This is a genomic window from Pseudomonas sp. LB3P14 (assembly GCF_054898045.1).
Genome location: NZ_CM142714.1, coordinates 4,742,041 through 4,799,711, shown reverse-complemented (window position 1 = coordinate 4,799,711; position 57,671 = coordinate 4,742,041). Strand labels below are relative to the sequence as shown.

The following is a 57,671-nucleotide window of genomic DNA, read 5'->3' as shown; positions in this document are numbered from 1 at the left end:
GTCGACGGCAGCGAAGTGCTGGCCAGTCAGGAAGTGCACAACATCGCCGTGGCCATCGGTGTCGATCCAGGATCGGCGGACATCGCCCAGCTGCGTTACGGCAAGATCTGCATCCTCGCCGACGCCGACTCCGACGGTCTGCACATCGCCACCTTGCTGTGCGCGTTGTTCGTCCAGCATTTCCGCCCGTTGGTGGATGCCGGTCACGTCTACGTCGCCATGCCGCCGCTGTACCGTATCGACTTGGGCAAAGAGATTTACTACGCCCTGGACGAAGCCGAACGCGATGGCATCCTCGATCGTCTGGTGGCCGAGAAAAAACGTGGCAAGCCGCAGGTCACACGATTCAAAGGTCTGGGTGAAATGAACCCGCCGCAGCTGCGCGAAACCACCATGGACCCGAACACTCGGCGTCTGGTGCAGCTGACGCTGGATGATTTCGAAGCGACCTCGGAAATGATGGACATGCTGCTGGCGAAGAAACGCGCGGGTGATCGCAAATCCTGGCTGGAATCCAAAGGCAACCTGGCCGAGGTTCTTGGCTGATGCAGGTTGGCTTTGCCCTGGCGTGTGCGTTACTTCTGACCTCGGTGACGGCGTTTGCCGAACCGGTGCCGGAACTGCGCTTGTTGTCCGAGCATCCCGTTGACGGTATGCGCGGCGGCAACTTGTCGGGGCTGGCCCAGTGTGGCAAGGATTTGTGGACGGTGTCCGATCGAGACGATGATCAGATTTACCGCCTCGATACCCGCGACACGGTCTGGCAGGCTGAGACCGTGGGCATCGGCGTACCACCGGTGCCTGACAGCGGTTTGCCCTGGGGGCTGCGTTCTCGGACCTGGGTGGCGTCGTTTTTCCGGGGCGGGGACCTGGATTTTGAAGGCATCACCTGCGACAGCGCCGGTAATCGCTACATCGTCAGCGAATCCCATGCGGCGATTCTGCAAGTGCCGCCGGTTGGGCCGACGTCCTGGCTGAAGATCTCGCCGATGCTGGTCCGCGAAGCACGGGCCAGTGGCATGCTGTTGCACTTCAATGCGCTGTTCGAGGGCCTGGCGATCAATCCGGCGGGTGATCAGTTATGGCTCGCCGCCGAGCGTCAAAGTCGTGGTTTGCTGCTGATCAAGCGCAAACAGACGGTCTGGGATTGCGATGGCGCTTGCGTGTTGGTGAGCGAAGCGGGGAAAGAAATGCAGCCGGCGCAGTTTCCCCGAGCCAAAGCGGTATCTCGGGACTTTGCCGATCTATCGCTGTTCGACGGCAAGCTGTTCACCCTTGAACGCAACGCCTTCCAGATCTGCCGCCGTGATTCGGTGACGGCCAAGGTCGAGCGCTGCTGGTCGTTTGCCGATGAAGCCTTGCAGGCACATCGCCGTTATTCAGATCCCTACGGCCTGACCGAAGCGCTGGTTATCGACGCAGAGGGCGCGTGGATTGGCACCGACAACAATAACGATGCCCGCGCCGATGGCGAGAAACGCCCGATCGTCTGGCGTTTTGCCGCACCTGACGGTGGCTGGAGTGCCAAGCCATGAGCCAGCAAGCGCCAGGCAAGCGCGCCGGTCGGGTGTTTATGGTGCTGGCCTGGTGCGCGGCATTATTTCTGGCCACACGGTTTTTCGGCCAGTGGGAAACGCGTCAGCAGAACCCTAATGCCGTGGTCAGCACGGAGCAGGGTGAAGGTTTTATCGAAGTGAAACTGGCGAGTAACAATCAGGGGCACTTCGTCGCCAGCGGCCAGATCAACGGCCAGCCGGTGGATTTCATGCTCGATACCGGGGCGACCGACGTGTCGATCCCGGCGGAAATGGCCGAATGGCTGAAGCTGGAAAAAGGCTTCGGGGTGACCCTGAGCACGGCCAATGGTCGCACCGAGGGTTATCGAACCCGCATCGACCGGCTGCAACTGGGCGACATTGTGCTGCGTGATGTGCGCGCCCTCGTCGTGCCAGGCCTGGATGGCAAACAAGTGTTGCTCGGTATGAGCGCGCTGAACAAACTTGAATTTACCCAGCGCGGTGGCACCATGCTGCTGCGCCAGACAACGAACCGATGAGGCCCGCATGAGCGACTCCCTTGATCTCAGCCTGGACGGTGTAGAACGCCGGTCACTGGCTGACTTCACCGAAAATGCCTACCTCAACTACTCCATGTACGTGATCATGGACCGTGCCTTGCCGCATATCGGCGACGGCCTGAAACCGGTACAGCGGCGCATTATCTATGCGATGAGCGAGTTGGGGCTGGACGCCGATTCCAAGCACAAGAAGTCGGCGCGTACCGTCGGTGACGTGCTCGGTAAGTTCCACCCGCACGGCGACTCGGCCTGCTACGAAGCCATGGTCCTGATGGCCCAGCCGTTCAGTTACCGCTACACGCTGGTCGACGGCCAGGGTAACTGGGGTGCGCCGGATGATCCCAAGTCCTTCGCCGCCATGCGTTACACCGAGGCGCGGCTGTCGCGTTATTCCGAAGTGCTGCTCAGCGAGCTGGGCCAGGGCACTGCGGACTGGGGCCCGAACTTCGACGGTACACTCGACGAGCCGCTGGTGTTGCCGGCGCGTTTGCCGAACATCCTGCTCAACGGCACCACCGGCATCGCCGTGGGCATGGCCACCGACGTACCGCCGCACAACCTGCGCGAAGTCGCGACAGCGTGCGTGCGTTTGCTCGATGAGCCCAAAGCCACGGTCGAACAGCTCTGCGAACACATCCAGGGCCCGGATTACCCGACCGAAGCAGAAATCATCACGCCGCGCGCCGACCTGCTGAAAATCTACGAAACCGGTCGCGGTTCGGTGCGCATGCGCGCCGTGTACCACATTGAAGACGGCGACATCATCGTCACCGCGCTGCCGCATCAGGTCTCGGGCGCCAAGGTGCTGGAACAGATCGCGGCCATGATGCAGGCCAAGCCGTCCAAGGCCCCACAGATCGCTGACCTGCGAGACGAGTCCGACCACGAAAACCCGTGCCGGATCGTGATTATTCCGGGGGCGCGCAAAAACTTTGACCACGATGCGCTGATGCAACACCTGTTCGCCAGCACCGAGCTGGAGTCGAGCTACCGGGTCAACATCAACATCATCGGTCTGGACGGCAAGCCGCAGCTGAAAAACCTGCGTGCGTTGCTGGTGGAATGGCTGGAGTTCCGCGTCAACACCGTGCGTCGACGCCTGCAATTCCGCCTGGACAAGGTCGAGCGTCGCCTGCACCTGTTGGACGGTTTGTTGATCGCTTACCTCAACCTGGATGAAGTGATTCACATCATCCGCACCGAGGAGCACCCAAAAGCCGCGTTGATCGCGCGTTTCGCTCTGAGCGAAATCCAGGCCGACTACATCCTCGACACCCGTTTGCGTCAGTTGGCGCGACTGGAAGAAATGAAGCTGCGTGCCGAGCAGGATGAACTACTCAAGGAACAGGCCAAGCTGCAAGCCCTGCTGGGTAGCGAAGCCAAGCTGAAAAAACTGGTACGCACCGAACTGATCAAGGACGCCGAAACCTACGGCGACGACCGTCGCTCGCCAATCGTCGAGCGCACCGAAGCCAAGGCCCTGACCGAGCATGATTTGCTGCCGAACGAGAAAGTAACCGTCGTCCTGTCGGAAAAAGGCTGGGTTCGCTCTGCCAAAGGGCACGAAATCGACGCCACCGGGCTTTCCTACAAGGCCGGGGATGGTTTCAAGGCCTTGGCGCCCGGTCGCTCCAACCAGTTCGCCGTGTTTATCGACTCCACTGGTCGCAGCTATTCGGTGGCCGCACACACGCTGCCATCGGCCCGTGGCCAGGGCGAACCACTGACCGGTCGTCTGACGCCGCCACCAGGGGCGAGCTTCGAATGCGTGCTGATGCCGGAAGACGACTCGCTGTACGTGATCGCCTCCGACGCCGGTTACGGTTTCGTGGTCAAGGGTGAAGACCTGCAGGCCAAGAACAAGGCGGGCAAGGCGCTGTTGAGCCTGCCGAACAACGCCAAGGTGATTCTGCCGCGTCCGGTGGCCGATCGTGAGCAGAACTGGCTGGCCTCGGTGACCACCGAAGGTCGCCTGCTGATCTTTAAGATCAGCGATCTGCCACAATTAGGTAAGGGCAAAGGCAACAAGATCATCGGGATCTCCGGTGAGCGTGTAGCCAGTCGCGAAGAATATGTCACGGACATCGCGGTACTGCCGGATGGCGCCACGTTGGTGCTACAGGCCGGAAAACGTACCTTGTCACTGAAAGCGGACGACCTCGAACACTACAAAGGTGAGCGTGGGCGTCGTGGTAACAAGCTGCCACGTGGCTTTCAGAGGGTAGATGCGCTGCTCGTCGAAAACCTCAATTAAGCGTCCTAGAGCGCTCGATCTACGATTTAACGCGTAGATCGACACTTTGGCGCTGGAGTCGGAACGCATATTCACGGATGATATGGCCTTTCAAGCGCCGGCGTGGCCGAGCGTTCTTCATATTTATTGAGTATTTTCACTGTGGTTAGCCTTGTGGCAACCACCTGGACGGGACGATGACTGCTCTGCGCCTTCCTTTTATTTTGATGCTCGCTGGCGTTCTTGGCCTGGCGGGTTGCAGTGTTCACCAACCGGTGTCGCTGTACCAACTGGACAGTGGAAGTCCTGCTCAGCCTGCGCAAAGCGCGGGCATGGCTGTACTGCTGGGTCCGGTAACGGTAGCTGATTACCTGCAACGCGAAACGTTGTTGCAGCGACAGCCGGATGGCAGCCTGCAAGCTTCGGTTGATGGTCGTTGGGCGGGTAGCCTGTCGTCCGATATCGATCAGCTGTTGCTGCGTCAGGTAGCGGGTCACCTGGACAGTCAGCGCGTGGTGCTGGCGCCTGCGACAGTGGGCTTCACGCCGGATGTTCAGGTTCTTCTGACGATTACTCGTCTGGACTCGGGTGAGGCGCAACCGGCGATCCTTGATGCGCAATGGCGTCTGATCGACCGTCGGGGCCAGGTTCGCGATAACCGCATCATTCATCTGCAGGAACAGCATGCCGGTGGCACGGCGGCTCAGGTTCAGGCTCAGGGTGTATTGCTGCAGCGTCTGGCCGAGCAACTGTCGACGGCGCTCAAGCCACTGGCCAATCAGCCACCGATCGCCGACGCGCCAAAAAAGCCGGCTGCCAAGCCTGTGGCACCAGCGGCGGAAGCGGAAAAGCAGCCGAAGATCCCAATGGCATCGCCGATCCGGACCGATATGGAAGTGTTCAGGTTCTGAGGCTGGATTGATCCAAGACAAAGCCCGCCTAGTGCGGGCTTTGTTGTTTCTGCAGTTCGGTGATGATCGTTCCCACGCTCTGCGTGGGAATGCAGCCCGTGACGCTCCGCGTCACATCGGTGCCAGGCTTTGGGTTGAGGTGAGGCTGGAACGCAGAGCGTCCCTGGAGGCATTCCCACGCAGAGCGTGGGAACGATCAGTCCGCAGACGATCACTCGTGTGCGGGCTTCGTTGTTACGGGGCTAAGATCTACGCCCGGCGCTCATGCATCCGCGCCAATTGCCGTTCCAGCATCGACGGATAAGGCTCCATCAGCCGCTCCACGCAGCAAGCGCCTTCCGGGCTTGCGATCGGGCGGATCCGTGCGCGCTGGCGGATCAGCGCGTCGTCACCGATCTTGCGCTCCACCAGCAGCAGGTTGCGGCTGTGTTGCGACAGGGCCAGCGCATCCTGAGCGGCTTCGGTCAGCAGCAGATCAATCTGGCTCAGGCCGAACAGCTCGTCACCCAGGGTCAGGCCCAGCTGCAATTGCAGGGTGATGCCGCTGTCGGCGACTTCGATCTGCAACTGATGGCCCAGAGCTCGCAACAACTCACCGCAGCAGATGGCGTTGGTCAGGTAGTCGTCGCCGCTGTCTTCGGTGTGGAACAGCATCAGCGTGCTGCCATCGTTCAGGGTGTGCAGTTCGCTCTGGTAGAGCGAGGCGGCCTGATCGAGGCAGTCGCGATAGCGTTTGAGCAATTCTTCCAGACGTGTGCGGGGCAGGCGACGCAGCTGATCCTGAGCGCCCAGTTGCACGGCCAGCACCGCGCTGTGCTGCGGAACGTTCGAGACCTGGGGTTTCGCTGCCGGCTTCGGCGTGCTGTTTGCCGAGTCATCGCGCAGGTCGGCAAACGGATCTTCGTCGTCCTCATCGTCTTCGACAGTGCTGACAACTTGCCGGGGAGCGGGCTTGAGGCCTGCCACCGGTCGGGTTTCGTCAAAGCTTGGATCGCGCAGGTTACGCACTTCGAAGGCCGGATCGGCATCGTCGCTGTCGTAATCGCTGTCGTCGAACTCGGGTTCAGGCTCCGGTTCCGGCTCGGCCGGCTCAGGTGCGAAGTTGGCGTGCAGCTGGCGAGCCAGGTCACCGATCTCATCCTGACGCTCGGTGGCCGGGGTGTATTCGTCGATATTGCGCAGCCACACCCGCAATTGCAGCAGCGGTGTGGAGATGTGCCGACCCAGGCGCAGGCTCAGCGCCAGGGACAGCGCCAGCAGTATCGCGCTCAAAATGCCCATGCTTTGCAGGCTGATGGTCATCGGCTGCTGGAATTGATCCATGTCCAGGCTGATGCGCAGTTGCCCGGCGGTCACGTCCTGGAACGTGATCTTGCTCTGGTACATGCCTTCGGCTTCGCCCAGCAGGCTGTGCTTGGGGCGCTGACCGGCTTCGGCGAGGATGCGATTATCCACGCTGTAGATGGCGGCGTGGGCCACCAGCTTGTTTTTGGTCAGGTTGTTGAGCAGCACGTTGAGGCTGAGGATGTCGTTGGACACCAACAGCTCCGTGGCGGACGTGGCAGTCTGGGTGGTCAGGCTTTCGCCCAGGGCATCCGCCTGCTCGTGCATGGCCTGCTTGAACTGCAAACCCATCACACAGGCATAGATCACCAGGGCCAGAGCGACCAGGATCACGTTATGGCTGGCGATGCGCAATGCAATCGGTACACGGCGGTGGCGCAGTGCACGGAAGATCAGCAGAAAGAAGTTATCGGTTTTTACTGGCGTGGGCCGGTTCACTTGAGCTCGGCTCTTTTGTCCGTGAAGTTGACGCGCAGTATAGCGACAGGCCCTAGACCGGCAAAGCGCTCACGGTGCCCGATGGTCACTGAAAGTGGGTAGAATGCGGTTTTTTTCCACCTGCGGGGGTGCGCCTTGCGCGAAATCGTCCTGATAAACATCACGGGAGTCGACCGTCCGGGTCTGACTGCGGCCATTACCGGCGTTCTGGCCCAGGGTGGTGTGAACATTCTCGACATTGGTCAGGCGGTGATCCACGACACCTTGTCGTTCGGCATCCTGGTTGAAATTCCTGACACCGAGCAAGGCAAGTCGGTGCTCAAGGACATCCTGTTCACGGCTTACAAGCTCGATCAGCAGGTACGTTTCACGCCGGTGTCCGAAGAGGATTACCAGCAGTGGGTCGGCAATCAGGGCAAAAAGCGCCACATCGTGACGCTATTGACCCGCAAAGTGACCGCCGGGCAATTGCAGGCCGTGAGTTCGATCACCGCCAAATATGGCCTGAACATCGACCACATCGATCGTCTGTCCGGGCGCATGCCGCTGGACACCCCGGCCGATCAGGGCAAGGGCTGCATCGAGTTTTCCGTTCGTGGCGAAGCGGCTGATCCGCAAGCGCTGCGGGCCGAATTCCTCAGTGTTGCGCAGGAACTGAACGTCGACATCGCCTTCCAGGAAGATTCGCTGTTCCGCCGCAACCGTCGTCTGGCGGTGTTCGACATGGACTCGACACTGATCGAAGCCGAAGTCATCGACGAACTGGCCAAGGCTGCCGGTGTGGGCGATCAGGTTTCTGCGATCACCGAACGGGCGATGGCCGGCGAATTGGACTTCCGCGCCAGCTTCAAGGAGCGCCTGGCCTTGTTGAAAGGGCTGGACGTCAGCGTGCTGGATTCGATCGGCGCCTCCCTGCGCCTGACCGAAGGTGCCGAAACCTTGTTCGCCGAACTCAAACGCCTGGGCTACAAGACGGCGATTCTGTCGGGCGGCTTCACCTACTTCGCCAAGCAATTGCAGGCCAAGTTGGGCATCGACTATGTGTTCGCCAACGAACTGGAAGTGGTCGACGGCAAGGTCACCGGCGTGGCAGTCGAGCCGATTGTTGATGCGCAGCGCAAGGCCGATCTGCTGAAGGAATTGGCGCACAAGGAAGGTTTGCGTCTGGAGCAGACCATCGCCGTTGGCGACGGCGCCAACGATTTGCCGATGCTGGCGATTGCCGGATTGGGCGTGGCGTTCCGTGCCAAACCGCTGGTGAAGCAGTCGGCGAAACAGGCGATTTCCACCCTTGGGCTGGATGGCGTGCTGTATCTGCTGGGCTTCCGGGATCGCGACGGGCAACTTTAAGAAAGATCAAAAGATCGCAGCCTGCGGCAACTCCTACAGGGAAACGCATATTCCCGTGTAGGAGCTGCCGCAGGCTGCGATTTTTTGCTTTTGGGGTTAAAGCGATTTCCACAACGAATCAAAATTCTCCTCAGCGCCGCTCACCGCGGCGTTGTCGTTTTTGCCTGTCTCCAGTGGACGGTAGGCGAACTGATTGAAACTGTTGGTACTCGCCACCCGCCGATCCAGCCCGACCCGGCGTTCCTCGCCGTTGGTATTGATCATGATCTTGTGGCCCTCCTGAAAGGGCAGGCGCGGCGCGAGCAAAGTGGCCGGCAGATCGATGGCGCTGATTTCCGGCAGCAACAGGCCGCGAAGGTATTGGCTGTGGTCATCACGGGTGCGCACCAGTTGCAGGCCGCAAGGCTCGGCGCCGGGCGCAACCTGCTCGATGCCCATCTGCATGCCACCGCCACGCACCTGGCGGATCCAGCGCACCACCGCGATGCTCCAGCCCTGACCCGCAGAGTCCTCGATGCCGACCATCTCACCCGCTTGTAACTCGGCAGGCACCGCGCCGCGCCAGCTCAGGCAGTAACCGCCGGGGCTGTGATTGATCACGGGCAGGACATGGGTCGGGAAGTGTTGATTGCGGTCGGATGCCTCGTGGTTGTCGTCGTTCTGAAGCTGCGGGTATTCGATCTCTTCGTAGGGCAACAGAGCGTCCGAATTGCCATGGGGGGCGGCGTCGAAGGCCTGGTGCCATTGGTCCTTTTCCCGACCTGCCACAGACGTCGTCGAAAATTGTGCAGGCCGGGCACCAGGGTTTTTCAGGATGTCGCTGAATGAGCGTTGCCCACCCAGATAAAAATGCAGTGCGCTCATGCCCACGCACAAGGTCAACGTGCCATGGCCGACGGTACGCTGGAAGCTGCGCTCGGCAGTCTGGCCCCAGGCGGCATGAAGATGTTGCAACGTATCCAGGCTTAACCCTGTCGGCACGGGCAGTGGCGATAAGCTGTCGGTTTTTTGCAAGTGCCCTTCGATTGCCGCAACCAGAGGCTGTGGATCGATCCCCAGCAGGCTCTCCTGCTGCTCGGCCCGGAACTTGGCGAGGTAACGCGGCCCGGTGTCGAGGTCTGGCACGACGGCAAACAGCCCGGTGGCCGGTTTGCCGGGTTGCAGCTTGATCCATTGGCTCCAGGGCTCCAGCACCTCGGCCACCCGGGCAATCTGGTGCTGCCGCAGTTGGTTGCAGCGTGAGGCGCCCAGCAGCAAGGCGACCACGTAAGTCTGTTCGATGCTCAGGGTTTGCGTCTGGCTGGCCAGTTCGTCGCGCAGGCTGAAGTGCTGGAGACGGTGGGCGCAGGCGATCCGGTATAGCTGATGCAGCTCCAGCCACAGGCCTTCCGGCACTGGGCAATAGAGTTTGGTAGCGCGAATCAGCGGCCCGTTCAGGCAATGGATCGCCCGTTGCAGCGCCTGGGTCAGCAGTGGCGCACGGTCCTTGCTGAACTTCGGTGTGATGCGCACGACGATCTGTTTATAACCAATGGCCAAATGACTTTGCAGCGCCTGGCAAAGGTTGGCGATCTTGCGCGAACGCTCGTCGAGGACAATCGACTGATGCAGGAAATGCTGCTCAAGGTGTTTGCAGACGTAATACACCTCGGGGCGCAACAGTTCGAGCAATTGCAGGCGATTGTCGCTGGGCGTGAGCAGTTGGTTGAGTTCGCTCAAGCCTTGATACAGCTGGCGAGCGGTTTCGCCGATATTGGCTTTGGGTAGATTGGCGATCCAGCGCTTGAGGTCGCGCGGGGTGGCTTCACAGATCGACAGGCGCGCCTGCATCGGGATGGGCGCGCGTAGCAGCAGGTGGGGACTGGTCTCATTCATGCCGTGGAAAAACTCCAACCGGGAAATGGGCAGTGAATGGCTTGACTGTAGCAGCTATGGATTTTACCGTTTGTCTGTCAGTCGAGTGCTATCCGGGTGTACTACTAATCTGACAGTCGTGCGACTGGATACGCACAGTCGTACGGCCTGCTGCCTACGCAGGGCAGGTCTCTTTGTAACTTCAAGGAGATGAAGTTTATGTCTAGATATGTAGTAGCAAATCAATGGGGTGGTAGTTCGGCACCCTGGCATCCGGGCGGAGACTGGACGTTAGGCGCACGAGACAACCAGAACGCTGTCGCGATCGAGATAAAATCGGGCGATGGCGGGAAGAGTTTCACCGGCACCATGACGTATGCGGGTGAAGGTCCCATTGGCTTCAAGGCTCAGCGCACGGGCCAGAACCAGTACAACGTTGAGAATCAGTGGGGCGGCAACGATGCCCCCTGGCAGCCGGGTGGCAAATGGGTCATCGGAGGCCGGGATAATCAGAACGTTGTGGCGTTGAGCGTGACCTCCAGTGATGGAGGGAAAAACCTCAGTGGCACCAATACCTACGCCAACGAAGGGCCGATAGGCTTCCGTGGACAGATAGAGTAACGGCACCACCGAAATGTCCGACCCCGCGAAGACGTTCGCGGGGTTCGGATCAGGGATCAGGCGTTTGGCAGGCCCATGCCCTGGCCCATCTGCACCGGCGAACCGGCTGCCAGTTCTTCAGCCCACTTCACTTGATCAGGCCCAAACAGCACGACAGCGGTCGAACCCAGTTTGAACCGACCCAGTTCTGCACCTTTCTCCAAATGGATCGGCGCACGGGCAGCTTCGTCGTAGCGGAAGGTTTTCAGCTCGCGTTTTGGCGGCGTGACCAGCCCGGCCCAAACGGTTTCGATCGACGCCACGATCATTGCGCCCACCAGCACCACGGCCATTGGCCCGCGTTCGGTGTCGAAAATGCACGCCACACGCTCGTTGCGGGCGAACAGTTCCGGAACGTTTTCGGCGGTGGTCTGGTTGACCGAGAAGATCCGGCCTGGGATGTAGACCATCTCGCGCAGGGTGCCGGCCAGCGGCATGTGCACGCGGTGGTAGTCCTTCGGCGACAGGTAAATGGTGGCGAAATCGCCGCCCATGAACGGCGCTGCGTTGGCAGCGTCGCCGCCCAGCAATTCCAGCACGCTGAAGCTGTGGCCCTTGGCCTGGAACACGCGACCGTGTTCGATCGGGCCGAGTTGGCTGACCGCGCCGTCGGCCGGGCTGAGGATCGCGCCTGGCGTCTCGTCCAGCGGGCGAGCACCGTCTTTCAAGGCGCGAGTGAAGAACGCATTGAAGTGCTCGTAGGCGGTCAGGTCTTCGACCAGCGCCAGCGACATGTCCACCTGATAACGCTTGGCGAACCAGGCGGTGAAGGCATTCTTGAACCAGCGCACGCGGCATTCGGCAATGCACCCGGCCAGTCGCGACAGCAGGTGATGGGGCAGCAGGTATTGGCTGAGGATAAACAAACGCTTATTCATTAACTGTCCTTAAAAACCTTAAATCTCTACGGGCGTATCGGGATGGTTGCCCCATTCGCCCCAGGAACCGGCGTAGCCTTTGACCCGCGGATAACCGAGGGACTTGGCCACCAGATAGGTGAAGCCAGAACGATGGTGAGTCTGGCAGTGGGTAATCACTTCTTTGTCTTTGCTGATCCCGAGTTTTTCCAGGATCTGCGGCATGTCGGTGCGGATACGCAGGTGGCGCGACGGGTCCATGCCCGCGGTCCATTCGAAATTGACCGCGCCGGGAATGTGCCCGGCCTTGGCCGCCAGGACTTTCTCGCCGGAGTACTCCAGCGGCCCGCGTGCGTCCCAGATCGCCAGGTCGGCGGCACCGAGACGGCTTTGCAGGTACTCGCGGGTGGCAGTGGGCTCGTCGTGCAGGGTCAACGCAACCGGGCCGCCGACCGCTGCCGGAATTTGGATCGACATTGGCGAACCTTCTGCCAGCCAGGCATGCAGGCCTCCATCGACATAGTGGTAGTGGCTGTGGCCGATGACATCCAGTAGCCAGATAAAGCGACCGGCCCAACCGCCGCCTTCGTCGTCATAGACCACGTAGACCGCGTCCTTGTTATGGCCCAGTTCGCCGAACAACGCTTCGAGTGCCGCTTGCGGCGGCATCAGTCCCGGCGCAGGCGCCTGACCGAGTTGCGTGCGTTTCGGATCGACAAAACGCGCACCGGGGATATGCCCTGCGGCATAGCGGGCGCTGCTGGTCAGGTCCACCAGAATCAGTTCGCGGGCGTCGAGACGGGCGAGCAAGTCGCTCGGCTCGATGACCAGCGGCAAGCCAGAGAAGTCAGACATGTGAGGTCTCCAGAGCACAAAGGGGAGGATTGTAGCGGGTCATTGGCCGCGGTGGCTAAAGCTATGCAGGGCTTTCTCAATACATTGCGCGGTTTTGCCGAAGGCTTGCACGGTGATTTCCGAGAACGGCCCACCGCCCTGGTCCGCCACCACAATCATGATGACCCGACCATTATTGACCAGTGAGCGCAGCAGCAGGTGTTCGCCACCGAACTGTGAGCGCAGGCCGGCCGGCAACAGCGCCGAAAATTGCGCATTGTTGTCCGGTGTCAGTCGCACCTGGGCCTGTTGCGAGAGCAGGCGTTGCAGCACGGTACTCTGGCTCACCACGAAATTCAGGCCCGCCGCTTCTTTTAGCAGTCCGGCCGTCTGGTGCACTCGCAGATTGGCGTGAGTACGGTCGGCCATCAGGATCATCACCCGACGCATGCCGCACGCGACCAAAGCGTCCCGGGCGGAGGTGGTCAAGTGCATGGCATTGGTGAAGCGACTCGGCTCCACCAGCAACTCGGCGCACTGACTGCGCCACTTCGCCAGGTCTTCGGCGGTCGGCGCCGGGGCCGGCAGCAAACCGGCGTGAATGCGGTTTACGCCCCATGGCCAGATCAGCGACACGGCCGGGTGCCAAAGGTCTGGCATAGCGTGATGGCGGGCGCTGTTGGCGGCCTGTTGGTGCAACTGCTGCTGCACTTCGTCCATCGGCATTTGCAGGTAAAGGCTGGTCAGGTACTGCCAGCGTTCACTGTGCGGACTGTCCCAGGCCTGTTGTGTCGACAGCGCCAGACCGTTGGCCAGCAGCACCGTATTGGCCGGTTGATTGAGCCAGCGGCGCAACGTCGGATCGTCGTCGAGGCGGTTTTGCTGGCGCAATGGATGATCGCTGTCGCGCGCAATGCGCAGCACTTTCACCAGCTCACGCTGCTCGTCGAGCAAGAGCCGATAACCCTGCTGCACCCAGATCGGCAGGCGCCAGATGTCCACGAGTGCCAGACAGATTTCCAGCAGGCGTGCGCCGAACAATTGCTTCTCGACGTTGCCCGCCGATTCACCTTTATGGATGACCCGCAGCTCCCACTCTTCGAGCAGCTGCGAATGGGTCAACGCCATGGGCCACAGCGGCGAGAGAAACAGCAGGCTGCCCCAGTGGATGTCCTGCCACAGCCGGGCCAGGCGATGGGCGAAAAAACCGTTGGCCTGTTGCGTCGCGTGTTGGCTGATCAGCTGCAACTGACGCAGGGCGACGGGGATCTGCGATTGAGGCTCGGCGGGCAGGCGGGCGAGCAGTTCTTCGGTGCGCTTCAAACCGAGGCGATTGATCGCCACCTCAAGGTTTTCCGCAGGTTCCGTCATGGTGCCATGGGTGTGGCGGTTGGCTTCGCGAATCACGCTCAAGGCCAGTGCGGGGCTGTCCTGTATCAGTTCGGCGATATCACGCAGGGAGCTGCGACTGTTGGCGATGGCCTTGCAGACATGGTCATGACTGGCTTGCGGAACCGGCAGGCGCACGCCATCGAGAAGCTTGACCCAGCCTTCAAGAGTGGTCGGTTTTGGAATTGGAACGTTCGTTTCGTTAGCCATGGTTGGACGCGATCATCGTCTGCATTACCTATGCCCGGAGCGGGCCAAATTGGCTTTTCGCCTGAACTGGCTATAGTCTGGCGCAGTTTTGCCGATAAGTAGAAGAAGAGATTTTTTAACTTCCGAATATGACCTTGAACCCGACTCAGTAAGTGCTCTCCTACCTATGGCTAAATTAATCGGCATCATCGTCGTATTCGCGAGCGTGCTCGGCGGATACGTGCTTTCCCATGGCAAAATTGCCGCCCTGATTCAGCCCTTCGAGGTGATGATTATTGGTGGTGCGGCCCTCGGTGCATTCCTGCAGGCCAACCCCGGTCATATGACGATGAAAGTTCTCAAGAAGTCCTTGGGAATGTTCAGTTCTCGTTTCAACCATACCTTCTACCTCGAAGTACTGGGCCTGATATACGAGATCCTCAACAAGAGTCGCCGCGAAGGCATGATGGCCATCGAAGGCGACATCGAAGATGCCGCCGCGAGCCCGATCTTCGCCAAGTACCCGGCCGTGCTCAAAGACGAACGCATGACCGCGTTCATCTGCGATTACCTGCGCATTATGTCCTCCGGCAACATGGCTCCCCATGAGCTTGAAGGCTTGTTCGACATGGAACTTTACAGCCTCAAGGAAGACCTCGAGCATCCGTCCCACGCAGTGAACGGCATTGCCGACGCCATGCCTGGTTTCGGTATCGTCGCGGCGGTACTCGGTATCGTGGTGACCATGGCCTCCCTGGGCGAAGGCGACCAGAAATCCATCGGTCTGCACGTGGGTGCGGCACTCGTCGGTACATTCTTCGGTATTCTCGCGGCGTACGGTTTCTTCGGTCCGCTGGCCCATTCCCTGGCCCACGATGCCAAGGAAGAACTGAACATCTACGAAGCCATCAAGGCCTCGCTGGTCGCGTCCGCTTCCGGCATGCCGCCGTCGCTGGCGGTAGAGTTCGGCCGCAAGGTTCTGTACCCGGCGCACCGTCCTAGCTTTGCTGAGCTGGAACAAGCGGTTCGCGGTCGTTAAGCCATGGAAAATAACCAGCCGATCATCATCAAGCGCGTCAAGCGTTACCCCGGCGGGCATCACGGCGGCGCCTGGAAAATCGCCTTCGCGGACTTCGCAACGGCGATGATGGCGTTCTTCCTGGTGCTGTGGCTGCTGTCCACCGCAACTCCCGAACAGAAGATCGCCATCGCCGGTTACTTCAAGGACCCGGTCGGCTTTTCCGAAAGCGGCACGCCGTACATCATCGACCTGGGCGGCACGCCGACCCTGGCGCCGGAGAACACCCTCAACCCCGAGGTGAAATCTCAGCCGCAGCCAGACAAGGTGACCATCGACACCGAGCAGGTTGAAGGGATGGCCGAGCAGGTCGAGAAGGAACGTCTCGAGCTGTTGCTGCAAGAACTGCAGAACAAGGTCGAAGAGAACCCTCAACTCAAGAAATTCAAAGACCAGATCCTGTTCGAGATCACGCCGGACGGTTTGCGCATCCAGATCGTGGACGCCGAAAACCGGCCGATGTTCGACTCTGGCAGTGCTCGTCTGAAACCGTACTTCGAAGACATCCTGCTGGCCATGGCCGACACCATCAAAGCGGTGCCGAACAAGATCAGCATCAGCGGCCACACCGATGCCAAGCCGTACACGGGCACGGGTGATTTCGGTAACTGGGAGCTCTCGGCCAACCGTGCCAACGCTGCACGTCGTGCGCTGGTCGCTGGCAGCTATCCGGATGCGCAGGTGGCGCGCGTCGTCGGTTATGCCTCGTCGGCGTTGTTCGATCGCGAGCACCCGTTCAATCCGGTCAATCGCCGTATCGACATTATTGTGCTGACCAAGAAAGCCCAGCGTGCCATCGAAGGTTCGCAAGGCGCGGAACCGGCTCCAGAGCCGACGCAAGGGCAGGGTGGCCCGGGCGAAGTGCCCGTCACGCCAGCCGACCCGAACGCGTTGCCGGCGGATAAAGAACCGTTGCCGGCGCATGAGCTTCGTGAGCGATTGAATCTGTTCGACAACCCGGCACCGAAACCGGGCGAGCCGCCGAAGCAGTGACCCATGGAAAAGCCGGCAGCGATGTCGGCTTTTTTGTTCCTGTAAGAATGAATTTAGATCCGCCTGATTGCGGTAAAAATCAATGTATGAGGCATGTCCGAGAAAGGTGTAGGACGGCTCCGAGACGCATAAACCGGGTTTTACTTCGCTTGAGGCTCGCCTATAGTTTGCCCGTCGCCGACGAATCGGTGATCGACTTTAGCCGGTCGTAACAGATGATGCACAAGCGCCCGTATAATCGCGGCGCCTTTTGCTGCTTGGCATCTACATGTCTATGGTGGCTGTGCGTGGGACACCTCCGGGTGTGCCGGGTTCATCTGTCCGGTCGGCTAACCCGCGTACAGCTACCACCCCAATTCGTTTAGCCGCGTAAGGGTGGGAGTTTCGCCTATCAGATGAGATTCAAACCATGTCCAAATACCACCCGCTCCAAGGCAACTTCAGCGTCGGCCCCACGCTGTACATTGACACCGAAGCCCGCACTTCCGATCTTCTTGAAACTGCCGTCCATCGAATAAAAGCCGCGCGCAATCTGCTCAACAGCGTCACCTGCCTGTGCGTCAAAGAAGCCGAGGGACACGACCTGGAGCATTTCGCCAACGCTGCACACATGTTGATCCAGGACGGCTGTGACGCTTTGGATGCGCTGGGCTGGAAGCTGGAAAAAGCAGTACGCTGAGAATTGGAAAGCCGCGATATTCGCGGCTTTTTTGTCACAAATTTTGGGCTATACGGTCGGGAATCTGCCCTTCACTATCAGTCAGATATTTATTGTTGCAAGGCTTCGAGATCGACACCCTCTGACTGACCCGGAATTCGCTATGGACAATCAATCGCTGCTACAACTGCAACAGCGTTTCGACATGCTGGTACATCGGGTGCCTGATGAAGGCATCGAATTCTGGTTTGCTCGTGAGTTGCAAGAACCCTTGGGGTACGCGCGCTGGGACAATTTTTTAACCGCCATCAGACGTGCCATTGCTTCATGTAGAGCCACTGGAGTAGAGCCTTCCGATCATTTTCGTGACGTCACGAAAATGATCGAGGTCGGCAAAGGTGGTCAGCGCCCTGTCGAAGACTTCATGCTCACTCGTTATGCCTGCTACTTGATTGCCCAGAATGGTGACCCGCGTAAACAACCGATCGCTTTTGCTCAGAGCTACTTCGCGCTGCAAACGCGCAAGCAGGAGTTGATCGAGGACCGGATGCGCTTGCAAGCCCGTTTCGATGCCCGAGATCGTTTGCGTGAGTCGGAGAAAGAGCTATCGCAGAACATCTACGAGCGTGGTGTGGATGATGAAGGATTTGCCCGTATTCGCTCTCGAGGTGATGCAGCTCTGTTCGGCGGCAAGACCACTCAGGCGATGAAGGACAGGTATGGCATCGTTAAGAGCCGTCCTCTGGCTGATTTTTTACCGACGCTGACTATTGCTGCCAAAAATTTGGCTAATGAGATAACTAATCACAACGTGTTACAGGTGGATTTGCAAGGCGAACCAGCCATTGCCAAGGAGCATGTCCAGAATAACTTGAGCGTCCGAGATATGTTGGAACAGCGCGGCATCAAGCCCGAGGAGCTTCCCGCTGAAGAGGACATACGGAAACTTGAACGTCGCGTGAAATCTGAAGAGAAGAATATTGCCAAACAGGCGACCAAGCTGCCTGCTGATGATTCAGCTGATGTTTGAACTTAAATCTCACCAGGCTAACTGAGTTGGCAGTCGTGAATCGATTCCCTCGGCGTCCATTGATTGGTCAGCATTGAAATACAAAAAAAACCGCGATCATCGCGGCTTTTTTGCGCCGGTCAGAAACCGCGTCGGATGCGGTTCTTGAGCTGGTCGTGGAACAGCTCGGCATTGCGTCTGTAGGTGCCGTAAAGGGATTCGTTGATTGAATCAAGCGTCATTGAACGCTTGGTCGCCACTTCTTCTCGGTAGGCATCAATGAAAAACTCCAGATCCTTGTCGGTGCTGAGCTTTGGCCATTTATCGAGGTAGAGCGGCAGTTCCGCCGGTTCTGTCTTGAATGAGCATATCCGTCGGTTACTGATGGTCGCTTCACCGATTTCGAACGGCACCCACCACGACAGCGCGGTCTTGTCCGAGACTACCGCTATCAGATGCGTGCACGCCGTGATGTTGCGGGTGATGACCCCGGTGATGTCGTCAGTGGTCTGTGATTCCGGGTCCAGCACGTCGAAGTAGGTCTTGATGTTGGCCTGAATCAGACGGGTGTTGATGGCGATGGCGTGGGGCCGATCGCTATGGCGGTAGCTGATGAATACGGGCATCAGAAATGTCCTTTGAGGGCGAGTTCGCGGTAATAGGCGCCGAGCGCTGTGAGGCGGCAACCGGTGGAGTTGATGGCTGCGTAGTACATGTGTTCGGCGTCCACCGGTTCGATCAGGCTGTGGCGGTTGCACTTTTGCAGTTGGGAGAAGACTTCGCCGTGCTCTGGGTCGAACGTGGCTTCGGTAGGTTCGTAGCTGGGGTCGAGCGCGAACATTGATTCGGCTTCGGCGAACCAGTCGGGCAGTTTGCGCAGAATCTCTTTGGGGATCAGCGGCGAGACTTCTCGCAATGAAATGAACTGCGACACATTGGTTTTGAACACCGGGCGCTGTTCCCACGCGTCGAGAGCGTTGTCGACAAATGAATAGAGGCTGCCGGGGGTAATCTTTCCCAATATGTTCGCGGCGCCGCCGTGCAATGCTTGCAGCAACAGCCCAGTGAAGACGCCGTGGTTGGCGCCTTCCATCGCCGGCTCTTCCTTTTTGCACGCGGTGAGGATGGTCATGCCCTCGCACACCATGCTGCTTTCGCTGCGTAGCGCCCGCACTTCGCCCGCCGAGCCTGCGTTGCAGCAGTCGAGAATAATCACCTTGTTTTTGATCTTCACGGCTTTGGTCGCCCAATTCAGGATGTCGCTGATGCGAATTCCATCCTTGGCGGATTTGTAGTCCTGAGGGATCAGCATGCCTTCGTCCGTATCGACGTCGAAGTTGCCGTGACCAGCGAAGTACAGCAGAGCAACGCTGCAATCGCCTGAAAACAAATCCTGGATATGCCCTTCGAGCTTTTCACGGCTCAGATAATCTTCGGCGGAGGTCAGGACCAGGTTCTTGAAATTCGGATCGCCATTGGCGTCGGTTTTCAGCACCGAAGCCATGGCCATCGCGTCGTTGTTGCAACCACTCAATTGCGAAACATGGCTGTAGTTATTAATGCCGATGAACAGTCCCTTGCGCATGGTTCAACCCGCCGCGTGAGTGCGAATGGCACTGATGATGCTGTTGGTGTTCCACGCACACTCCGCGTGCGCCGCCCGGCGTACCACCGTGGAAATCCGCTCCGCACCAAACGGCTTGACCGCAATAATCACCTTGTTCATGCGCTTGGCGATCTCGATTTCCTTGTTGATCCACTTGCTGTAGGTCGAATACATCCCCGCCATGATCAGCACTGCCGAGCAGAGCCGAATCTTGTTTTCGATGGCTTCTTCAAGTTGTTTGTCCGTTTTCGCGCCGATGATCGGGTTGTCCGGTGGCACCGAAAAATTCTTGAACGTGAAGTCGGGCTTCGCGTTGAGCAGGCGGACCAGATTGTCGTGGGCGTCTGAGTAGTTCCACGAGTGACTGATGAACAAATGATAGGTTTGCATGGATGTCCCTCGGTATCGCCAATGTGCGAAGAGGGCTTGAATGTATGCAGTTGAAGGGCTGAAACAAGGGCTTCACGGTTAAAGAGAAATGCCCTTCAAACAGGCGTGCGGGTGCCTTACAGAAATGTCTGACGTTTAAACTGGTGGGTTGTTTTGTAGGTTGTTACAAGCGGCCAGCCGTCCCATCAATGTCGGAGCGGCTGGCACGTCTGTTTAATAGCTGGTTTCCGGCAAACTGGCGATGATCGAGCGATAGCTGTTCATCCGTTGCTGCTGCACGCGACCCTCTTCCAGGGCCTTGAGCAGGGCGCAACCCGGCTCGCGGTCGTGCTTGCAGTCGCGGAAGCGGCAGGTGCCGATCAGGTCGTTGAACTCGATGAAGCCGGCTTCGACGTCGGCACGGCTGACGTGGCCCAGACCAAACTCGCGAATACCTGGGGAGTCGATCAACTCACCGCCACCGGGGAAGTGGAACAACCGCGCGGTGGTGGTGGTGTGAGTACCCTGGCCGGACAACTCGGACAGCGGGCCGACACGGGCTTCGACTTCCGGCAACAGGCTGTTGACCAGCGAAGACTTGCCGACGCCGGACTGGCCGACGAACACGCTGATGCGCCCGTCCAGCTGTTCTTGCAGTTGCTCCATGCCGTTGCCGTGGTGCGCCGAGACTTCCAGCACCGGGTAACCCAGCGTGCGGTAAACCGCCAGCAAGGCATTCAACGCCGGGGCGTTCTGCTCGTCGATCAGGTCGAACTTGTTGAGCAACAGCAGTGGCCGGATGCCGGCGTGCTCTGCCGCAACCAGATAACGGTCGATCAGGTTGGCATGGGGCTCGGGCAGTGGCGCGAAGACAATCACGATCATGTCGACGTTGGCGGCTACAGGCTTGAGCTGGCCACGGCTGTCGGGGCGGCAGAGTTCGGTTTTACGCGGCAGTTGCGCCACGATCACGCCGATGCCCTGGTTGCCGGCACGCCAGACCACCTGATCGCCGGTCACCAGCGCAGGCAGGTTGGCGCGCAAGTGACAGCGGAACACCTGGCCGGCCAATTCGCCATCGAGCGCTTCGACTTCGACCTGCACACCGAAGTGCGCGATCACCAGGCCGGTCTGTTCCGGACCCAGATCGCCACCCTCAAGTGCCTCGACAGCCGAGGACTCGCGTTTGGCGGCGCGGGCAGCGCGCTCGCCCTGAATCTTTTCGATGCGCCAGTTTTGACGACGATTGAGTTGGCGTTTGGCCATGGGTGTTCCGTATCAAGAATGCAGCGATTAGGTAAAACGGCCGCGAGTTTAGCACGCCCGGCCACCGCCCTAGGCTAAACTGCGCAGCATTGCCTAGGAGCCGACACATGCAAAACTCGCAGAATCTGATCTGGATCGACCTGGAAATGACCGGTCTGAACCCTGATACCGACGTCATCATCGAGATGGCCACCATCGTCACCGACAGTGACCTGAACACCTTGGCCGAAGGTCCGGTGATCGCTATCCATCACAGCGACGAGATCCTCGCCGGCATGGACGAGTGGAACACCCGTCAACACGGCGGCTCCGGGCTGACCCAACGGGTGCGCGACAGCCGTATCAGCATGGCTGAAGCCGAATCCGAAACCATCGCCTTCCTGGAAAAATGGGTGCCGAAGGGCAAGTCGCCGATTTGTGGCAACAGCATCTGCCAGGACCGTCGCTTCCTTTATACCCACATGAAATCCCTGGAAAGCTTCTTCCACTATCGCAACCTCGACGTCTCGACCCTGAAAGAGTTGGCCGCACGCTGGGCGCCGGACGTGCGCGACAGCTTCAAAAAGGGCAGCACGCACCTGGCCCTGGACGACATCCGCGAATCGATCGCCGAGCTGCAGCATTACCGCAAGCATTTCATCAAGTTCTGATTCGGGTGTCTGCTCCGGCCCATCGCGAGCAGGCTCGCTCCCACAATGGACCTGTGTTTACAGGACAAGTGTGGGAGCGAGCCTGCTCGCGAAGGCGTCCGCACAGTCACCTTCGATGGTTGACTCTGACGCCCTCTTTTGGTGCCGCCCCTAAATGGCTAGACTGCGCGCCTTCCTGCAAGGACCGCCACCATGTTGCTGATGCTTTACCTGATCGCCATTACCGCCGAAGCCATGACCGGCGCCTTGTCTGCCGGACGTCGCGGGATGGATTGGTTTGGCGTGGTGCTGATCGCGTGCATCACAGCGTTGGGTGGCGGATCGGTGCGTGACGTGTTGCTCGGTCACTACCCGCTGACGTGGGTCAAGCACCCGGAATACCTGGTGCTGACCTCGGTGGCCGCGATGTTCACGGTTTTCGCTGCGCGCTGGATGCGCCATCTGCGCTCGTTGTTTTTGGTGCTCGACGCCGTGGGTCTGGTGGCATTCACCCTGATCGGCTGCATGACCGCCCTCGAAATGGGCCACGGCATGCTGGTGGCGTCGGTCAGCGGCGTAATCACCGGGGTTTTCGGCGGCATCCTGCGTGACATCTTCTGCAACGACATCCCGCTGATCTTCCGTCGTGAGCTCTATGCCAGCGTTTCGTTCGCCGCAGCGTGGTGTTACATGCTGTGCCTTTATCTGAAGGTGCCGGGCGAACAGGCGATATTGATAACGCTATTCGGCGGTTTCCTGCTACGGCTTTTGGCGATCCGCTTTCACTGGGAAATGCCGAAGTTCGTTTACAACGACGAACATTGAGCCCTGGCTTACACGCCACGAACAGCGCCGAGCCTACCCGGAGCAAATTTGCACTACAGCGATGCCCTGCTTTGCGTTGCCGGATTTGTCCGGTTTTCTTTTATGGTTTAGTAATAAACTCAGCTTCTCTCGCCTGTGGTCTGATCGTTATTTAAATACTGGTTACATATGATTTTATAGCGTGCTTGCGGTTGCATGTTATTTGTATCGCGTGGCATTCGTAACAGTGCGGATGCAAGGGAATGATATAAATCAAAAGGAATGAATATATGAGTGGTTTCATGGAGTCCGCGACAGTCAGTCAAAACAATGTGGGTGCTCTCGACAGTATTGCGGATCTGAACGTTAAGTTCGACGCGGGTGCATCCATTCGAAACAAGGTTCTGTACGGTAATGGCCGGATGCAAGTGAGGGTTCAAGTGCTGATTTCCGGTTGCGATGAGGATGGCAACTTTGTACCGATCCCGGCTGACGTTCTGGATACGGTCGAGCTCATTCATTACAGCACTGGCAAGACATTGCGAAACGGCTGGGGTGCCAGTATCGAGCAAGGTCGGTTTACCCTTGAAGCGCCCACCTCCACGGTGACAGCGGAAACCTCTGAAGAGGAGGCAGAGCTTGCCGCCCATCCCCATGTGCGCACCTTCTGGGTGTCTTCATCGGGTGTTGGCACGACCCAGATCGCTGCACGTATTTCATTGAACGGCACGGTCATCCGGAGCAATGGCACCACCGCGTCCAGTCACCACGACAGCAGCATCACACTGGATGCGCAGCTTCCGATCACCTACTCGATCGAGCAATTTCGCTGGACCTCTGTGCAGCGTGGCAATGAGGAACCGGGTAACCGGATCTGGAACTACTACCTCGGACTTCATCATCAGGGACATCAAATGAAACTGGTGGACTGGAGTTCGTCGCGAAGCACAGATGACGTCGAGTTTGCTCGTGGCAATAAGTTATATGCGTGGCGGACCAACCATCTTAGGGGCTTTCTGGTGCGTCCCGGTAAAAGTGAAATATCTCTAAGTCTGCCTTTCGATGGAAACAGTATTGCCTATACGTTTTTCCCTGATGCAATTACGACAAAGAGAAAGCATTACGTGGTGAGGGTCAATGACCGTGACGGTGAACTGACCGTTGTGCAGGCATTGTCCGAGTACTCGGACTTGTCTAACAAGGACAGTGCTGATGGAAAGTTTCACTTTTCCGTGTTTGATCAGTATGGAACGGAACACAAACTGGCCATTCGCACTGATTCTGCAGAACGTGCTTTTTATCTGGAGCAGGGATGATTCATACAACCTGTTGGATGCTTGACAGTGAATACCCGAACTTCAGGTTTGCAGCAAGTAGTAGGCCAGGCACCAAGATAACTGCAATAGATATATATGCTTTTGTCGTAAGGGCAAATCAGTAAGCTGCGATGTCTGGATCCCTCTGGCTGTACCGAGGCATGAACTCGGTTGGAGGGATTTCCCGACAATCACACACTACCTCAAGGATGAGAATTCATGATTGGCAAACCGCCAAAAGGCCAGACTCCAGCCACCCCTTCGAAGAAGCCTGTTCCCGATGTGCCTGGAGATGAACATGTTGTGCCGCCACGGTCCGATATCGACCTGCCTGACATGGCGCACCCGCGAAACCCTGTGACGTCCGTGAGCCCAGCGCGGGGAAGTACGCGTTTGGATTCTGATGCCCCGACACCCCTTATCAGAATCAGCATGATGCCTTCCGATGCGGTATCCGTGGACGCAGCAGCAACGCTTGCGTCCCGTCCGTTGAGCGATTTCTGGATTTCCGTTGCGGCAACGCTGCCGGACGCCGACGCTCAAGGTTTCAGGGTTTACAAGCGACGCCAGTATGTCGCCCTGGCCGACGGCCATTTCGTGCAGGTCGCCGAGGATCCCGGCACCGGCCAGCTACGGGCATGTCTGGCGAGCGAACGCGTCCCTTCGGGACCGATCATGGTGCCCGATCCAGACGGCAATCACTGGTACCCGCACTTGAACCCGGCCGATGCCGGAGTCTCTGCCCTGATGTCGCCTTCAGCTGTCGAGCGGCGGGTGCGGGCGCTCTATCCCGAGCTGCCGGATGATGAAGTGGCGCTATTTATCGATGAGCGCTTGCAGGTTGATCCGCTGGGCGTATTGATACGGCTCGAAAGGGAATCTCTGGCGCTGCGCGATGATCTTGAAATCTGGAGTGGGAACATACCCCCGCATCGGTCGGGTTCGACTGTCCAATGGAGCGCCGAGGCCCTTGCCCGTCAACGGCAGAACCGTGAGAAATTCAGTCAGGATCTGCAAGCCATCTGGCAACGAAAGTCAGAATCGGCGGGTAGATTCAGTGAAGAGCATTTTTCGTCATTCCTCGAGTTTGACGGCGAATTGCCTGAGTTATCCGCCAGGTTCGAGTACGTGACAGAACTGGGGCTTGACGCACGGAATCCTGGCCTGAGGATAGGGAAATTCCTCAAGAGCTTTCCGAATGTACGCTACCTGGCACTGGAAAATGTTCGGCTCGGAGAGTTTCCTCCGGACATTTTTCAAATGCGCGAACTGCGGCATTTGACATTGGATAATTGTTCGCTTCAGCTTTCGGAGGCCACCGCCGAAGGGCTGTCCAGAATAGAAACACTGACATTGTTAAGATTGAACGATAACCCACTGGTAGTCGCTCCGTATGTTGGTTTTATGCAGCAATTGCAAGAACTGTATCTACGAAACTCTGGTTTGGCCATTGTTCCTGCCGGGGTTGCCGAATTGCGGGAGTTGAGAATTGTTGATTTACGTGGCAATGATATTGTCGAAGTCGATGGCGATCTGTTTGATATCCCGGATACACAGAACCTGTTTGTAAATTTGAGCGACAATCCGCTCGGTGAAAATTCACGGCAGCGTATTGTTGATTATCTGGAAAATGCCAGCCTTGATCGGCAAGTCCTGATCCGTACGGACGACACAGACGTAGAGGAAGTTCAGTTTGTAACTGATTCTTCTGACAGTGGAGTGGATTCGCAGAGTGAATAAAGCCATCTGATTATTACTGAGTAAATACTTTGGGCTGCCCGCCTCCTGCTTCGTTGCCACGCGAGTGCAGGAACAGTGGGCTTTTTTTGTTATGAAATTTTTTTGTTAAATAAAGTTTGATTGCGGTTTGGTGAGTTGTTTTATTTTGTTGTACTTACATGTTGTTTGATGTCTGTCCTGTTTTTTTATCCTGAACTCGTGCTTCTATATTGGCCTGGTCTGTTTTACAAAGAATAGACGATCAGCCATATTCATATAGCAGGAGTTGAAATGTTAGAAGATTACGTAAGTGTTCAACGGTTTGAAGTGAAGTTTGACGCCGCTAAAACCATTCGACATAAAACACTCTATGCCAACGGGCGGATGCAAGTTCGAGTATTGGTATTGATTTCCGGAGGAGATGCTGAGGCTAATGAAGTGTCCTTGTATGGGCATTCGGCCTTGCAGACGCTTCGCTTGATTTCCTATAACGGCGCACGGCCTCTGGAAGGCGACTGGAGCGTCAGCACGCGTGAGAATCGATACGCACACGATATGTCCGGTGGTTTGGCGCGAGTCACCGATTTGGTGCCTGCCACGGATAACCGGATTTCCGATCCCGCTGACAGTGTGCAGGTTTTTGAATTCTGGGTTTCCAGTTCCAGGCCCGGGTCTTTGCAGATTGCCGCTGAAATAACGTTCGGCTCAACAGTGGTTCGAAGTAATGGCGTAGGAGAGTACGACAGTAGCATTACCTTGGAATCGGTTTCGCCCAGACAATATCCGCTTAATCATTTTAAGCTGGGCAAGTACAGAGACGTCGATCTAAATGTTCGCTACGACTCCCTTGAACAATACACCCTCGGGCTGAGTGCGGAAGGCCGGTTGATTCATCTCCTTGACTGGTTCGGTGATGAGGTGGCTGCAGATGCAGATGACGCCGTTCTGTTCTTTTCGTCGGGCAATGTTGTCAATACGACGGATGGCCGAAGAACGTATTACGGTTATATAGCGCCGGTTTATGGCACGAGAGCGACCCTTCGTGGGCCGAAGGGATACATGTCTGCTCCCGTTAATCAGGAGCGCGGAAAGTTATCGATATTGAAATATCAGTCGGCCGACTATCAGAGCCAGCCTGAACGCAACAAGGTATTCGCGCTGACGGTACTGGATGAGTATGGCACCGAGCATAGGCTGCTTATCAAACCTGACATCGATAATCGCTCGTTCACGCTGGGATGACAAACGGGATGAGCATAACTTTTTATGGATGCTTTTCATGCCGTCGGGGTTTTCTCGGAGGTTCAGTTTTCATTATGTTTTTACCCGCAGCAGGAAGTTGTTTATGAAGGATAATTCACCGGGTTCAGTTCATTCGAATGCATTTAATTTTGGCGAGTTTGTTGCCGGGGGCGTTGACCCTCGTACGGGCTTGTATACCTGTTCCTTATCCTTGGGGACTGTCCGCTCCGCAGGCCTTAACGGTCCCTTATTCGGCCTGACCTTGAGTTTCAATCCGCTGAATCATGTGGATGCCGGCTACGGGGTGGGGTGGTCGCTGGCCACGACCCACTATGACTTGCAAAGTAAGACGATGACGTTATCCGGCGGGGAGCGTTACAAGGCTTTGGAGACGGTCACCGGCCTTGAATTCAAGGAAATGAAGCTGGAGAGCGTCAAAGTCTTGAAAGCCGGCACTGGGCGTTATGACGTTCGTTACAAAGATGGCCGGCAAGAAGAACTTGAAGTTTTTGGTGCCAGCCGCATAGCGGTCCCGACCAGGATAGTGTCGGCCAATGGCGTGAGCATCGCGTTGAAATACACGCTCTTCAATCAGTACCCGATGCTGACCGAAGTCAGGGATTGCGAAAGGTGTTTGCTGAAAACAAACCGCACTGCCGGTCGCGTGACCTTGAGCCAGAACCCTGGAACTTTATCCGAGGCTCAATTCACGTTATCCCTTAGAAATGCCCGGGTGATGGCTATCGGGCTTCCCGAAGGAGGGAATTGGAATCTGGAGTACGAGGACATTGATGGGGTTGGTTATCTAAAGCGTATCGTTACTCCACTGGGCGCTGTGGAGACCATCCGATACAAGAAAGAAGGCCATCTGGTTGCCACTGGCGATTCGGTTCAGGCACTGCCGCATGTCATTGCTCACGACATTTATCCCCGTCACGGGCAATCCAAAGTGAGCAAGACTTATAAATTTTCGGATCGAAATTTCCTTGGACATGGTCTGGAGGCGACTCCGCCCGATGATGGCGATCCTCTCTACCGGGCCCCCGCGAACTACCAGTACTTTTCTGTCGAAAACCTGCTGGTGGATCATAAGGTGCACACCCATACCAAGCGCACTTACAACAAGTTTCACTTGCTGGTCGCTCAAGTGACGACATGTGGCGAGGCGGTAACCTCGATAACCACTGACTATCATTGTTCAACAGACAAGTCTTTCCGAGAGCAGCCGCCTCAATTCCGCATGCCGAAAATGCAAACGGTGTGCTATGAGAATCGGAAGACCAAAAAAACGCGCAAAGAGATTACGGTCACCGAGTTCGACGGCGCGGGCAATTTGCTCAAGCAAGTCGGATCCGATGGCGTGACAACGTTGTCCGAATTTTATCCTGCGACCGAATCACCGGGCTGCCCGGCCGATCCACTCGGTTTCGTCAGGTTCGTGAAGCAGAGGACTGTCACTGCGGCATCCGGCGACGCTGCGTCCACCATTACACGCTATCGTTATGCCCTGCAGCCCGCTTTGCAAAACTCGGAACCGCCCGGCGTCGTACCTGTTGAAGAAAGTTTTTTTGAGGTGACGGCGAAGGGCGAAGTTCTGCGATCGAAAACCGAGCGGACTTATCTGGATACGCCAGGGGATCCGTTCAAGCACGGTGCGCTGCAAGAGCAAAGCATTACCCAGAACGGTAAAAGGACCCGCTCGGCATTTTCATATGAGCTTGATGGCACCACGCTTCGATTGAAAAACACCGTCCACGGATTTGATGGCACCCTTCGGACAACCGAGCAAGCGCTCTCGACACTGACCGGTTTGAAAGTAGCTGAAACCAATACGGGCGGCGGCTCTGTCGAATACGAATACGACAAGATTGGACGGCGCCTGCGCGAAACGCTTTCACCAGGCAAGACTTGCGCTGTCTCGACTCAATGGGCTTATCAAGTCGCAAGCGCCAGTGAGCCGGCGACAATGGTTCTCACTGATCCGTCGGGAAGTATGCAAAAAACCACCTACGACGGGTTGGGCCGCGTGATCGGCATCCAGGCGCTGGACTGTGACCATCCGGATGAGTTGGGCCGCAGTCAGATGCGCACGCTCTATGCCGCACTTCATGATAAGGCCGCACAGCAGGTGGAGCAGACGCACACCGACTGGTGGGACGGGGTGGCCCGGCCAATGAAAACTGTCTGGGTATACGACGCCTGGGGACAGATCAAACAGACACTGCATGCCGACGGGCGAATAGAGCACAGTGAGTTCGACCCGGTGGCTCGACAAGGAGCGAGCTGGCAGGAAGGCATGGGTAAAACCATGACCGTTCTCAATGACTTCGGCAAGCCGGAAAGCGTCGAGGTCTTTAGCCTGAAAGGCCAGAGCCTTGGCAGGACCCGTTATGAATATGACGGTTTGGGTCGGACAATCAGTCAGACCGATCCGGCAGGCAACACCACCCGATATCACTACGACGTATTCGACCGGATGGTTCGAAGTGTCCTGCCGGACGGGAGTGCAGTCGAAACTGAGTATGCAATCCATAGTGCCGAAGCGTTGCCAGTCGAAGTAAAAGTGGCCGGCCAGCGCCTGGGTCACCAGACGTTCGATGGATTGAGTCGTCTGATTGAAAGTTCAGTAGGGGGACGCACGTCCGAAACCGGCTATGAGGCAGGTCTCAGTCAGCCGAAATGGCACAGGACCGCGGGTGGCGAGAAAACCGAATTTGTTTATTCGCAGGAGCTGGGCGGCAGACTGGCGGAACGTAAAGCCAATGGATTGCTTGCCCGCTTCACCTATGAAGCGGTGAATGGAAAGTTGAAAACCTGCATCGAGCAGGGGCGCGAGGCTTGCCTCGATTACTACCCTTCCGGCCGGCTGAAGTCCGAAACCACCCACTACGGCGGGCACCGCCAGACAACCTCGTATACCTACTCACTCAGTGGCCGACCGCTGACGTTCGTCGATGGGCTCGGTGTCGAGCATAAGACCGAGTACGACGAATGGGGGCGCAAGATTTCGTTCAAACAAGGGCCGTTGAAGGCTGAGTTCTTTTACAACGAGTCAAGTTCGCTGGAGCGGATAGAGACTCGGGATACGACGACCAGGCGCCTCATGATTACGCGCCTTGCCTATGACGATATCGGTCGGGAAATTACCCGAAGTTTCGAAGTCGAGGGTTTGGCCACCCAGATGCTGACCTCCAGTTACACCCTGTCCGGTAAGTTGGCGCAGAAAGTCTTGAAACGCGGTACCGAACTATTGCGGGATGAACAGTTCACTTATGACGAGCGCGGCCGACTCAGTCATTACGCCTGTGAGGGTGCGCAGCGGCCGCGCGATCCTTACGGCAAAGAGATTGTCCAGCAGACGTTCACCTTCGATGCGCTGGATAACATCGTCACTTTGCAAACCACGTTTCCCCAGGGCGCCAACCTGACAACCTTCAGTTACAGCACGCTGGACCCCACTCAGCTCATGGAAGTCCGGCATTCCCATGCCGATTATCCGCAACCGGTAACGCTGGAGTACGACGCCAGCGGTCAGATGGTCAAGGATGACCAGGCGCGCACGCTGGCCTATGACGCGCTTGGGCGACTGACACTGGTGAACAATGCCCAGGGAGCGCCCATACGTGGCTTCCACTACGACGGGTTCGATCGCGTGGTGGAACTGTCACAGCCTAATATGCTGGACGTCCAACGCTACTATCACAATGAAACAGTCATCAGCGAAGTGCGCGGCAAAGACTCGCGCAGTATTGTGCGTCACGACGACTTGTTGCTGGGGCAGCATCAACTCGGGATGGACCCGCAACTGCGGATTTTCGGCACGGATCAACAACAAAGCGTGTTGACGGAATTTCATGGCCAGCAACTGCGAGATAGCGCCTACAGTCCGTACGGACACCGGCCTGCCGAAGGCGGTTTTTTCAGTCTGGCCGGGTTCAATGGCGAACAGCTGGATCCGCTGACGGGCCTGTATTTACTGGGCAACGGTTACAGGGCCTACAGCCCGACACTGATGCGTTTCATGCGCCCCGACAGCATGAGCCCGTTTGGTGCGGGAGGGTTGAATGCCTATGCTTACTGCCTGGGAGATCCGATCAATCGCGTAGATCCTACAGGGCACTTTTCCTGGCAGGCGGTTCTGGGGATCGCTCTTGGGGTCGCCGGGATTCTCGCCAGTATTGCGACGCTCGGTGTCGGCACGCTGGCTGTGTTGGGCGTCGGTCTGGGAGTCGCCTCGGGATTGACGGGCATCGCCAGTGAATTGGCGAATGAATGGGCTCCGGAATCAGAAGTGGGCTCGATACTGGGCTGGGTCAGTCTCGGTCTTGGCCTCGCTTCGGCAGGCGCGGGCGCTCTTGCAGTCGGACGGGCCTTCAATCGAAGCCGGCAGCTGTACCGTCCCCGCTTACTGGCTGCCGCTGACGAGCAACCGGCCAGAATCGTCGAAAAGGAAGATCGAATATTCGGCATGGGAAGGCAATCCAAGGCGCGTGGCAACGCTGCTCAAGCCGAACCGCCATCGAACTGGACTTTCACTGAAGACATCGGCCCCCACGATTACATCGAGAACGGTAAACGTGGAGCCGCGCAGAGGGCGAAATACAACGAATACCGAAACGAGATTGTCGAGCACAATACCCATCCCAGAGAGGCTGCCAAGGTATTTCCCACGGCCTTGTACGAAAATTACCCGAATTACAAACACTTTAAGCCTAATGACGTGCACAAGAACTTCATGCATGCACACATTCGTTTGACGCAGGAGCATCGCGTGTTTTTTCTGGTAAATGACGACACCCGGCAAATCTTGATCAAGCAAATCGGTTCTCACGATCCGCGATGGGTTTGAGCCGCCGACTGGCTCAGTCTTTCGGTACTGCCCAAAGACGCGAGGTTGCAAACATAGCGCTTTGCGACCGAACGAAAGCTTAGGTATCAAGCGTCGTGTGTTTACGCGCTGAGTGTTGTTGCAGCGCCCATTCGACATGCTCACGCACTAGCTCTGACGGATAATCGCGCCGCGCCTTCAACGCTTCCAGCACCGGGATCGTTGAAGGTGCATTCCCCAACCCCACTGCGAGATTGCGCAGCCAGCGCTCGTAACCGGCGCGGCGCAGCGGTGAGCCTTCAGTGCTGCTGAGAAACTTGTCCTCGTCCCACATGAACAGCTCGGCCAGTTCAGCGTTGTCCAGGTTGTGCCGTGGCTTGAAGTCGTTTTCGCCGGACGGACGGGCGAAGCGGTTCCAGGGGCAGACGATCTGGCAATCATCGCAACCGAACACCCGATTGCCGATCAGTGGCCGCAAATCTTCCGGGATCGCGCTTTTCAGTTCGATGGTCAGGTAGGAGATGCAGCGTCGGGCATCCAGCACGTACGGGCCGACGAAGGCATTGGTCGGGCAAATGTCGAGGCACGCGGTGCAGCGGCCGCAATGTTCGGTGGCGTGGGGTGGGTCGACCGGCAGAGGCAGGTCGACGAACAGCTCGGCAAGGAAGAAGTAACTCCCAGCCTTGCGATTCAGGACCAGGGTGTTTTTGCCAATCCAGCCCAAGCCGGCTTTTTCAGCAATGGCCTTTTCCAGCACCGGGGCGCTGTCGACAAAGGCGCGATAGCCAAACGGACCGATGACTGCCTGAATTTTTTCCGCCAGTTGTTGCACGCGTTTACGGATCAATTTGTGGTAATCACGGCCCAAGGCATAACGCGAGACGTAGGCTTTGGCAGGTTGTGCCAGGCGTTTGGCCATTTCGGTGTCGCCCGGCAGGTAGTCCATGCGTAGGGAAACCACCCGTAGCGTGCCGGGCACCAGCTCTTGCGGGTGTGAGCGTTTGCTGCCGTGGGCGCCCATGTAGTCCATTTCGCCGTGGTAGCCGGCCGCGAGCCAGCGCTCCAGGTGCTGCTCATGCTCAGCCAGGTCGAGACCGCTGATGCCGACTTGCTGAAAGCCCAGCTCGCGGCCCCAGTCCTTGATGGATTGGGCGAGGGCGGGCAGGTCTGTGGTAATAGCGGGCATGAGGCGAGAGAAACCGGAGCTGAGGTGAGTATAATTCTGCCAGACATCGGAGCCCGAAGACGCATGCCGCAGACTAAAGATGATTTACCCGACGCGCTGTACAGTTCCGCGCAAGTCCGAGCCCTCGATGCGAGCCTGATCGCGGCCGGTACATCGGGCTTCGAATTGATGCAGCGCGCGGCGCGGGCGACCTGGCGCGCGCTGGTCCGTCATTGGCCGACGGCGAACGAGTTGAGTGTTGTGGCCGGCCACGGCAATAACGCCGGCGACGGTTATCTGGTGGCCGTGCTGGCGCGACGTGCTGGCTGGCATGTGCGGGTGTTGACGGCGGGTGATCCCCAGCGTTTACAAGGTGACGCGGCATTGGCCCATGCCGAGGCCGTGTCCGAGGGTGTCGCGGTTCAAGCCTGGAACGCACATTCGGAGTTGCGCGGTATCGTGCTGGATGCCTTGCTCGGCACCGGTCTGACAGGAGAGGTGCGAGAGCCTTACGCCAGTGTGATCGCGGCGATCAATGCCAGTGGGCTGCCGGTTGCGGCAGTGGATATCCCGTCGGGGTTGTGCGCTGATACCGGCCGAATACTCGGCGCTGCCGTTCGAGCTGATCTGACCGTAACCTTCATTGGTTTGAAGTTGGGTCTTTTCACGGGAGACGCTGCGGATCTGGTTGGCGAACGGGTCTTCAATGATCTGCAAGCCTCCCCCGAGTCTTTTAACGGGGTCGCCGCCACTGCCCGTCGTCTGACGACCGGTAACGTGCCGCGTCTGGCGGCTCGCCCTCCCACCTCCCATAAAGGCAAATTCGGCCACGTCCTGCTAATCGGCGGTGATCGCGGTTTTGGCGGCGCCATCCTGCTGAGTGCGCATAGTGCGCTGCGTAGCGGTGCCGGGATGGTGTCCGTGGCCACACGCAGTGAACATGTTCCGGCCGCGTTGGCCAGAATTCCCGAAGCCATGGTGTTGGGTACTTCGTCAGCCAATCAACTGATGGGACTGCTTCAAAAGGTTTCCGTGCTGGTTGTCGGCCCAGGCTTAGGTCAGGCTTCCTGGGGGCGCAGTCTTTTGTCGGCGGCTGCCAATGCGCCGCTGTCGCAAGTCTGGGACGCCGATGCGTTAAATATGCTGGCTGAAGAGCTTGTGAGCTTGCCCAAGGACTGCGTGATCACACCGCATCCTGGCGAGGCGGCGCGACTGCTGGGGATATCGACTGCCGACGTTCAGGCTGACCGTCCCGCTGCCGCTCACGCATTGAGCAAAAAATACACAGCTGTAGTCATTTTGAAAGGCGCCGGCAGCCTGGTCGCCAGCCCCGATGGGCGCCTGGCGTTGTGTCATCAGGGGCATCCGGCCATGGCCACCGCTGGTTTGGGTGATGTGCTGGCCGGTCTGGTGGGTGCGTTGCTGGCTCAAGGCATGGAGGCGTTCGACGCCGCCTGCCTGGCCGTCTGGCTGCACGCCAATGCCGGCGAGCAAGAAGGTAAAACGGGCCGTGGGCTGGCGGCCAGTGATCTGATTCCAGCCATTCGTCAGTTGTTGGAGGAGCAAGCACCGTGTCTGAAGTAACCCTGTACCTGGCTGATGAAGAGGCGATGACCGCATTTGGCGAGCGCATCGCAAAAACCACTCAAGGGCACGGTCTGATTTTTCTGGAAGGGGATCTGGGGGCGGGGAAAACCACGTTGTCCAGGGGCATCATCCGTGGCTTGGGGCATGTGGGCGCGGTGAAAAGTCCGACGTTCACGCTGGTCGAACCCTACGAGATTGGTGACGTCCGGGCCTTCCATTTCGACCTCTATCGCTTGGTCGACCCTGAAGAGCTGGAATACCTCGGTATCCGCGACTACTTCGAAGATGACGCCTTGTGCCTGATCGAATGGCCCCGAAAGGGTGCAGGCTTTTTGCCAAAGCCCGACCTGACCATTACCATTAGCCCGCAAGACAGCGGGCGTTCGCTGAAAATTTCGTCCCAGGGCTCGCGTGGCGAGTCGTGGTGTGCCGCTTTGGCATTGGAATCCAATTAAATGATGGGGTTAGGTATGCGCTTTCGCGCGATGGTAGCTGCCGTAGGATTGTTGTTTTTGGCGGTGACCGTCGACGCTGTGGCCGAGACGAAGGTCAGCAGCGTTCGCCTGTGGCGGGCTCCGGACAACACGCGATTGGTGTTCGACCTGACAGGGCCTGTCCAGCACAGCGTCTTTACCCTGACCACCCCGGATCGGCTGGTCATCGACATCAATGGCGCGTCTCTTGGGGCGCCGCTGAATGTAAACACCTCGAACACTCCGATCACCGCCATGCGCTCGGCCCAACGTACGCCGACCGACCTGCGGGTAGTCATCGACCTGAAAAAAGCCGTGACGCCGAAAAGCTTTACGCTGGCGCCAAACGCCCAGTACGGCAATCGCCTGGTGGTCGACTTGTTCGATAACGCCGCCGACGCCGCGCCAATTCCAGCGCCGACCAATGTTGCGACGGTAGCCCCGGTGCCGGTCACGCCGGTGGAACCCGCGGTGAAGCTGCCGCCAGCCCCGGCTGGCAAGCGCGACATCGTTGTGGTCATCGATGCCGGTCACGGCGGCGAAGACCCGGGTGCCTCGGGCTCTCGCGGCCAGCGTGAAAAAGACGTGGTGCTGGCCATCGCCCGCGAACTGCAGCGTCAGGTCAATGGCATGAAAGGCTTCCGCGCCGAACTGACCCGCACCGGCGACTACTTCATCCCATTGCGCGGCCGTACTGAAATCGCCCGCAAGAAGGGCGCTGACCTGTTCGTTTCGATTCACGCCGACGCCGCGCCTTCGGCCGCTGCTTTCGGTGCCTCGGTGTTCGCCCTGTCTGATCGCGGGGCTACCTCGGAAACGGCCCGTTGGTTGGCCGACAGTGAAAACCGTTCCGACTTGATCGGTGGTGCCGGCAACGTCAGCCTCGACGACAAGGACCGCATGCTGGCGGGCGTATTGCTCGATCTGTCGATGACGGCATCCCTCACGTCCAGCCTTAACGTTGGCCAAAAGGTTCTTAGCAACATCGGCCGCGTCACGCCGTTGCACAAACAGCGCGTGGAACAGGCCGGGTTCATGGTGCTGAAGTCGCCGGATATTCCATCGATCCTGGTGGAAACCGGATTTATCTCCAACGCCAACGAAGCTTCCAAGCTTGCCGCAGCGAACCACCAGCAGGCGCTGGCACGTTCGATCAGCAGCGGCGTGCGTCAGTTCTTCCAGCAGAATCCGCCGCCGGGCACTTACATCGCCTGGCTGCGTGATTCCGGCAAAATCGTTCAAGGTCCACGTGACCATCGGGTGAGCCCGGGCGAGACGTTGGCGATGATCGCTGTGCGTTATCAGGTGTCTCCAGCCACCCTGCGCAGCGCCAACAACCTGCAGAGTGACGAGCTGAAAATCGGTCAGACCCTGACCATCCCCGGCACTGAACTGGCGGCCAAAGAATGAACCAGGTGCTGACCAACACGGCTCGCATCGAGCTGCTCAGCCCGCGACTGGCGAACCAGATTGCCGCCGGGGAGGTGGTTGAGCGCCCGGCCTCGGTGATCAAGGAGCTGCTGGAAAACAGCCTCGACTCCGGCGCCAAGCGCATCGACGTCGATGTGGAACAGGGCGGCGTCAAGCTGCTGCGGGTTCGCGACGACGGCAGCGGCATTTCCGCCGATGACCTGCCGCTGGCTCTGGCGCGTCACGCCACCAGCAAGATCCGCAACCTGGAAGACCTCGAGCAGGTCATGAGCCTCGGTTTTCGCGGTGAGGCACTGGCGTCGATCAGCTCCGTGGCCCGCCTGACCCTCACCTCTCGCACGAAAGAGGCCGATCAGGCCTGGCAGGTAGAAACCGAAGGCCGGGACATGGCGCCTCGCGTGCAGCCGGCAGCCCATCCGGTGGGCACGTCGGTGGAAGTGCGCGACCTGTTCTTCAACACTCCGGCGCGGCGCAAATTTCTCAAGACCGAAAAAACCGAATTCGATCACCTGCAAGAAGTGATCAAGCGTCTGGCCCTGGCGCGTTTCGACGTGGCGTTCCATTTGCGCCACAACGGCAAAACCATCCTCAGCCTGCACGAAGCCCATGACGACGCGGCCCGTGCCCGGCGTGTGGCGGCGATTTGCGGTTCGGGTTTCCTCGAGCAGGCGCTGCCGATCGAGATCGAGCGCAATGGTCTGCATTTGTGGGGTTGGGTCGGCTTGCCGACGTTCAATCGCAGTCAGGCGGATTTGCAGTATTTCTTTGTGAATGGCCGTGCGGTACGCGACAAACTGGTGGCCCACGCGGTGCGCCAGGCCTATCGCGACGTGCTGTTCAACGGTCGGCACCCGACGTTCGTGCTGTTTTTCGAGGTCGACCCGGCAGGCGTCGACGTCAATGTGCACCCGACCAAGCACGAAGTGCGCTTCCGTGACGGGCGCATGGTTCATGATTTCCTCTATGGCACCCTGCACCGCGCCTTGGGCGATGTACGGCCGGAAGATCATTTGGCCACGCCGGTGGCGACGGCCATCGTTCGACCCACCGGCATTGATGCTGGCGAGTTCGGTCCGCAGGGCGAAATGCGTCTGGCGGCCAATGCGTTGCTGGAACAGCCTCAGGCCCAGCCGTCGTTCAATACGCCGGCAGGCTCGGGCGCTGGCGCTGGTTATCAATATCAGTACTCGCCGCGGCCTCAATCGGGTGTGCCTGCGGCTGAAGCTCAGGCTGCCTACCGTGAGTTCTTTGCGCCGTTGCCAGAAGCGAATGCTGTCGCACTTCCGGCCGGGCAGGACGATATTCCGCCGCTGGGTTATGCACTGGCGCAGCTCAAAGGCATCTACATTCTTTCGGAAAACGCCCAGGGCCTGGTGCTGGTGGACATGCACGCCGCCCACGAGCGGATCATGTACGAGCGCCTGAAAATCGCCATGGCCAGCGAAGGCCTGAGCGGCCAGCCGTTGCTGGTGCCGGAATCCCTGGCGGTCAGTCAGCGTGAGGCCGATTGCGCCGAAGAACACGTCGCGTGGTTTCAGCGCCTGGGCTTTGAGTTGCAACGTCTGGGGCCGGAATCCCTGGCCATCCGGCAGATCCCGGCACTGCTTAAGCAGGCAGAGGCCAATCGATTGGTCAGTGACGTACTGGCGGATCTGATGGAATACGGCACCAGCGACCGGATTCAGGCGCACCTGAACGAACTGCTTGGCACCATGGCCTGCCATGGCGCGATTCGTGCGAATCGGCGTCTGGCCCTGCCGGAAATGAACGGTCTGCTGCGCGACATGGAAAACACCGAGCGCAGCGGTCAATGCAACCATGGCCGACCGACCTGGACCCAACTGGGCCTGGACGATCTGGACAAACTGTTCTTGCGCGGTCGTTGATGAACCAGCTCCCCCCTGCGATTTTCCTGATGGGGCCGACGGCCGCCGGCAAGACCGACCTGGCCATTGAACTCACTAAAGTCTTGCCTTGCGAGCTGATCAGCGTCGATTCGGCGCTGGTCTACCGTGGCATGGACATCGGCACCGCCAAGCCTTCCAAAGCGCTTTTGGCTGAGTTCCCGCACCGGTTGATCGATATTCTCGACCCGGCAGAGAGCTATTCGGCCGCAGATTTCCGTCGTGACGCCCTTGAAGCCATGGCCGAGATCACCGCGCGGGGCAAAATTCCGCTGCTGGTGGGCGGCACAATGCTCTATTACAAGGCTTTGGTTGAAGGTCTGGCAGACATGCCCGCGGCCGATCCGGACGTCCGCGCACAGATCGAAGAAGAAGCTGCACGCCTTGGCTGGCAAGCCCTGCACGATCAATTGGCGGTCATCGATCCGGAATCTGCCGCGCGGATTCATCCGAACGACCCACAGCGACTCAGTCGAGCGCTGGAAGTTTATCGTGTCAGCGGTCAGAGCATGACTGCACTAAGGTTGCGACAATCTGCGCAAAGTACTGAAGCAGCCGCTTCGGGACTGCAACAATTGCCCTATACTGTCGCGAACTTGGCCATTGCTCCGGCAAATCGCCAGGTATTGCACGAGCGAATTAAACAAAGATTCACGAATATGTTGGAACAGGGATTCATTGACGAGGTCGTAGCCCTGCGTAAGCGAAGTGACCTGCATGCCGGGTTGCCGTCTATACGTGCAGTAGGCTACCGACAAGTCTGGGACTACCTGGATGGCAAGCTGACGCAAGCCGAGATGCAGGAGCGTGGAATCATTGCCACGCGCCAATTGGCGAAGCGCCAGTTCACCTGGCTGCGCAGTTGGGCTGATTTACACTGGTTGGACAGCCTGGATTGCGACAATCTGCCGCGCGCCTTGAAATACCTCGGGACCATCTCCATATTGAGCTGAGTCCTTGCAATTGCCGTCTATCCTCGGGGGTGTGACGGCCACAAGCCATCTGTTTACCTATTTTTTATATTGAATCCTTAAAGGAGTGCGGCACATGTCAAAAGGGCATTCGCTACAAGACCCTTACTTGAATACTTTACGTAAAGAGAAAGTGGGGGTTTCCATCTACCTGGTCAACGGGATCAAACTGCAAGGTACGATCGAGTCTTTCGACCAGTTCGTTATCCTGCTGAAAAACACCGTCAGCCAGATGGTTTACAAACACGCTATCTCTACAGTGGTGCCGGTTCGTCCAATTCGTCTGCCTAGCGCAACCGAATCCGAAGCAGGTGACGCTGAGCCAGGTAACGCCTGATAGGAGTCTCCTTTGTTCTTTGAGCGCCACGGTGGTGGTGAGCGGGCAATTCTCGTTCACTTGGATGGTCAGGACCCTGAGGCGCGCGAAGATCCGCAGGAGTTTCAGGAGTTGGCAATTTCGGCTGGCGCCGAGACCGTCGCGTTTTTCAACGTGCCGCGTCATCGGCCAACCGCCAAATACCTGATTGGCAGCGGCAAGGTCGAAGAGTTACGCGACCTGGTCAAAGCCGAGCAGGTTGATCTGGTGATTTTCAATCACATCCTCACGCCCAGTCAGGAACGTAACCTCGAACGTGTTTTCGAGTGTCGCGTGATCGACCGCACGGGTCTGATTCTCGACATCTTCGCCCAACGCGCCCGCACCCATGAAGGCAAGCTCCAGGTCGAACTGGCCCAGCTTGAGCACATGAGTACGCGGCTGGTTCGTGGCTGGACTCACCTTGAGCGGCAGAAGGGCGGTATCGGTCTGCGCGGTCCGGGTGAAACCCAGCTCGAAACCGACCGGCGCCTGTTGCGGGTTCGCCTGCGGCAGATCAAAGGGCGCCTGGAAAAGGTTCGCAGCCAGCGCGAGCAGTCTCGTCGCGGGCGCAAACGGGCTGACATTCCGACGGTTTCACTGGTGGGTTATACCAACGCCGGCAAATCGACGCTGTTCAACTCGGTGACCGACTCCGACGTCTTCGCGGCTGACCAACTCTTCGCCACCCTCGACCCGACCCTGCGCCGACTCGAACTCGATGACCTCGGGCCGATCGTGCTGGCCGACACCGTGGGTTTCATTCGCCACCTGCCGCACAAACTGGTCGAGGCATTTCGGGCTACGCTCGAAGAGTCGAGCACCTCCGACCTGCTGCTGCACGTGATCGATGCCCATGAACCCGAGCGGATGGCCCAGATTGAACAGGTCATGGTGGTGCTCGGGGAGATCGGGGCTCAAGACTTGCCGATCCTTGAGGTATACAACAAACTCGATTTGCTCGAGGGGGTAGAGCCGCAGATCCAGCGCGATGCCGACGGCAAGCCGCAGCGGGTCTGGTTGTCGGCCAAGGATGGTACTGGCCTGGACCTGCTCAAGCAGGCGGTGGCCGAGCTGCTCGGGGATGATTTGTTTGTTGGCACCTTGCGCTTGCCGCAACGTTTTGCTCGACTGCGTGCGCAGTTTTTCGAACTCGGTGCGGTGCAGAAAGAAGAACACGACGAAGAAGGCATCAGCCTGCTGGCTGTTCGCTTGCCACGGGTCGAGTTGAATCGACTGGTGAGCCGCGAAGGTCTGCAACCGATGGAATTCATCGAGCAACACACTTTGCAATAAAAGCCTGAGAAAGCGGTTGTGCCGCAGTGACAGGCATTCTGTAGCATTGGTCGGCGCGCCGTGGGTGCGTCTTTGCTTTATCAGATGGAGAGCGCTATGGCTTGGAATGAGCCGGGTGGCAACTCGAATAATCAGGATCCTTGGGGTGGCAAGCGCCGCAATAACGGCGACCGCAAGGGACCACCGGATCTCGACGAGGCCTTCCGAAAGCTGCAGGAAAGCCTGAACGGGTTGTTCGGTGGTGGTAAAAAACGCGGTGATGACGGCGGTGGTTCGGGCAGGAGTGGCGGCTTCGGCGGTCTGCTCGGCATCGGCCTGGTCGTGTTGGCGGCTGTATGGCTGTACAGCGCGGTCTATGTAGTCGACGAGCAGGAGCAAGCCGTGGTGCTGCGCTTCGGCAAGTACTACGAAACTGTCGGCCCGGGCCTGAACATCTATTTCCCGCCGATCGATCGCAAGTACCTGGAAAACGTCACGCGTGAGCGTGCCTATACCAAGCAGGGTCAAATGCTGACTGAAGACGAGAACATCGTCGAAGTGCCGCTGACCGTGCAGTACAAGATCAGCAATCTGCAGGACTTCGTGCTGAGCGTTGATCAGCCGGAAATCAGCCTGCAGCACGCGACCGAAAGTGCCTTGCGCCATGTGGTGGGTTCCACCGCGATGGATCAGGTGCTGACCGAAGGTCGTGAATTGATGGCCAGCGAAATCAAGGAGCGTCTGCAACGCTTCATGGATACCTATCGCACCGGTATCACCGTCACTCAGGTCAACGTACAGAGCGCAGCAGCACCGCGTGAAGTGCAGGAAGCCTTCGATGACGTGATCCGCGCCCGTGAAGACGAGCAGCGTTCGCGTAACCAGGCTGAAACCTACGCCAACGGCGTTGTGCCGGAAGCCCGTGGTCAGGCCCAGCGCATCATCGAAGATGCCAATGGTTACCGTGACGAAACCGTCTCGCGCGCCAAGGGTGAAGCCGATCGCTTCACCAAACTGGTGAGCGAGTACCGCAAGGCTCCCGAAGTCACCCGCGAGCGTCTGTACCTGGACACCATGCAGGAAGTCTTCAGCAATACCAGCAAGGTTCTCGTGACCGGCAACAAGAATGGCCAGAGCAATCTGCTCTACTTGCCGCTGGACAAGATGGTCGAAAGTGGTCGCAACACCAGCACTCCGGTGACTGGCGCGGCAGCCACCAGCAATGAAGCGAATGTGCGTGCAGCCGATCTGCAGCAACAGCAAGCACGCACCAGGGAGAGTCGCTGATGAGCAATAAATCGCTGATCGCCCTTATAGTCGGCGTCGTCGTGGCGATCGCTGCCTGGAACTGCTTCTACATCGTGGCTCAGACCGAGCGTGCGGTGCTGCTGCAGTTCGGTCGTGTGGTCCAGACTGATGTTCAGCCAGGCCTGCATGTGAAAGTGCCTTACGTTAACCAGGTGCGCAAATTCGACGCACGCCTGATGACACTGGATGCACCGACACAACGCTTCCTGACGCTGGAAAAGAAAGCCGTCATGGTCGATGCCTACGCCAAATGGCGCGTGAAGGACGCTGAGCGTTACTACACCGCGACCTCCGGTCTCAAGCAGATTGCCGACGAGCGTCTTTCCCGTCGTCTGGAATCGGGCCTGCGTGACCAGTTCGGTAAGCGCACGCTGCACGAAGTGGTTTCCGGTGAGCGCGATGCGCTGATGACCGATATCACCGCTTCGCTGAACAAGATGGCGGAAAAAGAGCTGGGCATTGAAGTTGTCGATGTTCGGGTCAAGGCCATCGATCTGCCGAAAGAAGTGAACCGCAGCGTGTTCGAGCGCATGAGTTCCGAGCGTGAGCGTGAAGCTCGCGAGCATCGCGCCAAGGGTAACGAGCTGTCAGAAGGCATTCGTGCCGACGCCGATCGTCAGCGCCGTGTGTTACTGGCTGAAGCCTATCGTGAGTCCGAAGAGGTTCGCGGTGACGGTGATGCCCAGGCTGCTGCGATCTACTCCAAGGCCTACGGCCAGGATCAGGAGTTCTACGGTTTCTATCGTAGCCTGCGTGCCTACCGTGAAAGTTTCGCGAACAAATCCGACGTCATGGTCCTGGACCCAAGCAGCGACTTCTTCCGTTACCTGGAAAAAGCCAAGCCTTGATACGACGTTGACCTGAATCATCCCCCGCCTGGCGGCTAAAGCCTCGGGCGGGGTGATCCTTTGGGAAAACGTGTGTATGATGCGGCAGCCGGGAAATTCCCGGCTTTTTTGCGTCTGCACGTTTGATTGCTGTTTTTATGCAGGCGCCCGAGTTGAATGACTCGACAGGTTTTTCGAGGAAAGTGGTTGGCGAAGCCGATTTCAGGCTTTTCGCCCCGTTGTTCATGCGCGTGGATCTGTGCGCATGAGCCGATCATTTTCTGCTTCACTCAAGGCTCGCCCAAAGGCTTGTCGCCCGGATCATAGGGGAATGGCGTAATGGCAACGGTAGACCGCTGGCTGCTGCCAGATGGCATCGAAGAAGTACTGCCACCAGAAGCGGCGCGCATCGAAGTAGCGCGTCGTCAGGTGTTGGATCTGTTCCAGAGCTGGGGTTACGAGTTTGTCGTGACTCCCCATATCGAGTACCTGGAATCCCTGCTGACCGGCGCGGGCCAGGACCTCGATTTGCGTACCTTCAAGGTCATCGACCCGCAGTCGGGCCGGCAGATGGGTTTCCGTGCCGACATCACGCCGCAAGTAGCGCGCATCGATGCGCACACCTTGCGTCGCGAAGGCCCGAGTCGCCTGTGCTATGCCGGTAGCGTGCTGCACGCTCAGCCGCGCGCCTTGTCGTCCTCGCGTAGCCCGATCCAGCTGGGCGCCGAGTTGTACGGCGATGCCAGCCCGAGCAGCGACGTGGAGGTCATCAGCCTGATGCTGGCTATGCTGCAACTGGCCGATGTGCCGGATGTGCACATGGACCTCGGTCATGTGGGTATCTACCGCGGCCTGGCTCGCGCCGCCGGTTTGTCCGGTGAAGTTGAGCAACAGTTGTTCGACGCGTTGCAACGTAAAGCCATCGATGAGGTCATTACCTTGACCGAAGGCTTGCCTGCCGATCTGTCGGGCATGTTGCGGGCGTTGGTCGACCTGTGTGGCGGCCGAGAAGTATTGAGCGCTGCCCGCGAGCGTCTGGCGAATGCGCCGGCACCGGTACTGGCCGCTCTGGACGACCTGCTGGCAATTGCCGAGCGTCTGTCCACGCGTTTCCCGGAGTTGCCGCTGTATTTCGACCTGGGCGAGTTGCGCGGCTACCACTACCACACCGGTGTGGTGTTCGCGGTGTTCGTACCGGGTGTTGGCCAGTCCATTGCTCAGGGCGGTCGTTACGACGACATCGGTGCCGACTTCGGTCGCGCTCGTCCGGCAACTGGCTTCTCTACCGATTTGAAAACCCTGGTGACCCTGGGGCGTGCTGAGATCGAGTTACCGTCTGGCGGTATCTGGATGCCTGACAGTACGGATGCGGCACTCTGGCAGCAGGTTTGCCAGTTGCGCAGTGAGGGTCAGCGTGTCGTTCAGGCATTGCCTGGGCAACCTTTGGCCGCCGCCCGTGAAGCGGACTGCGACCGGCAATTGATTCAGCAGAACGGGCTTTGGCAAGTATCGCCACTGGCTTCTTGAGTTTTCCTGCCGGCCACGGCCGGCACCAAGTTTGCGCGAATGAGGACAAGTGTTATGGGTAAGAATGTCGTAGTCCTGGGCACCCAATGGGGTGATGAGGGCAAAGGCAAGATCGTTGATCTGCTGACCGAACATGCTGCCGCCGTAGTGCGCTACCAAGGTGGTCACAACGCTGGTCACACCCTGGTGATCGATGGCGAAAAAACCGTCTTGCACCTGATTCCGTCGGGCGTGCTGCGCGAAGGCGTGCAGTGCCTGATCGGCAACGGCGTGGTGGTTGCACCCGACGCTCTGCTGCGGGAAATCATCAAGCTGGAAGAGAAAGGCGTACCGGTGCGTGAGCGCCTGCGTATCAGCCCTTCCTGCCCGCTGATCCTGTCCTACCACGTAGCGCTGGACCAGGCTCGTGAAAAGGCCCGTGGCGAGCTGAAGATCGGTACCACCGGTCGCGGCATCGGCCCGGCGTACGAAGACAAGGTTGCACGTCGTGGCCTGCGCATCGGTGACCTGTTCCACCGTGAGCGTTTCGCCGCCAAGCTGGGCGAGTTGCTGGATTACCACAACTTCGTACTGGTCAATTACTACAAAGAACCAGCAATCGACTTCCAGAAGACGCTCGACGAGTGCATGGAATACGCCGAGCTGCTCAAGCCGATGATGCTCGACGTCACCGCTGAGCTGCACGAGCTGCGTCGTGCTGGCAAAGACATCATGTTCGAAGGCGCCCAAGGCTCCCTGCTGGACATCGACCACGGTACCTACCCGTACGTCACCAGCTCCAACACCACTGCAGGCGGCATCGCCACCGGTTCGGGTTTTGGTCCGATGTACCTGGATTACATCCTCGGCATCACCAAGGCTTACACCACTCGCGTGGGTTCGGGTCCATTCCCGACTGAGCTGTTCGACGACGTGGGTGCTTTCCTGGCCAAGCGTGGCCACGAGTTCGGCGCTACCACTGGCCGTGCCCGTCGTTGCGGCTGGTTCGATGCCGTCATCTTGCGCCGCGCTATCGACGTCAACAGCATCTCGGGCCTGTGCCTGACCAAGCTGGACGTGCTGGACGGTCTGGAAACTATCAACATCTGCGTTGGCTACAAGAACCAGGATGGTGCAGTGATCGACGCACCGACTGACGCCGACAGCTACATCGGCCTGGAGCCGGTGTACGAAGAGATGCCAGGCTGGACCGAATCCACCGTCGGTGCCAAGACCCTGGAAGAGCTGCCGCAAGCTGCTCGCAACTACATCAAACGCGTCGAAGAGTTGGTCGGTGCGCCGATTGACATTATTTCGACGGGCCCGGACCGCAACGAAACCATCGTTTTGCGTCACCCGTTCGCTTAATAAGTCGTTGATGTAAAACACAAAGGGCCCTTAATTGGGTCCTTTGTCGTTTAGGCCCGTTGGACGGCATGACCTTTGCTGTGATCTTCATTAAGTGCATCTTTTCTGGTGTGCCATCAATTTAATGGCGTCAAAGCAGAGGGATATCAAGTGTCGGCCGTTCTCTCACTGTTACAAAGCCGTCTATTGCGGCCCGTGTTCGTTACCCTTGGTATCGCGCTGTTGGTGCAGGTGCTGGTGGCTGTTGCCCTGACTCGGAGCACAGTGACCGCGCTGGAAGCCGATCTGGGTGTGCGCCTGGGTGCCGACAGTCAAAGGCTCTCTGGTGAGCTGGAGCAGGCGGGGCGTGAAGTCACTTCGAGCCTCGACAGTCTCTCCGCCAGTACTCGTCAACGCCTCACGGCCGGTTTGTCCTCGCGATTGAAGGATGAGCAGGCACAACTGCGTGCGACGCTGGAAAAGGATCTGAAGGACTCCGCCAATGATATGGCGCAGCTTCTGGCCTCGGTCGCACCCCGCGCCATGTGGGACAGCGACGTTCCAACCCTGTCCGAATTCGCCCGCCGGGCCCAGCGTAATCCCAACGTGTTGTTCGTGGTCTACGACGACGCCACGGGGCAGCACCTGACGCGCTACCTGAACCGGGAGAACCCGATCAACAAGGCGCTTCTGGAGAAAGGTCAGGGTGAGCGTGCCTTGGACAAGGTGCTGGATGCGGCGAAGAACGATCCGTCGGTCTATTACCTCGAGGCCTCGATCAACCCCAACGGGGTGGAAATCGGCAAGGTCTTGATGGGCGTCTCGACCGCCTCGGTGGAAACCGATCTGGCGGCCCTGGACAAGCGCTTCTCGGCGCTGATCGCCAGCAGTGATCAACTGGTCGGCGACAGCCTCAAGGGCGCGGCGGCTGACAGCGCCACGGCGATGCGTGCGCGTCTGACGTCCGCTCAGTCCACTGCATCTGAAATGAAAGACAACACCACCAGCACTGTGCAGGAAGCCGCGGCGACCTTGCGCTGGCGCATCGGCATGGGCCTGGCGCTGGTAGGGTGCGGTGTGCTGCTGTTGCTCGCGGTGGTGCTGGGCCGTCGAGTGGTCAACCGCTTGAAAATGCTCATCGCTGCCATGGACGACCTGGCGGCGGGCGAGGGCGATCTGACCAAACGCGTGCAGATCAACAGCAGGGACGAAATCGGCGACATGGCCTCGGCGGTCAATCGCTTTGTGGATAAGTTGCAGCCGATCGTGCGCGAAGCGGGCGATGTGGCTCAGCGTACCGGCGTGGAAATCGGCGCCATGACCTTGCGCAATGCGGGTGCCGATGCGGCGGCGGGCATGCAGCGCGATGAAGTGGCCGAGAGCCTGCGTGCATTGTCGCAAATGGCTGATGATGCCCAGTCTGAAAGTCATGCCATGCAGGCAGCCTTGCAGCAAGTGGTGGATATTCGTTCGGCCACGGATGAAAACACACGGACGTCGGCGAAAGTCGGCAGCCTGATCGAGGCGTTAGCCGGGCAGGTGGATACCGGTGCGAAAGTCATCGAGCGGCTGGCGCAGCAGAGTGAGCAGATTGAAGTGGTGCTGACGGTGATTCACGGGATCGCCGAGCAAACCAACCTGCTGGCGCTGAACGCGGCCATCGAAGCAGCACGAGCTGGCGAGACCGGCCGCGGGTTTGCCGTGGTGGCGGACGAAGTGCGAGCGCTGGCGAGCAAGACACAGAGCTCCACTGGCGACATTCAGGCGCACATCGTGGCCCTGCAGCAAGGTGCGCGTGAGGCAGTGGCCGCGATCGGTCAGGCCGGGCGTCAGGCCAACGAAGGTTTGCTGGTACTGCGTGACAGTGCGCGGTTGCAGCAGTCGGTTCAGGCGTCGGTCGAGCAAGTGCATGCGGCGATTGGTTTGGCAACGCAGGCAGCGGCGCATCAGGCACAAGGCGCGCAGGCGGTGCGTGGTCGGGTTGAGACCATTCATACGCAGGCTGAGAAAGCGGCTCAAGCGGTGGTGGCAACCACGGCCAGCGGCAAGGTGCTGGATGGGTTGGCGGCGCAGTTGAAGGCCAGCCTGGGGCAGTTCAGGGCTTGATGTAGACCCAATCGCCAGCAGGCTGGCTCCCACATTGGAATGCATTTCCCTGTGGGAGCCAGCCTGCTGGCGATAGTGATTTCAGCGGCTCAGATACATCTGAGTCGTAAGCAAATAGACCGGCAACCCCGACACCAAAATCAACAGTGCCGCATAAGGCGCCGCCGCCGCAAACTCCACATTCGCGGTATGCGCCCAGACTTCCGTCGCCAGCGTATTGAGCCCGGTAGGGCTCAGCAGCAACGTCGCCGTCAGCTCCTTCATCGCATCCAGAAACACCAGCGCAAACGCCGCACCGAGTGCTGGAAAGATGATCGGCAGCGTCACCCGGCAAAACGCACTGAAGGACGACGCCCCCAGCGTGCGTGCCGCTTCTTCCAATTGCGGCGCAGCCTTGTTCAGTGCCGTGCGAATCGGTGCCTGGGCCAGCGGCAGAAACAGCAGCGCATAAGCGATCAGCAACAAGGCCGAGGTCTGGTACAGCGCCGGCACATAGTGCAGGGCGAAATACACAAGCGTCAGTGCGATCACCAGTCCTGGCAGTGCGTGCAGCAGATACGGCAGGCGCTCGGCCCAGATTGCCAGTTGACCCTTATAGCGAACCACCAACAGCCCAACCGGCACAGCCAGCACCAGGCACAGTGCTGCACCACCGAGGGAGAGTGCCAGTGACGACAACAGCGCTTCGCTGATCGCCGCCACGGGGAAGGCGGCCGAGGAACCTACTGCTAGCCAGTACACCAACATGCCCAGCGGAATGCCGCTGCCGATAATCGCCAGCGCCAGACAATAAACCTGCCCAACCGCCGACCACGGTCCCAGGCGAACCTGCTCCGCACGCCGCGCCGCGCCTTGCCCGGTGCGCACATGCCGGCCCTTGCCGCGCACCCGCAGCTCAAGCCAAAGCAGCACCAGGCACAGCGCCAGCAATACTGCCGAAAGCATTGCTGCGTTGGCGTTACTGAATTCGAGCTCGAACTGTTGATAGATCGCGGTTGTGAAGGTCTGCAGGCCGATGATCGACAGTGCGCCGAACTCCACCAGCATGTGCAGGGCGATCAGCAGCGAACCGGCCAGCAACGAAGGCCAGAGTAGCGGCAGGGTGATCCTGAAGAACACGCCCCAGCGATTCTGCCCAAGGGTTCGTGCGGACTCCTCGAGAGAGGGATCAAGATTGCGCAGGGTCGCCGCGACCGGCAGAAATATCAGCGGATACTTGGACAGGGTCATCACCAGGATTGCCCCGCCGAGCCCTTCGAAGTGAGCGCTCAACGAGACCCAGGTAAAACTGCTGACAAATGCCGGCACCGCGAACGGCAAGCACAGAATTACGCCCCACACGCGTCGCCCCGGCAGATTGCTGCGTTCCAGCAGCCACGCCAGCGACAGGCCGATCACGCCACAGGCCAGCGTCACACCGACCATCAATGCCAAGGTATTGCGCAGCAGCCCGAACACATAAGGCCGCCAAAGCAGGTGCAGTGCCTCGGCCCAACCGGCCTGCCAAGTCTTGAGCCCGACATACACCAGCGGCAAGAGGCTGAGCACTACCAGCAGTAAAACCGGCAGCAACAACCAGATTGATGGCCGCTTGCGCCGTGGCACGTAACCCCCGCGTGAGGCGGGGGCGGATAACGATGCGCTCATCAGTTCAAGCCAACGTCACGTTCCAGGTCCAGGGCTTCTTCGGCATTGCCAAGATCGGCTGGCGTGACCTTCGGTGCCTCAAGTTCGCTGAACGGCTTGAGTCCGCGATCCGATTTCATGCCTTTGTGCAGAGGGTACTCGGCGGTGGTCTGGGTGATCACGCGCTGACCTTCTTCGCTGGCCATATAGGCGAGGAATTGCTGGGCTTCTTTTGGATGCTTGCTGGATTTCAGCACAGCCGCACTGGAAACGGTGATCAGCCCGCCGACGTCGCCGCCGGTGAAGTAATGCAGTTTCGAATCGAGCTGGCCTTTCTCACGCTGCAAGGCGAACCAGTAGTAGTTGTTCACCAGTACGGTGGCGACTTCGCCGTTTTCCACCGCCTTCAGCGCAACCATGTTGTTGCTGTAAGTCTTGCCGAAGGCGCGCAGGCCGGTCAGCCATTCTTCCGCAGCGTCCAAGCCGTGCACTTTGATGATTGCCACGGCCTGTTCCTGGAAGGCGCCGCTAGTAGGCACGAAGCCGACCTTGCCTTGCCATTTCGGGTCAGAGAACTCCATCACCGACTTGGGCAGATCCTTCTCGTCAATCAGCTTGGGGTTGTAGGCGACGACGCGGACTCGCGCGGTGATGCCAATCCAGGTGCCATTGCCAGCGACATAGTCTTTCGGCAGAACGGCGAGGGTGGCGGCATCGGTCTGGGCCAGCAGGCCTTGTTCACCGAGTTTGTTCAGTGGGGGCGACTCTTCGGTATAGATCACGTCGGCGGGGGAGCGATCACCTTCTTCGACGACCTGGCTGGCGAGCTGATTGCTGCTGCCTTTACGCACATTGACGTGAATGCCGGACTTGGCTTCGAAGGCTTTGGCGATTGCGTCGCCGACTTCCTTGTGTTGACCGTTATAGAGTGTCAGGGAAACGGCATCGGCGGCCTGGGTGAGGGGAGTAGCGAGTGCCAGGCCGAGCAGGGTGAAGGTCAGGCCGCGGCGCAGGGTATTTCGAAACATCATTCGCAGGGTTCCTCACTGTCGCATTGCAAAAACTTGAAACAATGATAAACGATATTGTTTCTCAAGTGCGCCTTGCGGGGCTGGCGGAGGTTTACTAGAGCGGCTCGCTGTAACTTTTCAAACCCCGGAAACGCAAAAACCCGCTTTCGCGGGTTTCTGTGAAATTCAAGATCGGGATCTTGAATTTGAATTGGTGCCCAGAAGAAGACTCGAACTTCCACGACCTTGCGGTCACCAGCACCTGAAGCTGGCGTGTCTACCAATTTCACCATCTGGGCATAATCGCGAGCGTTGCCGCTGTTGATGTGGCGCACTATACGGAGAGCTTTTTGATCTGTAAACCCCTGATTTAGTATTAATAAATCAGAAGCTTAGAATGCAAAAAACCCGCTTTCGCGGGTTTTTGTGTGAGCCTTGAAATTGATCTAATCTCAAGCTCGAAATTGGTGCCCAGAAGAAGACTCGAACTTCCACGACCTTGCGGTCACCAGCACCTGAAGCTGGCGTGTCTACCAATTTCACCATCTGGGCAGTATCGACAACGTCTCCGTCGTCGATGGCGCGCACTATACGGAGCGTCTTTTTAACTGTAAACCCCTGACATCAAAAAAACCTGGAAAATTTTACCGGCGGCCTTCAAATCAGCTTTGCAGTGTCGATAAAGGGCTTTAGATGGGCTGTCATAGCCTGAAATTTCCCGTTTCATTACGCCTATGCCAAACTAACCCGCATATAGACAAGGTGAAAACTCTCTAATGGCCGATTGGCAGTCCCTCGATCCCGAGGCCGCTCGTGAAGCGGAAAAATATGAAAACCCTATTCCTAGCCGCGAACTGATCCTTCAGCACCTTGCTGATCGGGGTTCGCCTGCTAACCGCGAGCAACTGGTCGAAGAGTTTGGTCTGACCACAGAAGACCAGATCGAAGCCCTGCGTCGCCGTCTGCGCGCCATGGAGCGCGACGCTCAACTCATCTATACCCGTCGCGGCACCTATGCGCCGGTGGACAAGCTCGACCTGATCCTGGGCCGCATCAGCGGTCACCGTGACGGCTTCGGCTTCCTGGTTCCGGACGACGGCAGTGACGACCTGTTCATGAGTCCGGCGCAAATGCGTCTGGTGTTCGATGGCGACCGCGCGCTGGCCCGTGTTTCCGGCCTCGACCGTCGCGGTCGCCGCGAAGGCATGATCGTCGAAGTAGTCTCCCGTGCCCACGAGACCATCGTTGGCCGCTACTTTGAAGAGGGCGGTATTGGTTTCGTCGTTGCGGACAATCCGAAGATCCAGCAAGAAGTGCTGGTCACGCCGGGCCGTAACGCCAACGCCCAGATCGGTCAGTTCGTCGAAGTGAAGATCACTCACTGGCCGACGCCACGCTTCCAGCCGCAAGGCGACGTGGTCGAAGTCGTGGGCAACTACATGGCGCCGGGCATGGAAATCGATGTCGCCCTGCGCACCTACGATATTCCTCACGTCTGGCCTGAGGCTGTGCTGAAAGAAGCCGCCAAGCTCAAGCCTGAAGTCGAAGAGAAAGACAAAGAGAAGCGCATCGACCTGCGCCATCTGCCGTTCGTGACCATCGACGGTGAAGATGCTCGCGACTTCGATGATGCGGTCTACTGCGAAGCCAAGCCGGGCAAACTGCGCCTGTTCTCCGGCGGCTGGAAGTTGTACGTGGCCATTGCCGACGTCTCCAGCTACGTGAAGATCGGTTCGGCGCTGGACAATGAATCTCAGGTTCGCGGTAACTCGGTGTACTTCCCTGAGCGCGTGGTGCCGATGCTGCCTGAGCAACTGTCCAACGGCCTGTGCTCGCTGAACCCTCACGTCGATCGCCTGGCCATGGTTTGCGAGATGACCATCTCCAAATCCGGCGAGATGACCGACTACTGCTTCTACGAAGCGGTGATTCACTCCCACGCTCGCCTGACCTACAACAAGGTCAGCGCCATGCTGGAAACGCCGAAAATCACCGAGGCTCGTCAGCTTCGTGGCGAGTACAACGACGTTCTGCCGCACCTCAAGCAGCTGTACTCGCTGTACAAGGTGTTGCTGGCGGCCCGTCACGTGCGTGGCGCAATCGATTTCGAAACGCAGGAAACCCGTATCATCTTCGGGACCGAGCGCAAGATTGCCGAGATCCGTCCGACCGTTCGTAACGATGCGCACAAGCTGATCGAGGAATGCATGCTGGCGGCCAACGTGGCCACCGCCGAGTTCCTGAAAAAGCACGAAATCCCCGCGCTGTATCGCGTCCACGATGGTCCGCCACCGGAGCGTCTGGAAAAACTGCGCGCTTTCCTTGGTGAGCTCGGCCTGTCCCTGCACAAAGGCAAGGACGGCCCGTCGCCGAAGGATTACCAGGCACTGTTGGCAAGCATCAAGGATCGTCCGGATTTCCATCTGATCCAGACCGTCATGCTGCGTTCGTTGAGCCAGGCCGTGTATAGCGCCGATAACCAGGGCCACTTCGGCCTGAATTACGAAGCCTATACCCACTTCACCTCGCCGATCCGCCGCTACCCGGACTTGCTCACGCACCGGGCGATTCGCAGCGTCATCCATTCGAAAATGGACACACCGCACGTTCGCCGTGCTGGCGCGATGACCATTCCGAAAGCGCGCATCTATCCATACGACGAAGCGATCCTGGAACAGCTTGGCGAGCAGTGCTCGATGAGCGAGCGCCGTGCCGACGAAGCGACCCGCGACGTCGTGAACTGGCTCAAGTGCGAGTTCATGAAGGATCGCGTGGGCGAGTCGTTCCCGGGCGTGATCACTGCCGTGACCGGTTTTGGTCTGTTCGTCGAATTGACCGACATTTACGTCGAAGGCCTGGTGCACGTCACCGCGCTGCCGGGCGATTACTACCACTTCGACCCTGTGCACCACCGCCTGGCCGGTGAGCGGACCGGTCGCAGCTTCCGTCTCGGCGATACCGTTGAAGTGCGCGTCATGCGCGTCGACCTCGACGAGCGCAAGATCGACTTCGAGATGGCTGAAAAAACCATCAGTGCGCCGATTGGTCGCAAGAAGCGCGGAACTGAAAAGACCGAACCTGCCGCCAAGACGGCCGCTAAAACCGCGGCAGAACCGGCACCGGCGAAAACCGGTCGTCGTCCGGCCAAGGAAAAAGCTGTCGAAGCCTATCGTCCAAGCGATGCCGCGGCGAAAAACGCCGAGCTGCGCAAAAGCCGTGAATTGAAGCAGGCGTTGTTGTCTGAAGCGAAAAGCGGCGGTAAAGCGGCGTCTGGGGGAAAGACCGGGCGGTCGGCGCCTGACAAGGCCCCCGGCGGCAAGCCAGCCAAACCGAGCAAACACCGTAAAGGCCCGCCAAAAGCGGGTTCCGCTCCTGCTGCCAAAAGTGGCGGGGCGCGTAAACCTAAGGCCAAGTCATGAGTCAGTTGGAAAAGATCTACGGCGTGCACGCTGTAGAAGCGTTGCTGCGTCACCACCCGAAACGCGTCAAGCAGATCTGGCTGGCTGAAGGCCGCAGTGATCCGCGGGTCCAGACGCTGATCGAGCTGGCGAACGAAAATCGCGTAGCCGTTGGCAACGCCGAGCGTCGCGAGCTGGATGCCTGGGTCGAAGGCGTGCACCAGGGCGTGGTCGCGGAGGTGAGTCCGAGCCAGGTCTGGGGCGAAGCAATGCTCGACGAGCTGCTCGATCGCACCGAAGGCGCGCCGCTGCTGCTGGTGCTCGACGGCGTGACCGATCCGCACAACCTCGGTGCCTGCCTGCGTTCTGCCGATGCGGCGGGTGCATTGGCGGTGATCGTTCCGAAGGACAAGTCAGCCACGCTGACCCCGACGGTGCGGAAAGTCGCCTGTGGCGCGGCGGAAGTGATTCCGTTGGTCGCCGTAACCAACCTGGCGCGCACCCTGGAAAAACTCAAGCAGCGTGGCTTGTGGGTCGTCGGTACGGCGGGCGAGGCTGAGCAGGACCTGTATCAGCAAGACCTGACTGGTCCGACCATCCTGATCATGGGCGCGGAAGGCAGCGGCATGCGTCGCCTGACGCGCGATCTTTGCGACTACCTGGTGCGCCTGCCGATGGCGGGCAGCGTCAGCAGTCTCAACGTTTCCGTGGCGACTGGGGTGTGCCTGTTCGAGGCCTTGCGTCAGCGCGGCGTCAAAGCTGCCGGAACCGCCAAAAAGTCCTGACACCCTCCTTGTAGGAGCTGTCGAGTGAAACGAGGCTGCGATCTTTTGACTTTGATTTTTTAAGATCAAAAGATCGCAGCCTCGTTTCACTCGACAGCTCCTACAGGTTCTCGGCTTGTGATTGAGTGATTGTTCAAATAATCACCAATTGCCTTGCGCCTCTTCTGTCCCTTCTCTACAATTGCGCCCCTTGCTGTGACGGCAGGCACGCATGTGTCTATCGCAAGCAAGTCCATAAGTGTCATTCACTCCTTGTCTGACCGCTTTTGAGCGGCAGGCTACAACCCGTAAGGAGCATTCATGCGTCATTACGAAATCATCTTTTTGGTCCACCCGGATCAAAGCGAGCAAGTCGGCGGCATGGTAGAGCGTTACACCAAGCTGATCGAAGAAGACGGCGGCAAAATCCACCGTCTGGAAGATTGGGGCCGTCGTCAACTGGCCTACGCAATCAACAATGTTCACAAGGCTCACTACGTGATGCTGAACGTTGAGTGCACTGGCAAGGCCCTGGCCGAGCTGGAAGACAACTTCCGCTACAACGATGCAGTGATCCGTAACCTGGTCATCCGTCGCGAAGAAGCCGTTACCGGCCAATCCGAGATGCTCAAGGCTGAAGAAAACCGCAGTGAGCGCCGTGAGCGTCGCGACCGTCCTGAGCACGAAGGCGCTGAAAGCGCTGACAGTGATGACAGCGACAACAGCGATAACGCTGACGAGTAATCCACGGACCTTTTGAGGAGCCTATTACATGGCACGTTTCTTCCGTCGTCGTAAATTCTGCCGCTTCACCGCTGAAGACGTGAAAGAGATCGATTACAAAGATCTCAACACTCTGAAAGCTTATGTATCCGAGACCGGCAAAATCGTTCCAAGCCGTATCACCGGTACCAAAGCACGTTATCAGCGTCAGCTGGCCACCGCTATCAAGCGCGCCCGCTTCCTGGCCCTGCTGGCCTACACCGACAGCCACGGCCGCTGAGACCGGGCAGTCGACACGTAGCAAAGGATTGAATGCATGCGCGCCTTAGCTGAGTTCATCATGCGCGGCCGTATGCAGGCCACTCTCGTAGTGGCCGGATGCGCAACATTGCCGTTGTTGTATTGGTTGGGTGCTGCCGCTGGTTGCCTTGTGCTCCTGCGGCGCGGATTGAAGGACGCCATTGGTGTTCTTGCTCTGGGACTGCTGCCGGCGTTGATCTGGTGGCTTTACTCCGACGACCCACGGGCACTTCTGGTGCTGCTGGGGTCTTGGAGCCTTGCGTTGGTTTTGCGCGCAAGCGAGTCCTGGAGCCGCGTGCTGCTGGTCAGCATAGCGATGGGAGTGGTGTTTTCAGTGGTGCTGGGGACGGCTTTTGGTCCTCAGATCGAGATGCTGGCGCAGGCTTTGATAAAAGTCATGCCGTCGCTACTCGGTGAGGTCTACCAAAAGTTGTCGGTAGACGAGCAAGCGCATTTTGCGTCCCTGATTGCACCGGTCCTGACCGGCCTGATTGCGGCCTTGTTGCAAATCGTCAGTGTGCTGAGCCTGATTGTCGGGCGCTACTGGCAGGCGTTGTTGTACAACCCGGGTGGTTTTGGTCGCGAGTTTCGCGCCATCCGATTCCCGCTTTTGCCGGCGATGTTGCTGCTGGCGTGCATGCTTCTGGGGCCGAATATCGGTCCACAGATGGCCATGTTGACGCCGTTGTGCAGTGTACCGCTGGTTTTCGCCGGGCTAGCCCTGATTCACGGGCTGGTGGCGCAAAAGCGACTGGCCAGATTCTGGCTGGTGGGGTTGTACGTGACGCTGTTGCTGTTCATGCAGCTGATCTATCCGTTGCTGGTGGTCTTGGCCATCGTCGACAGCCTGATTGATTTTCGCGGTCGTTCGACGCCGAAAGACGTCGATAGCGCGAACGGTGAAGGTTAAAAGTTAAGAGGATTTTCACATGCAACTGATCCTTCTGGAAAAAGTCACCAACCTGGGCAACCTGGGTGACAAAGTGAACGTTAAGGCTGGTTACGGTCGTAACTACCTGCTGCCTTACGGCAAAGCTACCGCTGCGACCGCTGCCAACCTGGCTGCGTTCGAAGAGCGTCGCGCTGAGCTGGAAAAAGCCGCAGCAGATCGTAAAACTTCGGCTGAAAACCGCGCTGCCCAACTGGCTGAGCTGGAAGTGACTATCACTGCCACTGCTGGTGACGAAGGCAAGCTGTTCGGTTCGATCGGTACTCACGACATCGCTGATGCACTGACCGCCTCTGGCGTTGAAGTTGCAAAAAGCGAAGTTCGTCTGCCGAACGGCACCATCCGCAACGTAGGCGAATTCGACGTAGCCGTGCACCTGCACGCCGAAGTTGAAGCCACCGTACGCGTTGTCGTGGTAGCAGCTTAAGCAGCACTTGTCGGCTGGCACCCTTGGGTGCTTGCCGGTAACATCGGGCACGATCCTGTTTACAGGTCGTGCCCTTTGTCTTTCTGCAGTTCCTGATTTTCACAACCCTTATTCAACAAGTGGCCATGAACGATATCTCCGCTCCCGAGCAATACGATCTGCAAACCGCTGCCCTGAAGGTGCCGCCGCATTCCATCGAGGCCGAACAGGCTGTGCTCGGTGGTCTGATGCTGGACAACAACGCCTGGGAACGCGTGTTGGATCAAGTCTCGGACGGCGATTTCTATCGGCATGACCACCGTTTGATCTTCCGCGCGATCGCCAAGCTCGCCGACCAGAACTCCCCGATCGACGTCGTGACCCTTGCCGAGCAATTGGACAAGGAAGGTCAGACCTCGCAAGTCGGTGGCCTCGGTTACCTGGGTGAGCTGGCGAAAAACACGCCGTCCGTCGCCAACATCAAGGCCTATGCGCAGATCGTCCGTGCACGGGCAACGTTGCGGCAGTTGATCGGCATCGCCACCGAAATCGCCGACAGCGCCTTCAACCCGGAAGGCCGCTCGGCT

Annotated in this window: 48 protein-coding genes and 2 tRNA genes (2 of these 50 only partly in view); 36 read left to right on the top strand and 14 right to left on the bottom strand. The window is 58.6% G+C overall.

Annotation, left to right across the window (positions count from 1 at the left end; translation table 11 throughout):
- From parE to ACYZT5_RS21965, 5 genes are all read left to right on the top strand, one after another.
- Nucleotides 1-546 carry the final stretch of a DNA topoisomerase IV subunit B gene (parE, locus tag ACYZT5_RS21985; protein ID WP_462047385.1) on the top strand. The gene continues 1,359 nt to the left of window position 1, outside the view, so only the last 546 of its 1,905 coding nucleotides appear in the window; the start codon falls outside the window, past its left edge; it ends in the stop codon at nucleotides 544-546.
- A complete protein-coding gene (locus ACYZT5_RS21980; protein WP_462047384.1) occupies nucleotides 546-1,535 on the top strand; it encodes an esterase-like activity of phytase family protein in 990 nt (329 codons plus the stop codon). Before parE ends, ACYZT5_RS21980 begins: the two co-directional genes overlap by 1 nt.
- Nucleotides 1,532-2,056 carry a retropepsin-like aspartic protease family protein gene (locus ACYZT5_RS21975; protein ID WP_462047383.1) on the top strand — a complete coding sequence of 175 codons (525 nt, stop codon included), beginning with the start codon at nucleotides 1,532-1,534 and terminating at the stop codon, nucleotides 2,054-2,056. The genes ACYZT5_RS21980 and ACYZT5_RS21975 overlap by 4 nt, the downstream gene beginning before the upstream one ends.
- Nucleotides 2,057-2,063: 7 nt before the next feature.
- The gene (gene parC / locus ACYZT5_RS21970; RefSeq protein ID WP_462047382.1) at nucleotides 2,064-4,331 is read left to right on the top strand and encodes a DNA topoisomerase IV subunit A; all 2,268 of its coding nucleotides are present in this window, start codon (nucleotides 2,064-2,066) and stop codon (nucleotides 4,329-4,331) included.
- A gap of 176 nt (nucleotides 4,332-4,507) precedes the next feature.
- Nucleotides 4,508-5,221: a PqiC family protein gene (locus ACYZT5_RS21965; RefSeq protein ID WP_462047381.1), complete on the top strand. Its 714-nt coding sequence runs from the start codon at nucleotides 4,508-4,510 to the stop codon at nucleotides 5,219-5,221.
- A gap of 249 nt (nucleotides 5,222-5,470) precedes the next feature.
- On the opposite strand, the gene ACYZT5_RS21960 is transcribed toward ACYZT5_RS21965, so the two are convergent.
- Nucleotides 5,471-7,003 carry an AhpA/YtjB family protein gene (locus ACYZT5_RS21960; protein ID WP_462047380.1) on the bottom strand — a complete coding sequence of 511 codons (1,533 nt, stop codon included), beginning with the start codon at nucleotides 7,001-7,003 and terminating at the stop codon, nucleotides 5,471-5,473.
- Between the two features lie 135 nt (nucleotides 7,004-7,138).
- Here ACYZT5_RS21960 and serB point away from each other — a divergent pair, with 135 nt between their 5' ends.
- The gene (serB, locus tag ACYZT5_RS21955; RefSeq protein WP_008153333.1) at nucleotides 7,139-8,353 is read left to right on the top strand and encodes a phosphoserine phosphatase SerB; all 1,215 of its coding nucleotides are present in this window, start codon (nucleotides 7,139-7,141) and stop codon (nucleotides 8,351-8,353) included.
- 96 nt (nucleotides 8,354-8,449) lie between these two features.
- On the opposite strand, the gene ACYZT5_RS21950 is transcribed toward serB, so the two are convergent.
- On the bottom strand, nucleotides 8,450-10,228 hold the full coding sequence (locus ACYZT5_RS21950; RefSeq protein ID WP_462047379.1) for a molecular chaperone: 1,779 nt from the start codon (nucleotides 10,226-10,228) through the stop codon (nucleotides 8,450-8,452).
- A 198-nt stretch (nucleotides 10,229-10,426) separates the two neighbouring features.
- On the opposite strand from ACYZT5_RS21950, the gene ACYZT5_RS21945 reads away from it, so the two are divergent.
- Entirely contained in the window at nucleotides 10,427-10,828 is a 402-nt protein-coding gene (locus ACYZT5_RS21945) for a lectin OAA family protein (protein ID WP_462047378.1), read from the top strand.
- Nucleotides 10,829-10,884: 56 nt separating this feature from the next.
- Here ACYZT5_RS21945 and asd read toward each other — a convergent pair whose 3' ends face one another.
- Genes asd through ACYZT5_RS21930 form a run of 3 tightly spaced genes read right to left on the bottom strand, consistent with a single transcriptional unit; the run spans nucleotide 10,885 to nucleotide 14,157 of the window.
- Nucleotides 10,885-11,745, bottom strand: a complete 861-nt coding sequence (gene asd / locus ACYZT5_RS21940; RefSeq protein WP_462047377.1) for an archaetidylserine decarboxylase — start codon at nucleotides 11,743-11,745, stop codon at nucleotides 10,885-10,887.
- Between the two features lie 18 nt (nucleotides 11,746-11,763).
- Nucleotides 11,764-12,579: a rhodanese-like domain-containing protein gene (locus tag ACYZT5_RS21935; RefSeq protein WP_462047376.1), complete on the bottom strand. Its 816-nt coding sequence runs from the start codon at nucleotides 12,577-12,579 to the stop codon at nucleotides 11,764-11,766.
- A gap of 39 nt (nucleotides 12,580-12,618) precedes the next feature.
- Nucleotides 12,619-14,157, bottom strand: coding sequence for an HDOD domain-containing protein (locus ACYZT5_RS21930; protein WP_462047375.1), 1,539 nt, complete (start codon nucleotides 14,155-14,157; stop codon nucleotides 12,619-12,621).
- Nucleotides 14,158-14,323: 166 nt separating this feature from the next.
- Here ACYZT5_RS21930 and motA point away from each other — a divergent pair, with 166 nt between their 5' ends.
- From motA to dinD, 4 genes are all read left to right on the top strand, one after another.
- Entirely contained in the window at nucleotides 14,324-15,175 is an 852-nt protein-coding gene (gene motA, locus ACYZT5_RS21925; protein WP_462047374.1) for a flagellar motor stator protein MotA, read from the top strand.
- Between the two features lie 3 nt (nucleotides 15,176-15,178).
- Nucleotides 15,179-16,207, top strand: a complete 1,029-nt coding sequence (gene motB, locus ACYZT5_RS21920; RefSeq protein WP_462047373.1) for a flagellar motor protein MotB — start codon at nucleotides 15,179-15,181, stop codon at nucleotides 16,205-16,207.
- 409 nt (nucleotides 16,208-16,616) lie between these two features.
- A complete protein-coding gene (locus ACYZT5_RS21915; protein ID WP_462047372.1) occupies nucleotides 16,617-16,886 on the top strand; it encodes a hypothetical protein in 270 nt (89 codons plus the stop codon).
- A 142-nt stretch (nucleotides 16,887-17,028) separates the two neighbouring features.
- Nucleotides 17,029-17,895 carry a DNA damage-inducible protein D gene (gene dinD / locus ACYZT5_RS21910; protein ID WP_462047371.1) on the top strand — a complete coding sequence of 289 codons (867 nt, stop codon included), beginning with the start codon at nucleotides 17,029-17,031 and terminating at the stop codon, nucleotides 17,893-17,895.
- Between the two features lie 119 nt (nucleotides 17,896-18,014).
- Here the strand turns inward: dinD and ACYZT5_RS21905 are convergent, their stop codons facing one another.
- From ACYZT5_RS21905 to rsgA, 4 genes are all read right to left on the bottom strand, one after another.
- Nucleotides 18,015-18,500: a toll/interleukin-1 receptor domain-containing protein gene (locus tag ACYZT5_RS21905; RefSeq protein WP_436274894.1), complete on the bottom strand. Its 486-nt coding sequence runs from the start codon at nucleotides 18,498-18,500 to the stop codon at nucleotides 18,015-18,017.
- Entirely contained in the window at nucleotides 18,500-19,459 is a 960-nt protein-coding gene (locus ACYZT5_RS21900; RefSeq protein WP_462047370.1) for a caspase family protein, read from the bottom strand. Before ACYZT5_RS21900 ends, ACYZT5_RS21905 begins: the two co-directional genes overlap by 1 nt.
- Nucleotides 19,460-19,462: 3 nt before the next feature.
- On the bottom strand, nucleotides 19,463-19,870 hold the full coding sequence (locus tag ACYZT5_RS21895) for a TIR domain-containing protein (RefSeq protein WP_123721499.1): 408 nt from the start codon (nucleotides 19,868-19,870) through the stop codon (nucleotides 19,463-19,465).
- A 213-nt stretch (nucleotides 19,871-20,083) separates the two neighbouring features.
- Nucleotides 20,084-21,115 (bottom strand): small ribosomal subunit biogenesis GTPase RsgA, encoded by a 1,032-nt coding sequence (rsgA, locus tag ACYZT5_RS21890; RefSeq protein WP_046028394.1) that lies wholly within the window; start codon nucleotides 21,113-21,115, stop codon nucleotides 20,084-20,086.
- 107 nt (nucleotides 21,116-21,222) lie between these two features.
- On the opposite strand from rsgA, the gene orn reads away from it, so the two are divergent.
- The 6 genes from orn (at nucleotide 21,223) to ACYZT5_RS21860 (ending at nucleotide 31,674) form a co-directional block, all read left to right on the top strand.
- Entirely contained in the window at nucleotides 21,223-21,765 is a 543-nt protein-coding gene (gene orn, locus ACYZT5_RS21885) for an oligoribonuclease (protein ID WP_462047369.1), read from the top strand.
- Between the two features lie 192 nt (nucleotides 21,766-21,957).
- A complete protein-coding gene (locus tag ACYZT5_RS21880) occupies nucleotides 21,958-22,569 on the top strand; it encodes a trimeric intracellular cation channel family protein (RefSeq protein ID WP_462047368.1) in 612 nt (203 codons plus the stop codon).
- 269 nt (nucleotides 22,570-22,838) lie between these two features.
- Nucleotides 22,839-23,864: a hypothetical protein gene (locus tag ACYZT5_RS21875; RefSeq protein WP_462047367.1), complete on the top strand. Its 1,026-nt coding sequence runs from the start codon at nucleotides 22,839-22,841 to the stop codon at nucleotides 23,862-23,864.
- A gap of 219 nt (nucleotides 23,865-24,083) precedes the next feature.
- Nucleotides 24,084-25,604, top strand: a complete 1,521-nt coding sequence (locus ACYZT5_RS21870; RefSeq protein WP_462047366.1) for a leucine-rich repeat domain-containing protein — start codon at nucleotides 24,084-24,086, stop codon at nucleotides 25,602-25,604.
- A gap of 270 nt (nucleotides 25,605-25,874) precedes the next feature.
- Nucleotides 25,875-26,825, top strand: a complete 951-nt coding sequence (locus tag ACYZT5_RS21865) for a hypothetical protein (protein WP_462047365.1) — start codon at nucleotides 25,875-25,877, stop codon at nucleotides 26,823-26,825.
- Between the two features lie 103 nt (nucleotides 26,826-26,928).
- Nucleotides 26,929-31,674 carry an RHS repeat domain-containing protein gene (locus tag ACYZT5_RS21860; protein WP_462047364.1) on the top strand — a complete coding sequence of 1,582 codons (4,746 nt, stop codon included), beginning with the start codon at nucleotides 26,929-26,931 and terminating at the stop codon, nucleotides 31,672-31,674.
- A gap of 79 nt (nucleotides 31,675-31,753) precedes the next feature.
- On the opposite strand, the gene queG is transcribed toward ACYZT5_RS21860, so the two are convergent.
- Nucleotides 31,754-32,839, bottom strand: coding sequence for a tRNA epoxyqueuosine(34) reductase QueG (gene queG / locus ACYZT5_RS21855; RefSeq protein WP_462047363.1), 1,086 nt, complete (start codon nucleotides 32,837-32,839; stop codon nucleotides 31,754-31,756).
- Between the two features lie 63 nt (nucleotides 32,840-32,902).
- Here queG and ACYZT5_RS21850 point away from each other — a divergent pair, with 63 nt between their 5' ends.
- The 12 genes from ACYZT5_RS21850 to ACYZT5_RS21795 all read left to right on the top strand — a co-directional run bounded on the left by ACYZT5_RS21850 (nucleotide 32,903) and on the right by ACYZT5_RS21795 (nucleotide 47,908).
- On the top strand, nucleotides 32,903-34,402 hold the full coding sequence (locus ACYZT5_RS21850) for an NAD(P)H-hydrate dehydratase (RefSeq protein WP_462047362.1): 1,500 nt from the start codon (nucleotides 32,903-32,905) through the stop codon (nucleotides 34,400-34,402).
- A complete protein-coding gene (gene tsaE, locus ACYZT5_RS21845) occupies nucleotides 34,390-34,860 on the top strand; it encodes a tRNA (adenosine(37)-N6)-threonylcarbamoyltransferase complex ATPase subunit type 1 TsaE (RefSeq protein ID WP_462047361.1) in 471 nt (156 codons plus the stop codon). Before ACYZT5_RS21850 ends, tsaE begins: the two co-directional genes overlap by 13 nt.
- A complete protein-coding gene (locus ACYZT5_RS21840; RefSeq protein ID WP_462047360.1) occupies nucleotides 34,861-36,288 on the top strand; it encodes an N-acetylmuramoyl-L-alanine amidase in 1,428 nt (475 codons plus the stop codon). It begins immediately after the preceding gene.
- Nucleotides 36,285-38,195 carry a DNA mismatch repair endonuclease MutL gene (gene mutL, locus ACYZT5_RS21835; RefSeq protein WP_462047359.1) on the top strand — a complete coding sequence of 637 codons (1,911 nt, stop codon included), beginning with the start codon at nucleotides 36,285-36,287 and terminating at the stop codon, nucleotides 38,193-38,195. The genes ACYZT5_RS21840 and mutL overlap by 4 nt, the downstream gene beginning before the upstream one ends.
- Nucleotides 38,195-39,166 carry a tRNA (adenosine(37)-N6)-dimethylallyltransferase MiaA gene (miaA, locus tag ACYZT5_RS21830; protein WP_462047358.1) on the top strand — a complete coding sequence of 324 codons (972 nt, stop codon included), beginning with the start codon at nucleotides 38,195-38,197 and terminating at the stop codon, nucleotides 39,164-39,166. The genes mutL and miaA overlap by 1 nt, the downstream gene beginning before the upstream one ends.
- Nucleotides 39,167-39,260: 94 nt before the next feature.
- Nucleotides 39,261-39,521 carry an RNA chaperone Hfq gene (gene hfq, locus ACYZT5_RS21825; RefSeq protein WP_007902656.1) on the top strand — a complete coding sequence of 87 codons (261 nt, stop codon included), beginning with the start codon at nucleotides 39,261-39,263 and terminating at the stop codon, nucleotides 39,519-39,521.
- Nucleotides 39,522-39,533: 12 nt separating this feature from the next.
- Complete coding sequence (gene hflX / locus ACYZT5_RS21820) at nucleotides 39,534-40,835, top strand: ribosome rescue GTPase HflX (protein WP_462047357.1); 1,302 nt, start codon at nucleotides 39,534-39,536, stop codon at nucleotides 40,833-40,835.
- Nucleotides 40,836-40,931: 96 nt separating this feature from the next.
- Complete coding sequence (hflK, locus tag ACYZT5_RS21815; RefSeq protein ID WP_462047356.1) at nucleotides 40,932-42,101, top strand: FtsH protease activity modulator HflK; 1,170 nt, start codon at nucleotides 40,932-40,934, stop codon at nucleotides 42,099-42,101.
- A complete protein-coding gene (gene hflC / locus ACYZT5_RS21810) occupies nucleotides 42,101-42,970 on the top strand; it encodes a protease modulator HflC (RefSeq protein ID WP_462047355.1) in 870 nt (289 codons plus the stop codon). The genes hflK and hflC overlap by 1 nt, the downstream gene beginning before the upstream one ends.
- 318 nt (nucleotides 42,971-43,288) lie before the next feature.
- Nucleotides 43,289-44,476, top strand: a complete 1,188-nt coding sequence (locus ACYZT5_RS21805; RefSeq protein WP_007939588.1) for an ATP phosphoribosyltransferase regulatory subunit — start codon at nucleotides 43,289-43,291, stop codon at nucleotides 44,474-44,476.
- A gap of 54 nt (nucleotides 44,477-44,530) precedes the next feature.
- Nucleotides 44,531-45,823: an adenylosuccinate synthase gene (locus tag ACYZT5_RS21800; protein ID WP_010464193.1), complete on the top strand. Its 1,293-nt coding sequence runs from the start codon at nucleotides 44,531-44,533 to the stop codon at nucleotides 45,821-45,823.
- 150 nt (nucleotides 45,824-45,973) lie between these two features.
- Complete coding sequence (locus tag ACYZT5_RS21795; RefSeq protein WP_462047354.1) at nucleotides 45,974-47,908, top strand: methyl-accepting chemotaxis protein; 1,935 nt, start codon at nucleotides 45,974-45,976, stop codon at nucleotides 47,906-47,908.
- An 81-nt stretch (nucleotides 47,909-47,989) separates the two neighbouring features.
- Here the strand turns inward: ACYZT5_RS21795 and ACYZT5_RS21790 are convergent, their stop codons facing one another.
- The 4 genes from ACYZT5_RS21790 to ACYZT5_RS21775 form a co-directional block, all read right to left on the bottom strand.
- Complete coding sequence (locus tag ACYZT5_RS21790; protein WP_462047353.1) at nucleotides 47,990-49,555, bottom strand: ABC transporter permease; 1,566 nt, start codon at nucleotides 49,553-49,555, stop codon at nucleotides 47,990-47,992.
- Complete coding sequence (locus tag ACYZT5_RS21785; RefSeq protein ID WP_462047352.1) at nucleotides 49,555-50,565, bottom strand: extracellular solute-binding protein; 1,011 nt, start codon at nucleotides 50,563-50,565, stop codon at nucleotides 49,555-49,557. Before ACYZT5_RS21785 ends, ACYZT5_RS21790 begins: the two co-directional genes overlap by 1 nt.
- Before the next feature lie 191 nt (nucleotides 50,566-50,756).
- Nucleotides 50,757-50,843: transfer RNA gene (locus tag ACYZT5_RS21780), tRNA-Leu, on the bottom strand.
- A 166-nt stretch (nucleotides 50,844-51,009) separates the two neighbouring features.
- A tRNA-Leu gene (locus tag ACYZT5_RS21775) sits at nucleotides 51,010-51,096 on the bottom strand.
- Between the two features lie 224 nt (nucleotides 51,097-51,320).
- Between ACYZT5_RS21775 and rnr the strand changes: the two genes are divergently transcribed.
- From rnr to dnaB, 7 genes are all read left to right on the top strand, one after another.
- Complete coding sequence (rnr, locus tag ACYZT5_RS21770) at nucleotides 51,321-53,963, top strand: ribonuclease R (RefSeq protein ID WP_462047351.1); 2,643 nt, start codon at nucleotides 51,321-51,323, stop codon at nucleotides 53,961-53,963.
- Nucleotides 53,960-54,727: a 23S rRNA (guanosine(2251)-2'-O)-methyltransferase RlmB gene (gene rlmB, locus ACYZT5_RS21765; RefSeq protein ID WP_462047350.1), complete on the top strand. Its 768-nt coding sequence runs from the start codon at nucleotides 53,960-53,962 to the stop codon at nucleotides 54,725-54,727. The genes rnr and rlmB overlap by 4 nt, the downstream gene beginning before the upstream one ends.
- Nucleotides 54,728-55,027: 300 nt before the next feature.
- Nucleotides 55,028-55,450, top strand: a complete 423-nt coding sequence (gene rpsF / locus ACYZT5_RS21760; protein ID WP_003217491.1) for a 30S ribosomal protein S6 — start codon at nucleotides 55,028-55,030, stop codon at nucleotides 55,448-55,450.
- Between the two features lie 28 nt (nucleotides 55,451-55,478).
- Nucleotides 55,479-55,709 carry a 30S ribosomal protein S18 gene (gene rpsR, locus ACYZT5_RS21755; RefSeq protein ID WP_002551829.1) on the top strand — a complete coding sequence of 77 codons (231 nt, stop codon included), beginning with the start codon at nucleotides 55,479-55,481 and terminating at the stop codon, nucleotides 55,707-55,709.
- Nucleotides 55,710-55,745: 36 nt separating this feature from the next.
- Nucleotides 55,746-56,639: a hypothetical protein gene (locus tag ACYZT5_RS21750; protein ID WP_462047349.1), complete on the top strand. Its 894-nt coding sequence runs from the start codon at nucleotides 55,746-55,748 to the stop codon at nucleotides 56,637-56,639.
- Nucleotides 56,640-56,658: 19 nt separating this feature from the next.
- Nucleotides 56,659-57,105 carry a 50S ribosomal protein L9 gene (gene rplI / locus ACYZT5_RS21745; protein WP_008157007.1) on the top strand — a complete coding sequence of 149 codons (447 nt, stop codon included), beginning with the start codon at nucleotides 56,659-56,661 and terminating at the stop codon, nucleotides 57,103-57,105.
- Between the two features lie 125 nt (nucleotides 57,106-57,230).
- Nucleotides 57,231-57,671, top strand: partial view of a replicative DNA helicase gene (gene dnaB, locus ACYZT5_RS21740; protein ID WP_462047348.1) — the start only. The gene runs 954 nt beyond the window's last position; 441 of the gene's 1,395 nt are visible here — the first part of the coding sequence; the start codon lies at nucleotides 57,231-57,233; its stop codon lies beyond the right edge, outside the window.

Excerpts from the sequence above, each read along its gene's own strand:
- ACYZT5_RS21980 (WP_462047384.1), top strand. The coding sequence starts at position 546 with ATGCAGGTTGGCTTTGCCCTGGCGTGTGCGTTACTTCTGACCTCGGTG.
- ACYZT5_RS21975 (WP_462047383.1), top strand. The coding sequence starts at position 1,532 with ATGAGCCAGCAAGCGCCAGGCAAGCGCGCCGGTCGGGTGTTTATGGTG.
- parC (WP_462047382.1), top strand. The coding sequence starts at position 2,064 with ATGAGCGACTCCCTTGATCTCAGCCTGGACGGTGTAGAACGCCGGTCA.
- ACYZT5_RS21965 (WP_462047381.1), top strand. The coding sequence starts at position 4,508 with ATGACTGCTCTGCGCCTTCCTTTTATTTTGATGCTCGCTGGCGTTCTT.
- ACYZT5_RS21950 (WP_462047379.1), bottom strand. The coding sequence starts at position 10,228 with ATGAATGAGACCAGTCCCCACCTGCTGCTACGCGCGCCCATCCCGATG.
- ACYZT5_RS21945 (WP_462047378.1), top strand. The coding sequence starts at position 10,427 with ATGTCTAGATATGTAGTAGCAAATCAATGGGGTGGTAGTTCGGCACCC.
- asd (WP_462047377.1), bottom strand. The coding sequence starts at position 11,745 with ATGAATAAGCGTTTGTTTATCCTCAGCCAATACCTGCTGCCCCATCAC.
- ACYZT5_RS21935 (WP_462047376.1), bottom strand. The coding sequence starts at position 12,579 with ATGTCTGACTTCTCTGGCTTGCCGCTGGTCATCGAGCCGAGCGACTTG.
- ACYZT5_RS21930 (WP_462047375.1), bottom strand. The coding sequence starts at position 14,157 with ATGGCTAACGAAACGAACGTTCCAATTCCAAAACCGACCACTCTTGAA.
- motA (WP_462047374.1), top strand. The coding sequence starts at position 14,324 with ATGGCTAAATTAATCGGCATCATCGTCGTATTCGCGAGCGTGCTCGGC.
- motB (WP_462047373.1), top strand. The coding sequence starts at position 15,179 with ATGGAAAATAACCAGCCGATCATCATCAAGCGCGTCAAGCGTTACCCC.
- ACYZT5_RS21915 (WP_462047372.1), top strand. The coding sequence starts at position 16,617 with ATGTCCAAATACCACCCGCTCCAAGGCAACTTCAGCGTCGGCCCCACG.
- dinD (WP_462047371.1), top strand. The coding sequence starts at position 17,029 with ATGGACAATCAATCGCTGCTACAACTGCAACAGCGTTTCGACATGCTG.
- ACYZT5_RS21905 (WP_436274894.1), bottom strand. The coding sequence starts at position 18,500 with ATGCCCGTATTCATCAGCTACCGCCATAGCGATCGGCCCCACGCCATC.
- ACYZT5_RS21900 (WP_462047370.1), bottom strand. The coding sequence starts at position 19,459 with ATGCGCAAGGGACTGTTCATCGGCATTAATAACTACAGCCATGTTTCG.
- ACYZT5_RS21895 (WP_123721499.1), bottom strand. The coding sequence starts at position 19,870 with ATGCAAACCTATCATTTGTTCATCAGTCACTCGTGGAACTACTCAGAC.
- rsgA (WP_046028394.1), bottom strand. The coding sequence starts at position 21,115 with ATGGCCAAACGCCAACTCAATCGTCGTCAAAACTGGCGCATCGAAAAG.
- orn (WP_462047369.1), top strand. The coding sequence starts at position 21,223 with ATGCAAAACTCGCAGAATCTGATCTGGATCGACCTGGAAATGACCGGT.
- ACYZT5_RS21880 (WP_462047368.1), top strand. The coding sequence starts at position 21,958 with ATGTTGCTGATGCTTTACCTGATCGCCATTACCGCCGAAGCCATGACC.
- ACYZT5_RS21875 (WP_462047367.1), top strand. The coding sequence starts at position 22,839 with ATGAGTGGTTTCATGGAGTCCGCGACAGTCAGTCAAAACAATGTGGGT.
- ACYZT5_RS21870 (WP_462047366.1), top strand. The coding sequence starts at position 24,084 with ATGATTGGCAAACCGCCAAAAGGCCAGACTCCAGCCACCCCTTCGAAG.
- ACYZT5_RS21865 (WP_462047365.1), top strand. The coding sequence starts at position 25,875 with ATGTTAGAAGATTACGTAAGTGTTCAACGGTTTGAAGTGAAGTTTGAC.
- ACYZT5_RS21860 (WP_462047364.1), top strand. The coding sequence starts at position 26,929 with ATGAAGGATAATTCACCGGGTTCAGTTCATTCGAATGCATTTAATTTT.
- queG (WP_462047363.1), bottom strand. The coding sequence starts at position 32,839 with ATGCCCGCTATTACCACAGACCTGCCCGCCCTCGCCCAATCCATCAAG.
- ACYZT5_RS21850 (WP_462047362.1), top strand. The coding sequence starts at position 32,903 with ATGCCGCAGACTAAAGATGATTTACCCGACGCGCTGTACAGTTCCGCG.
- ACYZT5_RS21840 (WP_462047360.1), top strand. The coding sequence starts at position 34,861 with ATGATGGGGTTAGGTATGCGCTTTCGCGCGATGGTAGCTGCCGTAGGA.
- mutL (WP_462047359.1), top strand. The coding sequence starts at position 36,285 with ATGAACCAGGTGCTGACCAACACGGCTCGCATCGAGCTGCTCAGCCCG.
- miaA (WP_462047358.1), top strand. The coding sequence starts at position 38,195 with ATGAACCAGCTCCCCCCTGCGATTTTCCTGATGGGGCCGACGGCCGCC.
- hfq (WP_007902656.1), top strand. The coding sequence starts at position 39,261 with ATGTCAAAAGGGCATTCGCTACAAGACCCTTACTTGAATACTTTACGT.
- hflK (WP_462047356.1), top strand. The coding sequence starts at position 40,932 with ATGGCTTGGAATGAGCCGGGTGGCAACTCGAATAATCAGGATCCTTGG.
- hflC (WP_462047355.1), top strand. The coding sequence starts at position 42,101 with ATGAGCAATAAATCGCTGATCGCCCTTATAGTCGGCGTCGTCGTGGCG.
- ACYZT5_RS21805 (WP_007939588.1), top strand. The coding sequence starts at position 43,289 with ATGGCAACGGTAGACCGCTGGCTGCTGCCAGATGGCATCGAAGAAGTA.
- ACYZT5_RS21800 (WP_010464193.1), top strand. The coding sequence starts at position 44,531 with ATGGGTAAGAATGTCGTAGTCCTGGGCACCCAATGGGGTGATGAGGGC.
- ACYZT5_RS21790 (WP_462047353.1), bottom strand. The coding sequence starts at position 49,555 with ATGAGCGCATCGTTATCCGCCCCCGCCTCACGCGGGGGTTACGTGCCA.
- ACYZT5_RS21785 (WP_462047352.1), bottom strand. The coding sequence starts at position 50,565 with ATGATGTTTCGAAATACCCTGCGCCGCGGCCTGACCTTCACCCTGCTC.
- rnr (WP_462047351.1), top strand. The coding sequence starts at position 51,321 with ATGGCCGATTGGCAGTCCCTCGATCCCGAGGCCGCTCGTGAAGCGGAA.
- rlmB (WP_462047350.1), top strand. The coding sequence starts at position 53,960 with ATGAGTCAGTTGGAAAAGATCTACGGCGTGCACGCTGTAGAAGCGTTG.
- rpsF (WP_003217491.1), top strand. The coding sequence starts at position 55,028 with ATGCGTCATTACGAAATCATCTTTTTGGTCCACCCGGATCAAAGCGAG.
- rpsR (WP_002551829.1), top strand. The coding sequence starts at position 55,479 with ATGGCACGTTTCTTCCGTCGTCGTAAATTCTGCCGCTTCACCGCTGAA.
- ACYZT5_RS21750 (WP_462047349.1), top strand. The coding sequence starts at position 55,746 with ATGCGCGCCTTAGCTGAGTTCATCATGCGCGGCCGTATGCAGGCCACT.
- rplI (WP_008157007.1), top strand. The coding sequence starts at position 56,659 with ATGCAACTGATCCTTCTGGAAAAAGTCACCAACCTGGGCAACCTGGGT.